Origin of the sequence: Microbispora sp. H10885, from assembly GCF_014161415.1 — a bacterium.
Lineage (GTDB): Bacteria > Actinomycetota > Actinomycetes > Streptosporangiales > Streptosporangiaceae > Microbispora > Microbispora triticiradicis.
In genome coordinates this window covers 1-56,587 of the sequence record NZ_JABBWY010000012.1, presented here as the reverse complement: position 1 = coordinate 56,587, position 56,587 = coordinate 1, and the positions used below count along the sequence as shown (strand labels likewise).

Annotated in this window: 52 protein-coding genes; 30 read left to right on the top strand and 22 right to left on the bottom strand. The window is 73.0% G+C overall.

The genetic code is table 11. From position 1 onward, the window contains the following. Window positions 1-232 precede the first annotated feature (232 nt). Window positions 233-1,567 carry a sensor histidine kinase gene (locus tag HHX37_RS28865; RefSeq protein ID WP_117409968.1) on the bottom strand — a complete coding sequence of 445 codons (1,335 nt, stop codon included), beginning with the start codon at window positions 1,565-1,567 and terminating at the stop codon, window positions 233-235. A 21-nt stretch (window positions 1,568-1,588) separates the two neighbouring features. Then, window positions 1,589-2,272, bottom strand: a complete 684-nt coding sequence (locus HHX37_RS28860; RefSeq protein WP_117409967.1) for a response regulator transcription factor — start codon at window positions 2,270-2,272, stop codon at window positions 1,589-1,591. 157 nt (window positions 2,273-2,429) lie between these two features. Between HHX37_RS28860 and HHX37_RS28855 the strand changes: the two genes are divergently transcribed. Then, complete coding sequence (locus tag HHX37_RS28855) at window positions 2,430-3,056, top strand: hypothetical protein (RefSeq protein WP_182887494.1); 627 nt, start codon at window positions 2,430-2,432, stop codon at window positions 3,054-3,056. Window positions 3,057-3,083: 27 nt separating this feature from the next. On the opposite strand, the gene HHX37_RS28850 is transcribed toward HHX37_RS28855, so the two are convergent. Beyond that, on the bottom strand, window positions 3,084-3,698 hold the full coding sequence (locus HHX37_RS28850; protein WP_182887493.1) for a DUF305 domain-containing protein: 615 nt from the start codon (window positions 3,696-3,698) through the stop codon (window positions 3,084-3,086). Window positions 3,699-4,168: 470 nt separating this feature from the next. On the opposite strand from HHX37_RS28850, the gene HHX37_RS28845 reads away from it, so the two are divergent. The 8 genes from HHX37_RS28845 to HHX37_RS28810 all read left to right on the top strand — a co-directional run bounded on the left by HHX37_RS28845 (window position 4,169) and on the right by HHX37_RS28810 (window position 12,568). Further along, on the top strand, window positions 4,169-5,173 hold the full coding sequence (locus tag HHX37_RS28845; protein ID WP_117409964.1) for a LacI family DNA-binding transcriptional regulator: 1,005 nt from the start codon (window positions 4,169-4,171) through the stop codon (window positions 5,171-5,173). Continuing rightward, window positions 5,160-6,656: a serine/threonine-protein kinase gene (locus HHX37_RS28840; RefSeq protein WP_138462233.1), complete on the top strand. Its 1,497-nt coding sequence runs from the start codon at window positions 5,160-5,162 to the stop codon at window positions 6,654-6,656. The genes HHX37_RS28845 and HHX37_RS28840 overlap by 14 nt, the downstream gene beginning before the upstream one ends. A gap of 220 nt (window positions 6,657-6,876) precedes the next feature. Further along, a complete protein-coding gene (mscL, locus tag HHX37_RS28835; RefSeq protein ID WP_182882668.1) occupies window positions 6,877-7,305 on the top strand; it encodes a large conductance mechanosensitive channel protein MscL in 429 nt (142 codons plus the stop codon). Window positions 7,306-7,442: 137 nt separating this feature from the next. Beyond that, window positions 7,443-7,838: a GntR family transcriptional regulator gene (locus HHX37_RS28830; RefSeq protein ID WP_138462235.1), complete on the top strand. Its 396-nt coding sequence runs from the start codon at window positions 7,443-7,445 to the stop codon at window positions 7,836-7,838. A 35-nt stretch (window positions 7,839-7,873) separates the two neighbouring features. After that, complete coding sequence (locus HHX37_RS28825; protein WP_138462298.1) at window positions 7,874-8,764, top strand: ABC transporter ATP-binding protein; 891 nt, start codon at window positions 7,874-7,876, stop codon at window positions 8,762-8,764. Continuing rightward, window positions 8,761-9,822 (top strand): ABC transporter permease, encoded by a 1,062-nt coding sequence (locus tag HHX37_RS28820; protein ID WP_182887492.1) that lies wholly within the window; start codon window positions 8,761-8,763, stop codon window positions 9,820-9,822. The genes HHX37_RS28825 and HHX37_RS28820 overlap by 4 nt, the downstream gene beginning before the upstream one ends. After that, window positions 9,819-11,252, top strand: a complete 1,434-nt coding sequence (locus HHX37_RS28815; protein ID WP_310740575.1) for a S41 family peptidase — start codon at window positions 9,819-9,821, stop codon at window positions 11,250-11,252. Before HHX37_RS28820 ends, HHX37_RS28815 begins: the two co-directional genes overlap by 4 nt. Before the next feature lie 41 nt (window positions 11,253-11,293). After that, entirely contained in the window at window positions 11,294-12,568 is a 1,275-nt protein-coding gene (locus HHX37_RS28810; RefSeq protein WP_182887491.1) for an alpha/beta hydrolase family protein, read from the top strand. Here the strand turns inward: HHX37_RS28810 and HHX37_RS37975 are convergent. The 8 genes from HHX37_RS37975 to HHX37_RS28770 form a co-directional block, all read right to left on the bottom strand. After that, window positions 12,505-16,629, bottom strand: coding sequence for a WD40 repeat domain-containing protein (locus tag HHX37_RS37975; RefSeq protein WP_182887490.1), 4,125 nt, complete (start codon window positions 16,627-16,629; stop codon window positions 12,505-12,507). The genes HHX37_RS28810 and HHX37_RS37975 overlap by 64 nt on opposite strands. Before the next feature lie 29 nt (window positions 16,630-16,658). Further along, entirely contained in the window at window positions 16,659-17,198 is a 540-nt protein-coding gene (locus HHX37_RS35945; protein WP_220503250.1) for a hypothetical protein, read from the bottom strand. Between the two features lie 163 nt (window positions 17,199-17,361). After that, window positions 17,362-18,957 carry a glycoside hydrolase family 13 protein gene (locus tag HHX37_RS28795; protein WP_182887489.1) on the bottom strand — a complete coding sequence of 532 codons (1,596 nt, stop codon included), beginning with the start codon at window positions 18,955-18,957 and terminating at the stop codon, window positions 17,362-17,364. A gap of 43 nt (window positions 18,958-19,000) precedes the next feature. Continuing rightward, window positions 19,001-19,894 carry a carbohydrate ABC transporter permease gene (locus tag HHX37_RS28790; protein ID WP_182887488.1) on the bottom strand — a complete coding sequence of 298 codons (894 nt, stop codon included), beginning with the start codon at window positions 19,892-19,894 and terminating at the stop codon, window positions 19,001-19,003. Further along, the gene (locus HHX37_RS28785) at window positions 19,894-20,775 is read right to left on the bottom strand and encodes a carbohydrate ABC transporter permease (RefSeq protein ID WP_182877696.1); all 882 of its coding nucleotides are present in this window, start codon (window positions 20,773-20,775) and stop codon (window positions 19,894-19,896) included. Before HHX37_RS28785 ends, HHX37_RS28790 begins: the two co-directional genes overlap by 1 nt. Window positions 20,776-20,858: 83 nt before the next feature. Next, entirely contained in the window at window positions 20,859-22,226 is a 1,368-nt protein-coding gene (locus HHX37_RS28780) for an ABC transporter substrate-binding protein (RefSeq protein ID WP_182887487.1), read from the bottom strand. 158 nt (window positions 22,227-22,384) lie between these two features. After that, the gene (locus HHX37_RS28775; RefSeq protein ID WP_182877694.1) at window positions 22,385-23,395 is read right to left on the bottom strand and encodes a LacI family DNA-binding transcriptional regulator; all 1,011 of its coding nucleotides are present in this window, start codon (window positions 23,393-23,395) and stop codon (window positions 22,385-22,387) included. A gap of 49 nt (window positions 23,396-23,444) precedes the next feature. Further along, entirely contained in the window at window positions 23,445-24,437 is a 993-nt protein-coding gene (locus tag HHX37_RS28770; protein WP_182877693.1) for a LacI family DNA-binding transcriptional regulator, read from the bottom strand. A 105-nt stretch (window positions 24,438-24,542) separates the two neighbouring features. On the opposite strand from HHX37_RS28770, the gene HHX37_RS28765 reads away from it, so the two are divergent. After that, entirely contained in the window at window positions 24,543-24,914 is a 372-nt protein-coding gene (locus HHX37_RS28765; RefSeq protein ID WP_182877692.1) for a hypothetical protein, read from the top strand. A 120-nt stretch (window positions 24,915-25,034) separates the two neighbouring features. Here the strand turns inward: HHX37_RS28765 and HHX37_RS28760 are convergent, their stop codons facing one another. Genes HHX37_RS28760 through HHX37_RS28750 form a run of 3 tightly spaced genes read right to left on the bottom strand, consistent with a single transcriptional unit; the run spans window position 25,035 to window position 25,664 of the window. Next, window positions 25,035-25,283, bottom strand: coding sequence for a hypothetical protein (locus HHX37_RS28760; RefSeq protein ID WP_182882659.1), 249 nt, complete (start codon window positions 25,281-25,283; stop codon window positions 25,035-25,037). Beyond that, window positions 25,276-25,503, bottom strand: a complete 228-nt coding sequence (locus tag HHX37_RS28755) for a DUF6158 family protein (RefSeq protein WP_117408774.1) — start codon at window positions 25,501-25,503, stop codon at window positions 25,276-25,278. The genes HHX37_RS28760 and HHX37_RS28755 overlap by 8 nt, the downstream gene beginning before the upstream one ends. Window positions 25,504-25,514: 11 nt before the next feature. Beyond that, the gene (locus tag HHX37_RS28750; RefSeq protein WP_165900815.1) at window positions 25,515-25,664 is read right to left on the bottom strand and encodes a hypothetical protein; all 150 of its coding nucleotides are present in this window, start codon (window positions 25,662-25,664) and stop codon (window positions 25,515-25,517) included. A gap of 261 nt (window positions 25,665-25,925) precedes the next feature. Here HHX37_RS28750 and HHX37_RS28745 point away from each other — a divergent pair, with 261 nt between their 5' ends. The 13 genes from HHX37_RS28745 (at window position 25,926) to HHX37_RS28685 (ending at window position 39,891) form a co-directional block, all read left to right on the top strand. Next, entirely contained in the window at window positions 25,926-26,369 is a 444-nt protein-coding gene (locus HHX37_RS28745) for an ATP-binding protein (RefSeq protein ID WP_182887486.1), read from the top strand. Between the two features lie 61 nt (window positions 26,370-26,430). Further along, window positions 26,431-27,870 carry an MFS transporter gene (locus HHX37_RS28740; RefSeq protein ID WP_182887485.1) on the top strand — a complete coding sequence of 480 codons (1,440 nt, stop codon included), beginning with the start codon at window positions 26,431-26,433 and terminating at the stop codon, window positions 27,868-27,870. Window positions 27,871-28,003: 133 nt separating this feature from the next. After that, window positions 28,004-28,843 carry an LLM class flavin-dependent oxidoreductase gene (locus HHX37_RS28735; RefSeq protein WP_310740574.1) on the top strand — a complete coding sequence of 280 codons (840 nt, stop codon included), beginning with the start codon at window positions 28,004-28,006 and terminating at the stop codon, window positions 28,841-28,843. A gap of 117 nt (window positions 28,844-28,960) precedes the next feature. Further along, window positions 28,961-29,422, top strand: a complete 462-nt coding sequence (locus HHX37_RS28730; protein ID WP_244302238.1) for a PH domain-containing protein — start codon at window positions 28,961-28,963, stop codon at window positions 29,420-29,422. 20 nt (window positions 29,423-29,442) lie between these two features. Then, the gene (locus HHX37_RS28725; RefSeq protein ID WP_182887483.1) at window positions 29,443-31,053 is read left to right on the top strand and encodes a PH domain-containing protein; all 1,611 of its coding nucleotides are present in this window, start codon (window positions 29,443-29,445) and stop codon (window positions 31,051-31,053) included. Window positions 31,054-31,094: 41 nt separating this feature from the next. After that, window positions 31,095-32,108, top strand: a complete 1,014-nt coding sequence (gene speB, locus HHX37_RS28720) for an agmatinase (protein ID WP_182882654.1) — start codon at window positions 31,095-31,097, stop codon at window positions 32,106-32,108. An 81-nt stretch (window positions 32,109-32,189) separates the two neighbouring features. Next, window positions 32,190-33,110, top strand: coding sequence for a class A beta-lactamase-related serine hydrolase (locus HHX37_RS28715; RefSeq protein ID WP_220503249.1), 921 nt, complete (start codon window positions 32,190-32,192; stop codon window positions 33,108-33,110). Between the two features lie 95 nt (window positions 33,111-33,205). After that, window positions 33,206-34,240, top strand: a complete 1,035-nt coding sequence (locus tag HHX37_RS28710) for a rod shape-determining protein (protein WP_259403051.1) — start codon at window positions 33,206-33,208, stop codon at window positions 34,238-34,240. Between the two features lie 35 nt (window positions 34,241-34,275). After that, window positions 34,276-35,121, top strand: a complete 846-nt coding sequence (gene mreC, locus HHX37_RS28705; protein WP_182887482.1) for a rod shape-determining protein MreC — start codon at window positions 34,276-34,278, stop codon at window positions 35,119-35,121. Beyond that, window positions 35,118-35,672 (top strand): hypothetical protein, encoded by a 555-nt coding sequence (locus HHX37_RS28700; protein ID WP_182887481.1) that lies wholly within the window; start codon window positions 35,118-35,120, stop codon window positions 35,670-35,672. The genes mreC and HHX37_RS28700 overlap by 4 nt, the downstream gene beginning before the upstream one ends. Continuing rightward, window positions 35,665-37,671: a penicillin-binding protein 2 gene (mrdA, locus tag HHX37_RS28695; protein WP_310740573.1), complete on the top strand. Its 2,007-nt coding sequence runs from the start codon at window positions 35,665-35,667 to the stop codon at window positions 37,669-37,671. Before HHX37_RS28700 ends, mrdA begins: the two co-directional genes overlap by 8 nt. Next, window positions 37,668-38,855 (top strand): rod shape-determining protein RodA, encoded by a 1,188-nt coding sequence (rodA, locus tag HHX37_RS28690; protein ID WP_182887480.1) that lies wholly within the window; start codon window positions 37,668-37,670, stop codon window positions 38,853-38,855. Before mrdA ends, rodA begins: the two co-directional genes overlap by 4 nt. Then, on the top strand, window positions 38,848-39,891 hold the full coding sequence (locus HHX37_RS28685; protein WP_310738274.1) for a DUF2293 domain-containing protein: 1,044 nt from the start codon (window positions 38,848-38,850) through the stop codon (window positions 39,889-39,891). The genes rodA and HHX37_RS28685 overlap by 8 nt, the downstream gene beginning before the upstream one ends. A 15-nt stretch (window positions 39,892-39,906) precedes the next feature. Here HHX37_RS28685 and HHX37_RS28680 read toward each other — a convergent pair whose 3' ends face one another. Then, window positions 39,907-40,809, bottom strand: a complete 903-nt coding sequence (locus HHX37_RS28680; protein WP_117408784.1) for a serine/threonine-protein kinase — start codon at window positions 40,807-40,809, stop codon at window positions 39,907-39,909. 40 nt (window positions 40,810-40,849) lie between these two features. Next, window positions 40,850-42,859, bottom strand: coding sequence for an N-6 DNA methylase (locus tag HHX37_RS28675; protein ID WP_182887479.1), 2,010 nt, complete (start codon window positions 42,857-42,859; stop codon window positions 40,850-40,852). A gap of 97 nt (window positions 42,860-42,956) precedes the next feature. Between HHX37_RS28675 and HHX37_RS28670 the strand changes: the two genes are divergently transcribed. Next, window positions 42,957-43,652: a PP2C family protein-serine/threonine phosphatase gene (locus HHX37_RS28670; RefSeq protein WP_244302242.1), complete on the top strand. Its 696-nt coding sequence runs from the start codon at window positions 42,957-42,959 to the stop codon at window positions 43,650-43,652. Window positions 43,653-43,681: 29 nt separating this feature from the next. Here HHX37_RS28670 and HHX37_RS28665 read toward each other — a convergent pair whose 3' ends face one another. Both HHX37_RS28665 and HHX37_RS28660 read right to left on the bottom strand, forming a co-directional pair. Beyond that, window positions 43,682-44,440 (bottom strand): SDR family NAD(P)-dependent oxidoreductase, encoded by a 759-nt coding sequence (locus HHX37_RS28665; protein ID WP_182887478.1) that lies wholly within the window; start codon window positions 44,438-44,440, stop codon window positions 43,682-43,684. Between the two features lie 90 nt (window positions 44,441-44,530). Beyond that, window positions 44,531-45,100 (bottom strand): CGNR zinc finger domain-containing protein, encoded by a 570-nt coding sequence (locus tag HHX37_RS28660; protein ID WP_182877680.1) that lies wholly within the window; start codon window positions 45,098-45,100, stop codon window positions 44,531-44,533. A gap of 185 nt (window positions 45,101-45,285) precedes the next feature. On the opposite strand from HHX37_RS28660, the gene HHX37_RS28655 reads away from it, so the two are divergent. From HHX37_RS28655 to HHX37_RS28645, 3 genes are read left to right on the top strand one after another with little or no spacing between them, the layout of a single operon-like run. Further along, the gene (locus tag HHX37_RS28655) at window positions 45,286-46,686 is read left to right on the top strand and encodes an endo-1,4-beta-xylanase (protein ID WP_310740572.1); all 1,401 of its coding nucleotides are present in this window, start codon (window positions 45,286-45,288) and stop codon (window positions 46,684-46,686) included. A 38-nt stretch (window positions 46,687-46,724) separates the two neighbouring features. Continuing rightward, a complete protein-coding gene (locus HHX37_RS28650; protein WP_182887476.1) occupies window positions 46,725-47,831 on the top strand; it encodes an acetate/propionate family kinase in 1,107 nt (368 codons plus the stop codon). Window positions 47,832-47,869: 38 nt separating this feature from the next. Continuing rightward, window positions 47,870-48,664, top strand: coding sequence for a PhzF family phenazine biosynthesis protein (locus HHX37_RS28645; protein WP_182882646.1), 795 nt, complete (start codon window positions 47,870-47,872; stop codon window positions 48,662-48,664). A 7-nt stretch (window positions 48,665-48,671) separates the two neighbouring features. Here HHX37_RS28645 and HHX37_RS28640 read toward each other — a convergent pair whose 3' ends face one another. Further along, on the bottom strand, window positions 48,672-49,724 hold the full coding sequence (locus HHX37_RS28640; protein WP_310738272.1) for a carboxymuconolactone decarboxylase family protein: 1,053 nt from the start codon (window positions 49,722-49,724) through the stop codon (window positions 48,672-48,674). 146 nt (window positions 49,725-49,870) lie between these two features. Here HHX37_RS28640 and HHX37_RS28635 point away from each other — a divergent pair, with 146 nt between their 5' ends. After that, window positions 49,871-51,046, top strand: coding sequence for a sensor histidine kinase (locus HHX37_RS28635; RefSeq protein WP_182887475.1), 1,176 nt, complete (start codon window positions 49,871-49,873; stop codon window positions 51,044-51,046). Further along, complete coding sequence (locus HHX37_RS28630) at window positions 51,043-51,717, top strand: response regulator (RefSeq protein WP_182887474.1); 675 nt, start codon at window positions 51,043-51,045, stop codon at window positions 51,715-51,717. The genes HHX37_RS28635 and HHX37_RS28630 overlap by 4 nt, the downstream gene beginning before the upstream one ends. 52 nt (window positions 51,718-51,769) lie before the next feature. Here HHX37_RS28630 and metE read toward each other — a convergent pair whose 3' ends face one another. Next, a complete protein-coding gene (metE, locus tag HHX37_RS28625) occupies window positions 51,770-54,049 on the bottom strand; it encodes a 5-methyltetrahydropteroyltriglutamate--homocysteine S-methyltransferase (RefSeq protein WP_182887473.1) in 2,280 nt (759 codons plus the stop codon). Between the two features lie 148 nt (window positions 54,050-54,197). Beyond that, a complete protein-coding gene (locus HHX37_RS28620; RefSeq protein WP_182887472.1) occupies window positions 54,198-55,049 on the bottom strand; it encodes a helix-turn-helix transcriptional regulator in 852 nt (283 codons plus the stop codon). Window positions 55,050-55,134: 85 nt separating this feature from the next. Here HHX37_RS28620 and HHX37_RS28615 point away from each other — a divergent pair, with 85 nt between their 5' ends. Continuing rightward, entirely contained in the window at window positions 55,135-55,914 is a 780-nt protein-coding gene (locus HHX37_RS28615) for an SDR family NAD(P)-dependent oxidoreductase (RefSeq protein ID WP_182887471.1), read from the top strand. A gap of 30 nt (window positions 55,915-55,944) precedes the next feature. On the opposite strand, the gene HHX37_RS28610 is transcribed toward HHX37_RS28615, so the two are convergent. Then, window positions 55,945-56,286: an MmcQ/YjbR family DNA-binding protein gene (locus HHX37_RS28610; RefSeq protein ID WP_182887470.1), complete on the bottom strand. Its 342-nt coding sequence runs from the start codon at window positions 56,284-56,286 to the stop codon at window positions 55,945-55,947. Between the last annotated feature and the right edge of the window lie 301 nt (window positions 56,287-56,587).

Below are 56,587 nucleotides of genomic sequence, written 5' to 3'. Positions count from 1 at the left end.
AACCGGCCATCGGCGAGCAAAGCGCCGCCCGTTCCGGACGCCAACGCCGCTAGCTGGCCGTACTCGCCGAATGTGGGACACCTCACCCGTCCGCCGTCCGTACGGAGTCTCCCGGCCGGTCACCCACCGCAGTCGCGGGGGCCCGCACCGGCCCTGGATCGACCCGCTTATTAACGGTCCTTCCCGATGTGTCTTCCCCCTGGCGGGGTTACGGACACCGGAAACCGGCTGGTCATCGGACCGGCGAGGCGGCCGCGCCCCCTCGGGCGCGGCGCAGCAGGCCGCGGCGGGGAGCGCGGCCGTCGGTGCGCAGCCACAGGTTGACGCCGGTGCCGCCGAGCGCCGAGGGCTCGACGCGTACCCCGCCGCCCGTCGACTCCGCGAGGCGGCGGGCGATGTCGAGCCCCAGGCCGGTGGAGCCCGCCCCGCTGTTGCCCCGCCGCAGCGCCTTCTCCGGATCGGGGATGCCCGGGCCCGCGTCCGCGACGAGGACGCCCACGATCCCGCTCCCCCGGTGCAGGGTGACGCGGAAGGCGGTGCCCTGCGGGGTGTGCCGGAAGACGTTGCCGAGCAGCGCGTCGACCACCGCGCCGAGGTCGGCGGCGGCGACCGGCACGGGGGTGGTCTCGTCGGCGCCGACGAGCTGCCACGGCCGCCCCTGGTCCTCGGCCAGCGCCGACCAGAAGGCGAGCCGTTCGCACAGCACGAGCGCGGCGTCGCAGCCCGCGGGCACGGCCCGGCGGGAGGGCCGCCGGGACGCCTCGATGATCTCGTCGATCGCGTGTTCGAGCCGGTCGATCGCCAGCTTGCGCTGCTGCTCGGCCTCCGGGCCGCTGCCGCCGAGGTTGAGCCGCAGCGCGGTGAGCGGGGTGCGCAGCCGGTGCGACAGGTCGGCGGCGAGCTCACGCTCGGCCGCGAGCAGCACTGCCACCTGGTCGGCCATCGTGTTGAAGGCGTGCCCGGCGGCCACCAGCTCGGGCGGGCCGTCGGGGATGATCCGGACCGAGAGGTCGCCCGCGCCGAGCGCGGCGGCGGCCTGCCCGAGCCGCCGGGCGGCCCGGACCACCCGGGCCCCGAGCCGGTCGGCCACCACCACCGACCCCACCACCAGCGCGACGGCGACGCCGGTCAGCACGGCCCACGAGGTGGAGACCCCCTTCCTGGCGTCCGCCTCGGGCGCGTACGCCTCGATGACGGCGCTCCGGCCGCCGCCCAGCGCGACCGGCCTGAGCAGGACGTATCCCTTGGCGACCGGCACCGTCCTGGCCCGTTCCGCCGCGTTCGCCACGTCGGCGGGGCCGACGCGGGAGCGGCCGACGGTCCGCCCGCCGGACAGGTGGACGGCCAGGCGCGAGACCCCGGCCGGCGTGCTGGCCAGCGCGCGTTCGAGCGCGGCCACGTCGTCGGTGATCACCAGGGCGGGCACGATCGTGGCGGCCTGCCGTTCGGCGTCCGCCAGCGCCCGGCTCTCCGCGATCTCCATGACCCCCACGGCCAGCGGGATGAGGAAGGCCAGCGCGACCATCGCCGTCACGGCGACCGCCACCAGGGCCAGGCTCCGTCGCACCGCCTCTCCCGCCGCCGGCCCTCAGGCCTCTGCGGGAGGACTGAGACGTACGCCGACACCCCGCACGGTGTGCAGGTAGCGGGGCCGCGAGGCGCTCTCGCCGAGCTTGCGCCGCAGCCACGACAGATGCACGTCGATCGTCTGGTCGTCCCCGTACGACTGCCGCCACACCTCGGCCAGCAGCTGCCTGCGCGAGATCACGCGGTCGGGGCGGGCGGCGAGGTAGGCCAGCAGGTCGAACTCCCTGCGGGTGAGGTCGAGCGGCACCCCGTCGAGCCGCGCCTCCCGGCGGTCGGCGTCGACGACCAGGCCGCCGACCTTGACGACCGACGCCGGCGCCCCCGGCCTGGCCCGCCGCAGCACGGCCTCGAGCCGGGCGTTGAGGTGGTCGCCGGAGAACGGTTTGACCAGGTAGTCGTCCGCGCCGTCGCGCAGCAGGCGGACGATCTGCGCCTCGTCGTCGCGCGCGGTGGCGACGATGACCGGCACGTCGGAGATCGCCCGGAGCATCTTCAGGGCCTCGGCGCCGTCGAGGTCGGGCAGCCCCAGGTCGAGGATCACCACGTCGGGGGCGACGTGGGCGATCTCCCGCAGGGCGTCGAGCGCCCGGCCCGCGCTGCGGACGGCGTGGCTGCGCCCCGTCAGGTCGCGGATGATCGCGGAACGGACGAACTCGTCGTCCTCCACCACCAGAACGGTCGCCATGGGGCAGAAACGTACACTCTTCACCCCCGTCGCGTCCGCCGAAGAGCGATGCGGAAGATGCGGATCAAGGGAGATATGCCCCGCCCTTATGTCCATTGAGATCATCCGAAATCAGTCAAGGCATGGGCTCAGGACACGAGATAGAGTGAGCGGCCACATGAGACGGGCCACCGGTTACACGATCGCCTGGTGCGGGGCCACCGCACTGGCCGTCGGCGTGTCCTGGCTGGGCGTGCGCGACGTGCTGCGCAGCGCGGTCCTGGACGACGCCCCCCTCGCCCCGGTGGTGGCCGTCGCCGCCCCGGTCACCGCCTACGCGGCGCTTCCGTCCGCCGATCCGGGGACCGATCCGGACGCGGCCGCCACACCCGGCCCGCCCTCTCCGTCCCCGTCCCTGTCACGGTCGTTGTCACCGACGCCGCGTCCGGCGCGGCGGAACGCGACCGCCACCCCGTCGCGGACGGCCCGGTCCTCTCCCACGGCCCGCGCCGGCCGTCCGGAGGATCCGGCGGGATCGGCCCCTCCTCCGCCGAGCGCCCGGCCGCGCCGCGACCCGGCGGAGGAGACCCTGCACACGTTCACCCTGAAGGGCGGGCGGGCGACGATCGCCGTCACCTCACGGGACTGCCGGGTCGTCACGGCGACGCCGAACGACGGCTACCAGGTCAAGGTCTGGGAGGAGGAGCAGTGGCTGCGCGTCGCGTTCCTCCGGGAGGTGCACGAGTCGTCGGCGTTCTGCGCGTGGAACGCCCTGCCGCCCAGGCTCGACACGTACGAGCGCTGAGCGGGGGCCCGGCCGGGCGGCCGGGGGTCACTTCAGCTTGGCGAGGTACTCCTTCAGCTCCTTGACCTCGGCGGACAGGGCCGTGGAGATGGCCGTGGCCAGCGCCTTCCCGCCGTCGAACGCGCCCTTCTTCTGCTCGACGCCGGCGATCGCGATCGCCCCGCCGTCATGCTTGATCATGAGGGTCGTGAACCGCTTGTCGAAGGCGGGGCCGCTCAGCTTGGCGAGGGCGTCGATCTCGGCCCGCGTCTGCATGCCGGGCATCTTGTGGTCGCGCGGCAGCGGCTCGGCGCCCCACATGTCGAGCCAGCCCTTCAGCGTGCGGATGTCGGTGTCGCGGGCCGAGAGGATCCGCGACGCCATGTCCCTGACCCAGGGGTCGCCGGCCCGCGACTGGGCGAGCGTGGCCAGATCGACGGCCTGGAGGTGGTGCGGGATGATCCGGCCGGCGAACGCCACGTCGGCGGCGTTGTGATCGGCCGGCGCGTCCGTGGCGCCCGGCTCGGCCGGCGTGGCGGTGACGGTCGCGTCGTTCGAGGGCCCGGCGGCGGCCGCCGAGGCCGGGGCGGGGGCCGGAGAGGGGGAGGCGCCGTCGGCCCCTCCGCAACCGGCGAGGAGGGCCATCGCGAGCACGGCGGTCATCGCGCCCGTCAGGCCGGGGTTTACAGGGAGCGGACGGCGGGGGGCGGTCGTCACTGGAGAGCCTTTCGGGTTGGGGCTGGGGGACGGCGGGCACGGCCACCGGGACCGGGCGTGGGCTTCCGGCTCGGGTCGCCGCCGACCCTGCGCCGCACCGGCCCTGGTTCCTGGCGGAGGACCCTACCGCCATACCGCCACCGTCACCATGCTGTTACGGGCGTCCACCACCCGCTGAGCCGTCCGCTTTACGGCACATTTACTCAGATTTACGGACAAGGTGGACATACGGGGTCAAAGCGAACTTTGACTACCCCAAGCAACCCCTGTGCTCTAGCCTCCAACTATGTCAAACGGGAGCGAAACTCTACGAAAGGTTTCACACCGAGGAAACCTCTGTTGACACGAGCGAAACAGTGATACTTTCGCTTGGGAGCGCTCCCAAGCCGTGTGAACCTTCGGGCCGAGGAGACCGGATGGCCGATCTTCCCACCCTCGCAGAGGTAGCCGCCGCAGCCGGCGTCTCCCCGGCAACAGCTTCCCGGGTCTTGACCGGCTCGGTACGCGTGACCACATCGACCCGTCGGCAGGTCCATGACGCGATGTCGCGTCTGGGCTATGTCCGCCGCCGTGCCCCTCGGGGTTCGGCGGGCAGGCGGGCCGAGCAGATCATCGCCGCGGTCGTCTGCGAGCACAGTCCACGCCTATTCACCGAGCCGTTCTATGCCAGGCTCCTGTCCGCGTGCGAGGAGGTGCTGGCGACCCACGGGGTGCCGATGGTCGTGATGACCGCGACCCCCGCGACCGCCTCCATCGCCGCGCCACCGCTGGTCGCGGGCGCCGTCGACGGCGTGCTCCTCATCGGAGCGCGAGCGCGGCACCCCCTCGCGGTAACGCTGGCGGCGTCTGGCGTCCCGGTGCGCTGTGCCGGGCGGCCGCCAGACGGGATCGACCTCCCGTTCGTCGACATGGACAACCGTGACGGCGGACGGCAGGCGGCCGAGCACCTGCTGCTCAACAACCGCAAGCACATCGCCACGATCGCCGGGCCGCCGACCCTGCCGGCCGCCCGCGACCGGCTGGAGGGCTTCCGGCAGACGCTGCGCGACGCGGGGGTGCTCGACATGCCCGTGGCGTACGGCGACTTCACCCACGCCTCGGGCGCGCACGCCATGCAGTGGCTGCTGCAACGGGCGCCGCACCTCGACGCCGTCTTCGCGGCGTCGGACGTGATGGCGGCCGGGGCCATGCAGACGCTGCGCCGTGCCGGCCGCAAGGTGCCCGACGACGTGGCCGTGATCGGGTACGACGACGCGCCGGTGGCCCGGCACACGTCGCCTACTCTGACCACGGTCCGGCAGCCCGTCGAGGAAATGGCCACGCTCGCCGCACGACTGCTTCTCATGACACTCGGGGACGGGGAGAATCCCAAGGGCAATCCGGTGCTCCCCACGGAACTGGTGGTTCGTGAATCGGCCTGAGCTTCGAGAAGGCGACATCCTGACCCGTCGTTACCTGCTCCAGGAGCGGTTGGCGACGGGCGGGATGTCGGTCATCTGGCGTGCCTTCGACCAGTCACTGCAGCGCATGGTCGCGATCAAGGTGCTGGACGGCTCGCTCGACGACGAAAACCCCGGCCGGGAACTCATGCGCAGGGAGGCCAGGGCCACCGCCCGGCTGATCCATCCCGACGCGATCGAGGTCTACGACTACGGGGAGACGGTCACGAACGGCGGCAGGCTCGCGTCCTTCGTGGTCATGCGGTTGCTGGAGGGCCGGTCGCTGGCCGACCGGATCATGGAGGGTCCCCTGCCCTGGGCCGAGGCGACGCAGATCGCCGCCGGGCTGGCGCAGGTGCTGGCGGCGGCGCACGACCGGGGCATCGTCCACCGTGACGTCACCCCGGAGAACGTGCTGCTCGCCGCCGACGGGCCCAAGCTGCTCGACTTCGGGATCGCCGCGTTCATCGGCGAGGCCGACGACCAGCTGGTGGCCGACTTCGGCACACCGCCCTACGTCGCGCCCGAGCGGCTGAGAGGGACGACCGCCGATCCGGCGGTGGACGTCTACGCGCTCGGCGTGCTGCTGTTCGAGATGCTGACTGGTCACCTGCCGTATCCCGAGAAGACCTGGGAGGCGATCGAGGCGGCGCGGCGGGAGGGCCCGCCGCCGGTCCCCGAAGGGGTGCCCGGCCTGCCGCAGGAGGTCGCCGACCTGTGCCGGCGCTGCCTGTCCGGCGATCCCGTCGACCGGCCGAGCGCACGGGCGGTCGCCGCCGCCCTGGCCTCGGTGCGGAAGCCGCCGGGGCCGCGAGGCGCGGGCTGGGGCGCCGCCGCCGTCGGAGCCGCCGCTCTCGGCGGCATCCTGTGGGTCTCCCAGTCGGGCGGCCAGGGCCTCGGCGCCGCCGCCGTGCTCAACCCGGCGATCGCGCAGCCGGCGCAGGCCACCGCCACGCCGTCGGCCGCGCAGGCTGAACCCGTGACCGAACCCATGACCGAAGCCCGCCACACAGCGGGGCCGGTCGCCCGGCACACCGCGAAGCCGGTGGCCGACCCCGGGCGCCGGCACGGGCCCACTCCCTCCCCCTCCGCGACGAAGACCAGGGTCAAGAGCCGGCACGGCGGCGACTCCGCCCAGCCGCGCGCGACGGTCACCCGCAAACCCGGCGTGACCACGCTGCCCCTGGCCACTCCCGCCCCCTACCTGGCGGTCGAGACCGCGGTCCGCCGCTTCGCGCTGCTCGTGGACGGCGCAGAAGCCACCCACGACATCGACGACGACGTGGCGCTCGACCTCAAGCAGGTGCTGCGCAACGCGGTGGCGGCGGGACAGGGAGTCACCGAGGTGCGGACCAAACTGGAGGTCCGCTACGGCGAGGGACGGCTGCCGCTCCTGCTGAAGCAGGAGCTGCACCACGCGCTGGACGGCGTTGAGGCGGCCCTCGCCCGTTCTACTGGTACCTGATTTGGGAGCGCTCCCAGAACAACTTTCTGTTGTTTTCTGTCAGACCCGGTAGTCGGAGCGCGTCCGAAAAACACCCCGGCTCGGACCGAAATATTCGTCTGTTCGTCCGCCGGGCGAGCCCACCGCTCCGCCCGGCCCGGCGACGACAGGGTCTATCACCCTCCTCGGTCCGCGTCAAGTCCTTGCATAGCGGTGGCAAAACCGGATACCTCGTTTCCTCATGAGCGGATTCAAGAAGTTCCTGATGCGGGGCAATCTGGTGGAGCTCGCCGTCGCCGTGGTCGTGGGCGCGACGTTCAGCGGGCTGATCCAGGCTCTCGTCAAGGACCTCATCACGCCCCTGATCGCGGCGATAACCGGAGGCAAGGAGCCCGACTTCTCCGGCTACACGTTCACCGTCAACGGCGCGGAGTTCAAGTACGGCGACTTCATCAACAGCCTGCTGTCGTTCCTGATCGTCGCCGCGGTGGTCTACTGGCTGGTCGTCCTGCCGATGACCCGCTTCCTGGCGCTCTTCGAGACCAAGAAGGAGGCCACCGAGAAGCAGTGCCCCGAGTGCCTGTCGGACATCCCCCTCGACGCCCGGCGTTGCGCCTTCTGCACAGTCGAGCTGTCCACGGTCGCCGCGGCGGACAAGCCCCCCGCCTGACCTTCGCCGCCCCCACCGGCCCTCGATGGACCCTCCATCGGGGGCCGGCGCGTGTCCGCGGCAGGAGATCTCTCGATCCTTATCCTCGCTTTAACATCTAGATGTCTAAAGTACTAGGCACCTAGATAAATGGAGCTATGGTGATCGAGTTCTACTTGGACGGCCGGTCCGGTGTCTCGCCCTACCTGCAGCTGGTCCAGCAGGTACGGCACGCGCTGCGGCTGGGCCTGCTACGCGAAGGCGACCGGCTTCCGACCGTCAAGGACGTCGTGGCGCGGCTGGCGCTCAACCCCAACACCGTGCTCAAGGCGTACCGGGAGCTCGAACACGAGGGCCTGGTGGCCGCACGGCCCGGGATCGGGACGTTCGTCACCAGGACGCTGACCGACGCCTCCCTGGCCGCGCACGGCCGGCTGCGCAAGGACCTGCTGCGCTGGCTGGCCGCGGCCCGCCTGGCCGGCCTCGACGACGAGAGCATCGAGGCCCTGTTCATGAGCGCCTTCAGGACCTCCTCCCAGGAGGACATCGCATGATCGGGCGATCGGCCGGTCCGGCCTCGGGAGAGCCGATGACCCCCGTCCTGCGGGCCCGGGGACTCGGCAGGAGGTACGGCAGGCGGTGGGCGCTGAGAGACTGCACCCTCGACATCCCGGGCGGGCACGTCGTCGGCCTGGTGGGCCCCAACGGGGCCGGCAAGACCACGCTGCTGAAGCTGGCGGGCGGCCAGCTCGCGCCGACCGAGGGAAGCATCACCGTGCTCGGCGGCCATCCGGCGGGCGGCGCGGCGCAGCAGGCCAGGATCGGGTTCGTCGCCCAGGACACCCCCGTCTACGCGGGACTGAGCGTCGCCGACCACCTGCGGCTGGGCGCCGGGCTCAACCCCGGCTGGGACGCCGCTCTCGCCCGAGAACGCGTCGAACGGCTCGGCCTCGATCCCGCGCACCGGGCGGGCAGGCTGTCGGGGGGCCAGCGGGCCCAGCTCGCCCTCACCCTGGGCCTGGCCAAGCGGCCCGAGCTGCTCATCCTGGACGAGCCGGTCGCCGCGCTGGACCCCCTGGCCCGCCGCGAGTTCCTCCAGGGCCTGATGGAGGCCGTCGCCGAGCACGAGTTCAGCGTGGTGCTGTCCTCACACCTCGTCTCCGACCTGGAACGGACATGTGACTACCTGATCGTGCTGGTCGACTCGCGCGTCCGGCTCGCCGGACAGGTGGACGACCTGCTGGCCACGCACCACCGGCTCACCGGCCCGCGACGCGACCCCGACCGGCTCCCGGCCGGCCAGCACGTCGTCTCCGCCAGCCACACCGACCGGCAGAGCACGTTCGTGGTCCGCACCGAGGACCCGATCCACGACCCCGCCTGGACCGTCAGCCGGCTCACCCTGGAAGACCTCGTCCTGGCCTACATGGAGGGGCCGGCTCCCGCCCAGGGGCGCCCGGTTCTGGAGGTGCGGCGATGATCTGGCTGACCTGGCGCCAGTTCCGCGGCGCGGCCGCGACCACGGGCGCCGCACTCGTCGTGCTCGCCGTCGCCCTGGCGCTGACCGGGCCGGAACTGGCCTCCGACTACTCCGCCGGGATCACCGCCTGCGCCCGGGACGGCGGCTGCGGGCAGTTCTTCGACCGGTTCTTCGACGACTACCAGGCCCCCTTCCAGGCCGCCACCGTCATCGTGCTGCTCCTGCCGGCCCTGGCCGGTCTCTTCTGGGGCGCGCCGCTGGTCAGCCGTGAGCTGGAGGCCGGCACCCACCTGCTGGTGTGGAACCAGAGCATCACCCGCACCCGCTGGCTGGCCGTCAAACTCACCGTCGTCGGCGGCGCCGCCGTGGCCGCGGCCGGGCTGTTCAGTCTCGCGGTGACCTGGTGGTCCGCCCCTCTGGACAAGTCCGCCTCCCCGGGCTTCACGCTCATGGACCCCCTGGTGTTCGGCGCGCGCGGCATCGTCCCCATGGCCTACGCGGCATTCGCGTTCGTTCTCGGCGTGACCGCCGGGCTGGTCGTCAGGCGAACCCTGCCCGCCATGGCCGTCACCCTGGCCGTCTTCGCGGCGATCCAGATCGTCATGCCGTTGACGGTCCGGCCCCATCTCCTCCCTCCGGTCGGCTCCGCCTTCGAGCTCGGCCCGGAGAACGTGGACTCGTTCGGCAAGTCCAGCGACAAGGAGTTTCCCGAGGTGGTCCTGGATTCGGCGATACCGGGTCACACGGGCGCCTGGGTGCTGTCCAGCCGCCTCGTCGATCCGTCCGGGCGCGTGGTGGGCGGCGACGGCGCCCCCGTCACCGTCCGCGTGTCCGTGACGTCGGGGCCGTGCGCGCCGTCGCAGCAGGCTCAGGAGGAGAGACGGGGCATGGACGGCTGCATCGCCGAGATCAACCGGCTCGGCTACCGGCAGCGGGCGACCTACCAGCCGTTCGAGCGTTTCTGGGCGTTCCAGTGGATCGAGACCGGGGTCTACGCGCTCCTCACCCTCGGCCTCACCGCGTTCTGCTTCCGCTGGCTCCGGAGGCGGCTGTCGTGACCGTCAGGTCCGTGGCGTCCGGGCTCGTCCTCCTGCTCACGGTCGCCTGTACGGCACAGACGCCGCCCCGCGCGGAGCCCGGCCCGACGACCGCCGGTGGATCGGCCGTGTGCGCGCCGCCCCGGGGCGCTCCCGCGCCGGAGACGCCCACCACGATCGACGTGGTCGAGCAGGCGTACTTCTGCATCCTCGCCGACTACTACGGCGGAGCCACACTGGACGCGCGTTCGCTGCTGAGCGCGGGATTCGTCGCGTTCACGCAGGAGCTCAACCGCGGCGGGCGCGACGTGCCCGAGGCCACGATGCCGGCGTTCACCGGTGACCGGAAACGCGACTGGGCCGCGTTCGAGACGGTCTACCGGCGAGTCGTCGACCGCTTGCCGGACGACGCCGGGCTCCGGGAGAAGCTCGCCGCCGCCACGCTGGAGGCCGTCGTGGCCGCCCTGAACGACGACCACGCCCGCTGGAACCACGGCCGCCGGCGTCCGCCGGACTCCTACGACGACGACCAGTACGGCCTGGGCCTGCGGGCCAGCGCCGGTCCCCAGGTGAACGTCGACCCCGGGACCGCCCTGCCCCCGTTGTTCGTCACCGCCATCCTGGGCGGACCGGCGAAGGCCGCGGGGCTGCGCCCGGGCGACGTCGTCGAATCGATCGACGGATCGGCGCCCTTCGTCGACGGAACGGTCACCCCTGCCGCCGTCACCGCGCTGTACCCGCAGTACCCGGAAGACCGGCCGGTCCGGCTCCGGTTGCTGCGGCAAAGCAGCGGCCGGCGCTGGACGGTGACGCTCAAGCCGGGCCTGTACCAGCCCGATCCGGCCGCCGTGCAGGTGGTGACGTCGAAGCTCCTGGGGGACGGCGTCGCCTACGTACGGCTGAGCGGCTTCGCGCCCGACGTCGCGGACCGGTCGCTCAGAGCCATCTCCAGGATGGGCGGCGGCCGCACCCTGACCGGTGTCGCCTTGGACCTGCGCGGCAACGGCGGCGGGAGCCCCGACGAGGTGAACAGGTTGCTCGGCGCGTTCGCCCACGACAAGGTCACCGCGTACCAGTGCGCCGCGGACGGCGGGTGCGAGGCCATGCGGACCGACGACAGCGTCGCACTGCTCGGCCTGCCGCTGGTCGTGCTCACCGACCGGGGCTGCGCCTCGGCCTGCGAGCACTTCAGCTCCGCCGTCAAGGACCTCCGTCTCGGCCGGCTCGTGGGGACGCGGACCGCGGGCGCCGTCTCCGGCCCGGCGCAGCCGTACCTCCTCGGCGACAACACCCTTCTGGCGTTCCCGTCGAGGCATCACCTGGCCCCCGGCCGCGAGGTGATCGACCGGGTCGGCGTCGCACCCGACTACCACGTGCCGCCGACCCCCGAGGACGCCGCCGCCGGGCGCGACCCCGCTCTGGACAAGGCCCTGGCCCTGCTGCACGGGTGACCCGCCCATCTCCCGCCGTGCCCCGAAAGGACGGATGCTTCATGAGTCATGCCGTCGGATCGGCGCCGGTCCCGCACGGTGGCCTGCCGGCCGCCTCCGGACTGGTCGCCTTCTCCCTGACCGCCTTGTCCCTGGCCGCCTTCTCCCTGGCCGCCTTCTCCCTGACCGGCTGTTCCACGCCCGCCCTCCCCCGGTCCGTCCCGGCCGCCGCGTCCGCCCGCCCGTCGGCCACCGGCGTCCCGGTCATTCCCGCGCCGACCGCCGGCGGGCGGCCCGTCGGAACCACCACCCTGTATCTGAAGGACGCCTCCCGCCCCGACCCGTGGGTGCCGGAGGCGGAGGCCAGGGAGCTCATGGTCACCCTGTGGTACCCGGCGCGGACGAGCGGGGGCCGGCGGGCCCCGTACATGACCGCGAAGGAGTCGGAGCTCACGCTGAGGGGCAAGAAGGTGACCGGCGTGCCGTACGACCTGCTGAGCAGGACGCGCACCAACGCCTACCAGGACGCGGAACCGGCGGGGCGCAGGGCGGGCCTGCCCCTGGTGGTGCTCTCCCCGGGTTTCACCATGCCCCGCGGCACTCTCACGGCGCTCGCCGAGGAGCTGGCCGCCGGTGGGTACGTGGTGGCCGGCGTCGACCATGCCTACGAGAACTACGCGACGACCTTCCCGGACGGGCGGGTCGCCGAGTGCGTCGCCTGCGACAGCGACGGCGACCCCGGCTTCGGCACGAAAGTGGTCGGGGTCAGAGCGGCCGACGTGTCCTTCGTGCTCGACCGGCTCACCGGGCGGGGCGCCAAGTGGGAGGGCTCCGCGCTGATCGACGCGTCCAGGATCGCGATGGTCGGCCACTCCATCGGCGGGGCGAGCGCCGTGGCGGCCATGCTGAAGGATCCCCGGATACGCGGCGGGATCGACATGGACGGCACCACGTACGCCCGGATCCCGAAGCGCGGCCTGTCGCGGCCGTTCATGTTCATGGGGTCGGCGGGCCACGCGCCCGGAGGCCGCGACAACTCCTGGGACCGCGACTGGAGACTCCTGACCGGATGGAAGCGCTGGGTCGTGCTTCCCGGCGCGGATCACCAGTCCTTCACCGACGTGCCGCTCCTGGCGGGCGCTCTCGGCCTCGGCGTCCCGGGGACAGTGTCCGCGGCCCGCGGCGCCGAGATCACCCGCGCGTACGTCCGCGCCTTCCTCGACCTGCACCTGCGTGGCGAGCCGCGGCCTCTCCTGGACAAGCCCTCGTCCCGCTACCCCGAGGCCGAGCTGTGCGCCCCGGAACGCAAGACCTGCGGAGCGGGGCAGGTGGGCTGATACGGCGCGGTGGAAACGTACTGCTGCCACTCCTGCCGCGTGAAACCCCGGCCCGCGACGCGGCAGGCCGCCTGGAGAAGGTCACGGGGCAGCCCGACGTCCCATAGCCACACCCTCGGGTCCTTCCCGCCCGAGGCCAGGCGGCTGCCGTCGGGACTGAACGTCACCGACGTCACGCGGTCCTTGTGACCGGTCAGCGGGGCACCGACCTGCCTGCCCGAGGCCACTTGCCACACCCGCACCGTCCCATCGGCCCCGCTCGACGCCAGGCGCCTGCCGTCGGGACTGAACGTCACCGACGTCACCCTGCCGGCATCACCGGCCGGCAGGGCGCGGACCTGCGCGCGGGTGCGCATGTCGAAGATCCGCACCGTCCCATCGGACGCGCTCACCACCATTCGCCTGCCGTCAGGGCTGAAGGCGACCGAGTTCGCCAGGACCTGCAGCGGGGCGCCGACCTGTCTGCCCGCCGCGACATCCCAGATCCGCACCGCGCTGAGGCCGGCGACCGCCAGCCGGGTGCCGCCGGGACCGAACGCCACCTGGGTCACCGCCTCCGTGGGGCCGATGAGCGGGAAGCGGTCCCGGCCGGCGGCGGCGGCGTCCCAGATCCGCACCGTCCCTTCGGCCCCGCCGGACGCCAGACGGCTGCCGTCGGGGCTGAACGCCACCGCGTACACCTCGCCGGTGTGGCCGGTGAGCGGAGTGCCGATCCTCCTGCCGGTGGCCACGTCCCAGATCCGCACCGCCGTCCCGTCCCCGGCGGTGACCAGGCGGCTGCCGTCGGGACTGAACGCCAGCCGGATCACCGGGTCGGCGAAGCCCGTCAGCGGGCTGCCGACCCGCCTTCCCGAGGCCACGTCCCAGATCCGCACCGCGTGATCGTCTCCGCCGGAGGCCAACCGGGTGCCGTCCGGACTGAACGCCACCGCATACACCTCGCCCGCGTGACCCAGCAGCGGAGCGCCGGCCTGCCTGCCGGTGGCGGCGTCCCAGATCCGCACCGTCGCGTCGGCGCCCGAGGTGGCGAGCCGGGTGCCGTCCGGGCTGAACGCCACCTCGGTCACCTCGCGGGTGTGACCCAGCAGGGGAGCGCCCACCTGCCTGCCGGAGGCCACGTCCCAGATCCGCACCGTATGATCGTTTCCGGCGGAGGCCAGCCGGGTGCCGTCCGGACTGAACGCCACCGAGGCCACCGTGCCCGTGTGGCCGGACAGCGGAGCGCCGACCTGCCTGCCGGTGGCGGCGTCCCAGATCCGCACCATCCTGTCGGCCCCGCCCGAGGCGAGGCGGGTGCCGTCCGGGCTGAACGCCACCGCGTACACCGCGTCGCCGTGGCCCTTCAGCGCGGGCCCGGCCTGCCTGCCGGAGGTCAGATCCCAGATCCGCACGGTGAAGTCGAGTCCCGCGGAGGCCAGCCGGGTGCCGTCGGGGCTGTAGGCCAGCGAGGTAACAGAGCTGGTGTGGCCGTTCAGGACGGCACGCGCGGGTGTGCCGAGCAGCGCGACCATGCTCGCCCGCGCCTCGGCGGTAGGCGCGATGGCGAACGCCGCCACGGCGAGCCGCGCCGACGTCATCGGGTCGTCGGGCCAGGATCGGCTGGAGGCGGACACGCTGCGGCTGAGCGCCTCCGCGCTCCGCTGCTCGACCTCCCGGTTGACCCGCAGGGCGATCAGCGCGGTGACGACCGCGATCACGAGCAGCCCGGCCAGCGCCACGGTGACGGCCCCCCAGCGCCGCCGCGTCCGGGTAGCCGCACGGACTCCCGCGCGCAGAAACGTGTCGCCGTGCTCGGGCAGCGCCAGGCCCGCGTAGCGTTCCGGGTCCGCGCGCCAGCGCGTGACGGCGCCCCGCGCGTCCTCCAGCCGAACTCCTCTGTACAGGAAGGACTGGTCGCGGCCGTGGGCCTCCCACTCCCCCGCGGCGTGCAGGATCTGCCCGTGCAGGATCCGGTCGGCCTGTTCCTCGGCGAGCCATTCACGCAGCCGTGGCCACGCGACCAGCAGCACGTCGTGGGCGAGTTCCACCGTGCCGGCCTCCCCGCCGGCCTCGGCACCGGCGGTGATCATCAGTCGCGCGACGGTGAACACCTCGACCACCTCCCGGGCCAGGCCGGGCCGGGCGGGCGCGCAGAGGCCGGCCACGTCCCGGAGCGCGACGCGCCGCCTGGTGGCCTGCCCGTCGGCACCGGTGACGATCAGCGCGAGGATGAGCCGTTTGGCCGTCTCCCGCCGCCCCGGGTCGAGTGAGGCGTAGACGTCCTCGGCGGCGTCCTGCACGGCGGAGGCGACGCCGCCGGAGCGGTCATAACCCGTCAGGGTCAGCGAACCGCCCTTCCGGTTCTCCCAGGTGCGGACCATCGCCACCGACAACAGCGGCAGTGCCCCCGCCCCATACCACCCTGGCCGTCCCGTTCCGGCCGGTGATCCGTCTGACGGTGCGCGGACGTGGGTGAGGAGCTCCCGGACCACCTGCTCGGCCAGGTCGGCCTCCACCATCAGCCCGGCCGCGGCGGCCGGGCCGGTGATCGCCCGCTGCAACTCCTGCTCGCTCATGGGACCGAGCACGAACACCCGCTCCTGCAGCGCCCGCCGCAGGACGGGGTGAACGGCGCACCGGTCGGCGAAATCCCCCCGTACCGTGACCACCACGACGCCGGCCGCCCGGTCGCCCCGGAACGGCCCTCCGGGGCCGGCGACCATGGTGATCGCCTCCAACGCCGTCACGAACGCCTCCGCCTCGTTCTCCGGGGCGAGAGTGAACAGTTCCTCGAACTGGTCGACGACCACGAGCAGCCGCGTCGGATCCTCGCCGGCGCCGCCCTCGCGGCGGTGACGGGCTCGCTCAGCGGTCAGGACCTGCCGTGCCCACTCTCCCGCCTGTGCGGGGTCGGCACGCAGTTCGCGCCACACGGAAGCGGGGTCGGCGCCGCACCGCACCGCCAGGTGCACGGCCAGTTCCCGCAGCGGACCGGCCCCGGGGGTGAGGGTCACCGGCGACCATGTCTCTGTCGCGCCGCCTCCGGCGCCGGAGACGGACGGCGTGGCCAGCGCGGGCAGCAGCCCCGCGTGTACCAGGGACGACTTGCCCGCGCCGGAGGCGCCGGTCACCAGGATCAACCCGCTGCCGCGGTGGGCGGTGATCATCGCCGTCAGCTCGGCCGTGGCCTGCCCACGTCCGTAGAAGACCCCCGCCTGCGCCGGGCCGAACGGCGCCAGGCCCTGATAGGGGCAACGGTCCGCCCACGATCCACCACCGGCCCCGGGTCGCGTTCCCGGCGTCGTCGCCACCACCGGCAGCCGGCCCGCCAGCTCACCGAGCTGTTCCCGCATCACCAGCAGCAGGGCGACCTCCCGCTGGATCTGCGCACGGTCGAACCGGCGCTCGGCGTCCTGTCGCAGGAGGATCCGCTGGATCTGGTCGACCGCCCCGGTCAGCCGCCCCAGGAGTGGGGCGAGCACCTCCATCTGGCGTCCGAGCTCGGCGAAGCCCTTACCCAGCTCCTCCAGCAGCCGGGCGTCGCCCCGGGCGAGCGCCTCGGCGACCACCACCCGGGTGGCCTCGACCTCGGCCAGTACCGTTCCCAGAGCCCCGGCGAGTGCCTCGGCACGCGCGTCGCCCGCCTCCAGAACCTCCTCCAACCGGTCGGCCAGCTCCCGCACCGCCCGCCGCGTGAGCGCCTCGTCATCGTGGCCGGAGCCCGCCGGCGCCCCTGACGGCCGTGCGGCGGTCCGTCCGTCCCGTTCGCGCGCCGTCGCCGCGGCCAGCGCCGCACCGATGAGATCCGACAACAGATTGGCCCCGACGGATCCCACGACGTTGAGTCCGGCCGCGAGCGCCGCCGGACCAGGCTCGGCCAGTGCCATGGGAACGAGGGCGCTGGCGCACAGCGTGGCCAGCAACGCCCGGGGCGTCGTCCAGGCCACACCCCGCGCGGACAGCTCGGCCGCCTGTCGTACCCAGCCGCGGGCGCCTTCCTGTGCCGCGGCGACGCGTTCGGCGGGCACGGCGTGGCCTCCCGGCTCCGGCGACCTCGCCTGCCGCCCGTCCCCCGTCTCCACACGCTGCTCCCGACGCCGTAGCCCCACCCTCAGACATCGGCATGCGTACGGAAAGTCATCCCACACGCCGGCGTCCATGGCCTTATCGGCCCCGGTGTGCCGAGCGCTACGTGAACCGCGGTGGTTCCTACGCGCCGTAGGGCCGTCACCAGGGGGACGGCGGGGGCAGGGAGACGACCGGCGGGCGGTCGTCGCAGGTGATGGTGTTGGTAGAGGCCGTCGATGGTCGAGTCGCTCATCGCGCCGCCGACGCCGGTGACCTGGTCGGTGTCGATGCGCTCCCGTATGTCGCCCTCGATGGCGACGCCGGACAGAAGTCGCGGTTGCCGCCGGCCGAGGCGTCCCTGCCCGTTCGGGTCGGTGGAGAACGGATACTGGTTGTACAGCCACGCGTACTGCGACGTGAGGGTCATGACGGCCCGTTTGCGGCCATTCACCGCGACGTCGAGCGGCGCGGTCATGCCGCCGCCCGCGGGCGCGTCCGGGATGCTGTAGCGCACGGTGACGGCCTTGGCCGCCTTCGGCAGCGTGAACTCGACGTACTGGCCCGGCGTCAGCCTGACCGCCATGCGGCCGGACGCCTCGGCCGGCAGCGTGTACGCGTCACGGCGGGGCCGATGACCGTGCTGTTGGTCGAGGCGTTCTCCGCCTCCTGCTCGGTGAAGTCGACCTAGGCGCCTCGGCCCGTCACGAGAGCCGGGTCGACGGCGAGCGCCGCGGCGAAGGGGATCCTCATCGGCCCTCCTCCGTGATCCAGACGGCGGTGTCGCGGGGAAGCAGGTCGCCACCGAGAGTGCTGCCGTGCCGGCTCACGAGAGGGCCGCTGGCCAGCACCACCGAGCCCCGGACCGGGAACGGCACCGGCTCCGCGCCGAAGTTCACCACGCAGACCAGGCCGGAGTCGCGACGGAAGGCGATCACGTCGTTCCCGGCCGGCAGCCAGGTCATCGTGCCGTCCCCGAGCAGCTCACGCCGCAGGTGCAGGGCGGAGCGGTACAGGCACAGCATGGAGCCGGGGTCGCGCTGCTGGGCCTCGACGGTGAGGTCGCGCCATCCGGCCGGCTGGGGCAGCCACGGTTCGCCCATGCCGTATCCGAACGGAGGTTCTGTGCCCGACCACGGCAGCGGCACGCGGCATCCGTCGCGTCCCGGGTCGGTGTGACCCGACCGGGCCCAGATCGGGTCCTCGCGCAGGTCGTCCGGAATATCCTCGACCTCCCACAGGCCGAGCTCCTCCCCCTGGTAGACGTAGACGCTGCCCGGCAGGGCCATGGCCAGCAGGGCCGCCGCCCGCGCCCGCCGCCTGCCCAGCTCCGGGTCGGACGGCGTGCCGTGCTTGCGGTCGGCGTGGTCGAACGAGGTGTCCCGCCTGCCGTACCGCGTGACCGGGCGGGTCACGTCGTGGTTGGAGAGCACCCACGTCGCGGGAGCGCCGATCGGCACGTGCGTGGCCAGCGTCAGGTCGATGCTGCGGCGCAGGGCGGCCGGCTCCCAGGGGCACGAAAGGAAGTCGAAGTTGAACGCCGTGTGCATCTCGTCCGGGCGCAGGTAGAGGGCGAAACGCTCCTGGTCGGGCAGCCACACCTCCCCGATCAGGACCCGGCCGCCGTACGCGTCGCTGAGCCGCCGCCACTCGCGGTAGATCTCGTGGACGTCGTCGTGGTCGGTGTACGACTCCTCCACGCTGTCGAGGTCCTTGACCAGGACGGCCGCCGAGTCGATGCGGACGCCGTCCACGCCCCGGTCGAACCAGAAGCTCAGCACGTCGAGGAACTCCTGACGCACGTCCGGGTTGTTCCAGTTGAAGTCGGGCTGTTCGGGGGCGAACAGGTGGAGATACCACTCGCCGTCCGGCACCCGGGTCCAGGCCGGGCCGCCGAAGATCGACTGCCAGCCGTTCGGCGGGCCGTCGCCGACGCCGGGACGGAACCAGAACCGCTCCCGGGCCGCCGAACCGGGACCGGCCGCCAATGCCTCCCGGAACCAGGCGTGCCGGTCGGAGGCGTGGTTGGGGACGACGTCCACGATCGTGCGGATGCCAAGGTCGTGGGCTTCCGCGATGAGCTTCTCCGCCTCGGCGAGGGTGCCGAAGACCGGCTCGATGGCCCGGTAGTCGGCGACGTCGTAGCCTCCGTCGGCCATCGGCGAGGGATACCACGGATTCAGCCAGACGGCGTCGACGCCGAGGTCGGCGAGGTAGGGCAGGCGTGACCGCAGCCCCGCCAGGTCGCCGGTGCCGTCGCCGTTCCCGTCGGCGAAGCTGCGCAGGTAGACCTGGTAGATCGCGGCCCCGCGCCACCATTCGGGGGTCGAGGTGTTGCCGGGCATGCTGGATACAACTCCTTGTGGATGACGGCGATGGAAGGTCTGCTCAGCCCTTGAGGCCGCCGGCGGTGAGACCGGCCATGATGTGCCGCTGGAACAGGAAGAAGACGACGATGGTGGGCAGGCTCGCGATCACCAGGGAGGCCGTGAGCGCGTTCTGCGGCATGGTCTGCGACAGCGAGTTGATCGCCACGCTGATCGTCGTCTTCTCGGTGTCGGGCAGCGCCAGGAGCGGCCAGACGAAGTCGCGCCAGACGTTGACCACCGTGAAGATCGACACCACGCCCAGGATCGGCCGGGAGATCGGCAGGACGATCGACCAGAGGATCCGCGCCGGGGAGGCGCCGTCCATCTCCGCGGCCTCCAGAAGCTCGCGGGGGATCGAGTCGAAGAACCGTTTGAGCAGGAAGACGTTGAATCCGTTCGCGGCGGCTGGCAGCCAGATCGCCCACGGCGTGTTCAGCAGGTTGACGTGCAGGATCGGCAGGTCGAGCACGGTGACGTAGGTCGGCAGCAGCAGCACCATCGGAGGGATCATGAGCGTGGCCAGCATGCCGCCGAGGATCACCCGGCCGAGCACGGGCCGCAGCTTCGACAGCGCGTAGGCCGCGGTGACGTCCACCGCCATCGTGAAGATCCAGGCTCCCGCGGCGTACAGGACCGTGTTCCCGAGCAGCCTGCCGAGGTCGAGAAGCTCCCACGCCTCCCGGTACGCGTCCCAGTTGAGGCCGTCCGCCGGGAAGAGCGTCGGCGGGATCTGGTCGAGCTCCTGCGGCGACTTCAGCGCGCCGGTGATCATCCAGTACAACGGGAAGACGAACACCAGCGTGAACGTGACCAGCGTCGCGGCCAGGACGGTCCAGTAGGTCACCCGGCCGCGCCCCCTGCTCAGCCGGTGCGGGGAGACGAGCGTGCGGACCCGAGGGGTGGCGTCGGGCATCAGGGACGGTCCTCCCGGGCGACGCGCAGGTAGACGACCGAGAACACCATCAAGACGATCATCAGCATCAGCCCGAGCGCGCCGCCCCCGCCGAAGTTCCCGAAGTTGAAGGCGTACTGGTACATCAGGTAGGCGACGGTCACGGTGGCGTTCTCCGGGCCGCCCCCGGTCAGCATGAACGGCTCGATGAACACCTGCATGGTCGCGATGACCTGCAACAGCAGCATGACGAGCAGGATGAGCCGGGTCTGCGGGATCGTGACGTGCCACAGGCGCCGGAGGATCCCCGCGCCGTCGAGCTCGGCCGCCTCGTACAGCTCGCCGGGGATCGTCTGCAGCGCGGCGAGGTAGATCAGCGTGCCGCTGCCGAGGTTCATCCAGGTCGACACGATGACCAGGGACACCAGGGCCGTGCCGGACGAGTCGAGCCAGCTCAGCGGCGGGACGCCGAAGAACCCGAGGATCTGGTTGAACAGCCCGGCGCCGGGATCGTAGAACCACTTGAACAGTAAGACCGACACGGCCGGCGGCAGCATGACCGGCAGGTAGACCACGAACCGCAGGTACGCGCGGGCGTGCCGGAGCTCGTTGAGCACGATCGCGGACGCGAACGGCACGAGGTAGCCGATCACCAGCGCGAGCAGGGTGAACACGGCGGTGTTGCGCCAGGCCGGCCAGAACGCCGAATCGGCGAAGACGGCCCTGAAGTTGTCGAACCCCACCCAGATCGGGTCGCTGACGAAGTTGTTCTTCTGGAAGCTGAGGAAGACCTCCCGGATCATGGGATACCAGGAGAAGAACGCGAAGCAGATCAACGCTCCGCACAGGAAGCCGTACGCGGTCAGATTTCGCTGTACGTCACGCTTCGTGGCGACGTTCATGTGGTGTCTCTTTCGGGGTCTCTCCCGGTCGGGGGTGGACGTGGGAGACGGGGTGCCGGTGGGGTCCCGGCACCCCGGACGGGTCAGCCCGCCCTGGCGAGCAGGTCGTTCACCTTCTTCTCCGCGTCCGCGAGGAGCTCGTCGACGTTCGCGTCCTGCCGGGTGAGCACCGCCGACATGGGCGTGTCGAGGATCTGGTAGATCTGCTGGGTCATCGGGGGCTCCAGCTTGAGCGGGATGGCCCCCGATCCTTCCGCGTACGCGCCGTAGTTCGCCAGCGGCAGCGTGGCGAACCGCTTACGCAGGTCGAGCAGTGTGCGTCCCGTGGGACTGGCTCCCCAGGGGTTGTTGTCGGGGAGGCCGACGGCCCGGCCCCTGGCCTTCTGCCGCTCGTAGTCGAACTGGCCGCGGCCCGGCGCCAGCATGTAGTAGTCCAGCCACGCGATGCCGGCTCTGATCTGCTCGGGCGTGTCCTTGACGTTGAACATGTAGCCGTCACCGCCGCCCAGGGTCGCCTTGGCCTCGGGGAACGCCGCGAGGCCGAAGTCCTCGTACTTGGCGTGCCGGTTGTCGTGCAACTCGGTGATGACGTCGGGGGCGCCGAGGATCATGCCCATCTTGCCGGCACCCATCAGGCGCATGAGGTCGTCCCACTGATAGAGCTGCTTGGTTCCCATACTGTCGTCGGTCCAGCGCATGTCCTTGAGGTTCTGCAGGACTGCCCTGCCCTCCGGGGTGTTGAACGCGGCCCGCCTGCCGTCGGGGGTCACCACGTCGCCGCCGCGGCCGTAGATCTCCTGGGTGAAGTGCCAGCCGCCGGTGTTGCCCGCGCTGTACTCGCCGTACCCGACGTAGCCGGGCCCGAGCGCCGCGATCTTCTTGGCCGCCTCGCGGATCTCGGCCCAGGTCTCCGGGGGGTCGTCCGGGTCGAGCCCCGCCCGGGTGAACAGCGTGCGGTTGTAGACGAGCCCGACCTTGTACGTCGTCCTGGGCAGGCCGTAGATCCGGCCGTTGACCGTGAAGGCCCGCATGACGCTGGGGTCGATGTCCTTGAACGTCTTGACGTCCTTGACGTAGTCGGTGATGTCGGCGGCCTGACCCGCCTTGATCGCCGGCTGCACGTCGCCGACGTAGCCGTAGAAGACGTCCTCCATCTGGCCACCGGCGAGCTTGGCGTCGTACGTCTTCACGTCGTGGCAGGGGAAGCCGTCCTTGCTGTCGATCGTGATGCCGGGGTGCAGCTTCTGGAACGCCGCGACGTCCTCGTTCCACTCGTCCCGCTGCACGGGGTTGGTCTTCGGCGGCTGACAGCCCACCGAGATCGTCACCTTCGCTCCGCCGGGCGCCCCGCCGGCCTTGTCACCACTGTCGCCGTCGCCGGAGCCGCACGCGGCGGCCGCCGCCAGGGCGAGTCCCGAGACCAGCAGTGTCGAGAGCTTCTGGGATTTCATCCTCGTTCCCTTCTGGAACCGCGCGCCACGACCCGTCGGAGCACACGGCTCGGGGCCGACTGGAGCGCCCCGATCCGCTCGGTTGCGAGAAACATACAGAGGCGTGCAGAACCGAGCAATAGTCAGTAATTAACTCTGCAAAAAAGTGACAGTGATCCCTAGAGCGGTCGTACGGGCGCCGTGGAGGCCCGCACGACCAGCTCAGGCTCGAACAACAGCTCGTCGCCCGGCACCACGGCCGCGTCGATCTGGGCCACCAGCAGCTCGACGGCGGCCCGGCCCATCGCGTCGATGGGCTGGCGGACGGTGGTCAGTGGCGGGTCCACGCAGCTCATCAGCGCCGAGTCGTCGTATCCGATGACGGAGACGTCACCGGGCACCGACAGACCGGCCCGGCGGGCCGCCCTGATCGCGCCGAGGGCGAGCACGTCGCTGGCGCAGACGATCCCGGTCACGCCGCGGGCGACCATACGCGCCGCGGCGGCGTGCCCGCCTTCCAGCGAGAACATCGTGTGCTCGACGTGGTCCGCGTCGAGTTCGAGGCCGGCCTCGGCGGCATGCGCCCGGAACGCGGCCAGCTTGCGCCGGGACGGCACATGGTCGGGCGGGCCGAGGAGCATGGCGACCCGCCGGTGGCCGAGCGCCGTCAGATGTGCCAGCGCGATCCGCGCCGCGGCGACGTCGTCGCACGAGACCTGGGGGAACCCGAGGTGGTCGACCGCCGCGTTGACGAGCACGGCGGGCAGCTTCCGTTCCAGCACCCTGCGGTAGTGGCGGTGCGAGGCGTCCGCCTGCGCGTACGAGCCTCCCGCGAAGACCATTCCGGACACGTGCTGCTGGAGGAGGAGGTCGACGTAGTCGGCCTCGGAGACGCCGCCGACGGTTCTGGTGCACAGCACCGAGGTGAACCCCTGCTGGGCCAGCGCACCCCCGACGACCTCGGCGAACGCCGGGAAGATGGGATTTTGCAGCTCGGGCAGGACCAGGCCGACCAACCGGCCGCGCTCCCCGCGCAACTGCGTCGGCCGCTCGTATCCCAGCACGTCGAGGGCCGTCAGCACCGCCTCCCGGGTGGCCTCCGACACCCCGGCCTTGCCGTTCAGGACGCGACTCACGGTCGCCTCGCTCACGCCCACCTTCTTGGCAACTTCCGCAAGCCGTCGTGTCATGAACGCAACTGTACGACAATGTACGCAAGATTTTGCGGGCGGCTTGCCTTCAGGCGACGGGCACGCCGGCCCGCCCGGTGGAGGAGCGGACGACCAGCTCCGGCTCGAACAACAGCTCTCCGGTCGCGACGGCGGTTCCCTCGATCTGGCTCACCAGCAGCTCCACCGCCGCCCGGCCCATCGCCTCGATCGGCTGACGCACCGTCGTCAGCGGCGGGTCGACGCAGGTCATCAGCGCGGAGTCGTCGTATCCGACGACGGACACGTCCTCCGGCACGCGCCTGCCCGAGCGCCGGGCGGCGCGGATCGCGCCGAGAGCCAGCGGGTCGCTGCCGCAGACGATGCCGGTGACCTCCTGCCGCACCAGCTTCAGGGCCGCCGCGTGGCCGCCCTCCAGCGAGTGCATCGTGTGCTCGACCAACTCGCCGCCCAAGGCGCGGTACGCCTCCAGCTTGCGCGCGGACGGCATGTGGTCGGCGGGGCCGACGATCAGGCCGATGCGGCGGTGGCCGAGGGCGCGCAGGTGACCGAGCGCCTGCTCCACCGCGATCGCGTCGTCGCAGGAGACGCGGGGGAAGTCCCAGTGCTCGGCGGCGGCGTTGACCAGCACGGTGGGCAGCCGGCGTTCGACGAGCCGCAGGTAGTGCTCGTGGACGACGCCGGTCTGCGTGTAGAGGCCTCCGGCGAACACGACCCCCGACACGTGCTGTTGCAGCAGCAGGTCGACGTAGTCGGCCTCGGAGATCCCGCCGACGGTTCTGGTGCACAGCACCGGGGTGAACCCCTGCTGGGCCAGCGCACCCCCGACGACCTCGGCGAACGCCGGGAAGATGGGGTTCTGCAGCTCGGGCAGGACCAGGCCGACCAACCGGCCGCGCTCCCCGCGCAACTGCGTCGGCCGCTCGTATCCCAGCACGTCGAGGGCGGTCAGCACCGCCTCCCGGGTGGCCTCCGACACCCCGGCCTTGCCGTTCAGGACGCGACTCACCGTGGCCTCGCTGACCCCGACCTTCTTCGCAACCTCCGCAAGCCGCCGCGTCATGGCGGCAAGCATACGACGCGCACCTGCGCTGCAAGCGGCTTGAAAGCGGGGCGAAAGGGGGCGTCCGTAGTGTCCGGGGCGTTGCAGATCACTCAGGAAGGCGTCATGAACATCCTCAGGAACAGCCTCGCCGTCGTCGCGGCGTCCGCCCTTCTCAGCCTGACCGCCGCCTGCGGCGGCGGCCAGACGGCCGTCTGCGAGGAGGCGACCAAGGCGTTCACCGACTACAGCACCAAGGCCGCCGCCGCGGCCGGCGACATCAAGGGCCTCAACACCGCGACCGGCGACCTGGCCGCCCAGCTCAAGGACCTGTCCGGCAAGGCCGACGGCGACCTGAAGGTGGCGCTCGCCGGCATGGCCGACTCGTGGGGGTCTTTCAAGATCGACCTGTCGGACCCGGCAGCCGCGGCCAAGCTGAGCGAGTTCGGTAAGAAGGCCACCCAGGCGACCCAGGAACTCGCGAGCGCCTGCTCCTGACCCCGGCTCACGGGTCACCCACGAACTCCCGGCCGGTCCCGGCGATCCGGGCGAGGCACGCGCGGTGTGGCGCACCACCGCCGCCCTCCCCGTCGCCGCGGGCCGGCCGGGCCCCATCTGTCAGTATTCGAGTCCCCAGTCGTGCGCGCCGAGGAGGTAGGCGTCCCCCTTGGGGACCAGCCTGCCGCCCTCGACCAGGGTGTCGAGGCACCGCCGTACGTCGTCCTCGCCGAGCGCGGTCATCTGGGCGACCTCCGAGACGGTCGCGGAACGCTCGTCCACGTTCAGCGCGGCGACGGCCTCGTAGACCGTCAGCTCGGTCCCCGACATCTCCTGGGCGTCGCCCAGGCTCTCCTCGTCCTCACGCACTGCGCTGCCTCGCCCCCTCCCGCAGCCGCTCCGGATCGACCTGCCGGTCCGGGTAGCGTTCGAGGTACTCACCCTCCAGCTCCTGCGTCCGGGAGGTGTGGCGCTCCAGCGCGTCGTCCGACCCGTGGAAGAACGTCTCGCTGCGGGTCTCGTGCAGATGGCGCAGCTCGCGGAGCAGATCCTCGTCGCCCAGGTCCCGGGGGTCGACACCCATCGTCATCACCGTTCTCCTCACACCTCTGTCGGTTTGTCCCAGCGCTCGTCCGGCTTTCCGTCGTCCGGCTTGGCGTTCGGCGGATCCGTCTCCGACGGCATCCACTCGCCTGCGATGTCCGGCTCGTCCGCGTCGATATCGATATAGCGACCGTCTTCTCTTCGCATGCCAGGTCTCCTGCCCGGTGAGACGAGCCCCATACCGGCCCGCCCGCAAAGGCCGCGACCGGGATGATGATCTCCATGGACGTCTCCGGCCGGCATCCGCCCCTCTTCCCCTGCGCCGCGCTCCCCCTTATAGCACGAAAGGAGACCATGCAATCGCATTCGCCATATTGCGGAGCCGAATTGCAAAGTGCAGGATGAACGCAGTCTTACATCGGCCTCGATTCCCCGACGGCAGGCGGGTGCACAGGGAGCTATCACGGGATGACAATTCTCAACCTCTCGGGGAGAATCGCGATCTCACGCCCCTTCTCGGGAGACCCGTCCCAGGTGCGGGCCGCCCGGCGGTTCGTGGCCGCCCGCCTCGGCGACGGCCACCCCTGCCGGGACGACGCGGTGCAGCTGATCGGCGAGCTGATCGCCGAGTCCCTGCGGCACGCCGACTCGTGCGGCCGGCCGCCGGGCTACGGCGTGTCCGTCCTGGCCACTTCCGGCGCCGCCCGGGTCACGCTGTCCACCCAGGGCTGCGGCTGCTGGACGTCTCCCAACCTCACGCCGGGGCGCGGCGTCCACCTGGTGGACCTGTTCACCAGGCACTGGGGCGTGTCGGCCAGCCGCACCGGAGTCTGCGTGTGGTTCGAACTCGGGCACGACGGCGTGGTCCCGCCACCCGGAGGCGTGGGGAGTGAAGGCGCCCGGACGGTCTGACGTGAATTTCCGGCCCGATATCGGGTAGTCGGCCGCCATATCTTCCGAAGAAGGGGACGATATGGCGCAGATTAGTACCGACATTCCCGCGCGGCTGGATCGGCTCCCCTGGGCTCGCTGGCACTGGCTGGTGCTCATCGGCCTTGGCACCGTCTGGATTCTCGACGGGCTCGAAGTGACCATCGTCGGGGTCATCGGCCCGCGCATCACCGACCCGGGCAGCGGGCTGGGACTCACCGACAGCGAGGTCGGCGTCGCCGCCGGCGTGTACGTCGCGGGAGCCTGCCTGGGCGCTCTCTTCTTCGGCCACCTGACGGACCGGTTCGGGCGCAAGAAGCTCTTCCTGGTGACGCTCGCCGTCTACCTCGCCGCCACCGTGGCCACCGCGTTCGCCCATGACGCCTGGTACTTCTACCTCTGCCGGTTCTTCACCGGCGCCGGCATCGGAGGCGAGTACGCCGCGATCAACTCGGCGATCGACGAACTCATCCCGGCCCGCGTGCGCGGCACGGTCGACCTGGTGGTGAACGGCTCCTTCTGGCTGGGCACGGCGCTCGGCGCCCTCATCGCGATCCCGGCGCTCGACACGGGCCTGCTGCCGGCGGACCTCGGCTGGCGTCTGCTGTTCGGGCTGGGCGCCATCCTCGGTGTGGCCATCCTGCTGGTCCGCCGTACGGTGCCGGAGAGTCCACGCTGGCTGTTCATCCACGGCCGGGAACGGGAGGCCGAGGAGATCGTCCGCGAGATCGAGACGAAGGTCCGCGACGAGAGCGGGAAGACGCTCGAACCCGCGCACGGGGAGATCAGGATCACCCAGCGGGAGCACACCCCGCTGACGGAGGTGGCGGCGACACTGCTGCGGCGCTACCCCAAGCGCACGGTCGTCGGCCTGTCGCTGTTCGTCGGCCAGGCGTTCCTCTACAACTCGATCTTCTTCACGTACGCACTGGTGCTCTCGACCTTCTTCAAGGTGCCGGACGGCAGCACGCCGTGGTACCTCATCCCGATCGCGATCGGGAACTTCCTCGGCCCGGTCCTGCTCGGCCGGTTCTTCGACACGATCGGCCGCCGCACGATGATCGCGGGCAGCTACGTGGTGTCCGGCCTGCTCCTGCTCGGCACCGCCGCGTTGTTCAACGCGCAGGTGCTCTCGCCGGTGACCCTCACGATCTGCTGGATGGTGGTGTTCTTCTTCGCCTCCGCCGGGGCGAGCAGCGCCTACCTGACGGTCTCGGAGATCTTCCCGATGGAGACCAGGGCCCTCGCCATCGCCCTGTTCTACGCGGTCGGCACCGGGCTCGGCGGCATCATCGGGCCGGTGCTGTTCGGCCGCCTGGTGGAGAGCGAGAGCGTGGGCAACGTCGTCGTCGGCTACGTCATCGGCGCCGTGCTGATGATCGCGGCGGGGCTGGTGCAGTGGTTCATGGGCGTGGAGGCCGCCCGGCGCTCGCTGGAGGACATCGCCGCCCCCCTCAGCTCCGAGCAGCACCAGATGGCCTGACCGCCCGGAGGCACGCTCCGGCTCTCCGGCACAGGCACCTGTCTCACGGCAGGTGCCTGTGCCGTCCGCGCCTCCCTCCGTCCTGGATACTTGGATGGCCGTGGAGCCGATCTCGCACACTGGAGGGCCGCCCGTGAGGCTTGGAGTCGTCTTCGACCGCGACCTCCCGCCGGAGTCGCTCCCCCGGTTCGCCCGGGAACTCGACGGCACCACGGTCTCCGACCTGTGGGTGGTGGAGGACCTCGGCTGGACGGGCGCGATCTCCTCGGCGGCCACGGCGCTGGCCGCGACCACACGCCTGCGCGTGGGCATCGGCATCACCCCGGCGCCCCTGCGCAATCCCATGCTGCTGGCGATGGAGCTGGCCAACCTGGCCCGCCTCCATCCCGGGCGGCTGGCCGCCGGGATCGGGCACGGAGTGCAGGCGTGGATGCGTCAGGCAGGCGCCGCCGCCTCGTCACCGCTGTCGTTGCTGGAGGAGACGATCACGTCCGTACGGGCGCTGCTGCGCGGCGAGACCGTCACCCTGCACGGACGCGAGGTGAGCCTGGACGGCGTCCGCCTCGTCCACCCGCCGGCCGAGCCGCCGCCCGTCCTCGCCGGAGTGGTGAGCCCCCGCTCGCTGGCCCTGTCAGGGCGGGTGGCCGAGGGCACGATCCTCCCCGAAGGGCTGAGCCCGGAGCGGCTGCGTTCGGTCATCGAGCGCGTCGGCGCGACCGGTGATCACGAAGTGGTGGCGTTCGTCTACCTCTGCGTCGGCGACGACGCACGCGAGGTCATGCGGCCCGCGGCGGAGTGGCAGGCGGCGTTCCTGCGGGTCGCGCCGGAGGAGGTCGCCATGGCGGTGGGTTCCCCGGAGGAGGCGTCCGCGCACGTCAGGGCGTTGTGGCAGGCGGGCGTGACCACGGTCGCCGTCCGCCCCGTGGGCGGCGACCCGCTCTCCCACGTCCGCGAGCTCCTGTCGGCCCTCTGACCCAGGAGTGACCCCCCGTCGGCGTACACGACCGGCATGGGCGGGTGCCCGGGAGGTCGGCGGATCGGGCAGAGTTGAGGCGTGGACGTCCCGACCCTCCGACCCCCTCGGCACCGCGTGAGCCGCACCGCCATCTGGTACTGGGCCGCGCGGGCCGCTCTGGGCTGGCTCATCCTCCTCGCGGCCCAGGTGATCTGGCTGGTGGCCGACGATGCGGGCGTGCCGCTCTCCGCGCACGTCATCGGCCTCGCCGCGACCGCCGTCGTCGCGGCGGCGCACGTCACGCTCATGCCGCTGTGGCGTTACCGGGTGCACCGCTGGGAGGCCACCCCGGCGGCGGTGTTCACGCAGTCGGGCTGGTTCCGGCAGGAGTGGCGCATCGCCCCCGTCTCCCGCATCCAGACGGTGGACAGCGAGCGCGGCCCGCTGGAGCAGCTCTTCCGCCTCGCCAACGTCACCGTCACCACGGCCTCGGCCGCCGGTCCCATCAAGGTCGGCGGTCTTGACCGGGACACCGCCCAGCGCCTGGTCGCCGAGCTCACCGCCAACGCGCAGGCGACGGCGGGCGACGCGACATGAGCGGCTCGGTGAGCAGCTCGATGACCGGTCCCGTAAGCGGCCCGGCCCCGACCGACTGGCGGCGGCTCAGCCCGCGGATGCTGCTGGTTCACCCGGTCCAGGAGGTCGTACGGGCCGCCCCGGCGCTGCTCGGCCTGCTGGTGGCGGGAACGAGCAGCGGCGGGAAGGGCCACCTGTGGACCCTCGCGGGCGTCGGCCTGACGGTCCTGTTCGGCATGCTCCGCTGGTTCACCACGACCTACCGGATCTCCCCCGAGCACGTGCAGGTCAGGCGCGGGCTGCTGAACCGGAAGGTGCTGACCGTGCCCCGCGACCGGGTCCGCACCGTCGACGTCACCTCCCACGTGCTGCACCGCGTGCTCGGCCTGGCCCGGGTGGAGGTGGGGACGGGCACCTCCGACCGCAGGCACGACAGCCGGCTCAAGCTCGACGCGCTGAGCGCCGCCGAGGCCGCCAACCTGCGCGTGGAACTGCTGCACCGCTCCCCCGCGGCCCAGTCCCCCGCGGCCCAGTCCCCCGCGGCGTCGCCGGTGCCGCCTCCCGCCGGGAGCACGCCGGAGACCGAACTCGCGCGGATGCGCCCCGGGTGGGTCAGGTTCGGGCCGTTCACCATGTCCGGGCTGGTCACCGTGGGCGTCGTCGGCGGCTTCGTGTCCCGCCTGGTCTCGGAGGGGAACATCGACCTCGACCGGGTGGGGCCGGTCCGGGAGACCTGGCGGTGGTTCAGCGCGATGTCGCTCGCGCTGGAGATCGCGACGGTGGTGCTCGTGCTCGTGGTGTTCGTGGGCGTCGCGTCCACGCTCGGCTACGTCCTGGCGTACGGGAACTTCCGGCTGACCCGGCACACCGAGGGCACCCTGCACGTGACCCGGGGCCTGCTGACCAGGCGGGCCACCACCATCGAGGAACGGCGGCTGCGGGGCGTCGAGGTCGACGAGCCCCTGCTGCTGCGGGCCGTACGCGGAGCCCGGTTGTCCGCGGTGACGACCGGCCTGCGCTCGGGGCAGGGCGGCCAGCGCGGCGGCTCGATGCTGCTGCCGCCCGCGCCCCGCGCGGAGGCCGCCGCGGTGGCCCGGCTCGTGCTGTCCCACGCGCCCGGCGCCACCGGCCCGGCACCCCCGACCGAGCCCCTCACCGAGCCCCTGACCGCGCCTCTCACCGCGCCCCTCATCCCGCACGGGCCCGCAGCGCTGCGCCGCCGGTTCACCCGCGCCTTCGGTGTGCACGTGCCGGTCCTGGTCGCGCTGCTCCTGTTGTGGGCGCTGGGCGAGCCGCCCCTGTGGCCCTGGCTCACCGCCGCCGCCCTGCTGCCGGTGACGGCGCTGCTCGCCGCCGACCGCTACCGGTCCCTCGGACACGCCCTGACCTCGGGATATCTGGTGACCCGATGGGGCTCGCTCGTCCGACGCCGGGTCGTGCTGCGGTGCGACGGCGTCATCGGCTGGACCGTCGAGCGGTCGTTCTTCCAGCGGCGGGCGGGCCTCGCCACGCTGACGGCGACCACCGCGGCGGGCGGGCAGAGCTACCAGGTGCGCGACGTCGAACTCGCCGAGGCGCTGCGCCTGGCCACCGCGGGCACCCCCGGCCTGCTCGACCCGTTCCTGCAACGTGCCGGTTCTGTCAGCCAATAGCATGTGATGTCCGATAAGACCGATTGACTGCCAGGAGTGGGATGAGCCGCTACGGCCAGATGTTCGGCCCCGACATCACCTTCCTCGGGGTCGAGCGCTGCGACCTCGACGACCCGGCCGGTTACGCGGGAGCCGACGTCGTGATCCTGGGCGCGCCCTTCGACGGCGGCACCTCGCACCGCCCCGGGGCCCGCTTCGGCCCGAACGCCATCCGCCAGACCTGCTATCTCCCCCACGACGGCTCCCGGCCGAGCCTGGCGCTGCGCGTGGACGCCCTCAAGGACCTGCGCGTGCTGGACGCCGGGGACGTGGAGACCTACGCCGGCGACATCGAGGGCAGCCTGCGCGCGATCGAGGACGCCGTCGCCCGCATCGCCGCCTCCGGGGCCGTTCCCGTCGTCCTCGGCGGCGACCACACAATCGCCCTGCCCGACGCGACCGGCGTGGCGCGGCACCACGGCTTCGGCCGCGTCTCCATGATCCACTTCGACGCGCACGCGGACACCGGCGACATCGAGTTCGGCCACCTGCACGGCCACGGGCAGCCGATGCGGCGGCTGATCGAGTCGGGCGCGATCCGGGGCGACCGCTTCCTGCAGATCGGCCTGCGCGGCTACTGGCCCGGCCCCGAGATCCTCGACTGGATGGCCGGTCAGCGGATGCGGTCGTACGAGATGACGGAGATCGTCGCCAGAGGGCTCGACGAGTGCCTCACCGAGGCGTACGCGATCGCGCTCGACGAGTGCGACGGGGTCTACCTGTCGGTCGACGTGGACGTCTGCGACCCCGGCCACGCGCCGGGCACCGGCACGCCCGAGCCGGGCGGCCTGTCGGCCCGCCAGCTTCTCGACGCCGTCCGCAGGACCTGTTACGAACTGCCGGTCGTCGGGCTGGAGATCGTCGAGGTGGCCCCGCCGTACGACCACGCGGACATCACGGCCTACCTCGGCAACCGGGTCGTCCTGGAGGCGCTGTCGGCCATCGCCCGGCGCCGCAGGGACGCCGCCGAGGGCACCCGCTGGGACCCCAGGCGTCCCCTCCTCGACGGACGCTGACCCGCTCCATCTGATAGTCATGGCCGGGTGACGCGATCGAGAACCGCCGCCCCCACGGCCGCATCGACTGCCTTGGCCATCGTGCTCACGGCGCTCCTGACGGCCTGCTCGGCGAACGGCACCCCCGCGGCCGCCACCGCCGCCACCGCCGCGACCACCGCGACCACCGCGAAGCCGGCGCCCCAGGCGGCCGCGCGAGCAGCCGCACAGTTGTCAGTGCGATCGTCCGCGAAACCGGTGCGGGTGCCGGCCGGGGTCACGGCGGGATACTCGATGGTGGACCTGGCGACCGGCAGGACCGTCGCGCAGCATCTGGCGCACCACCGGTTCCGGTCGGCGTCGGTGGTCAAGATCCTCATCGCGACCGACTACCTGGAGCGGCACCGGGGCGCGATCCCCGCCCGGGACAGGGCGCTGCTGACGCCCATGCTCCGCGGCAGCGACGACGACGCCGCCACCGCCCTGTGGCGGCGCGGGGGTCAGGGCGAGATCGTCCGGCGGATGGCGCGCCGGATCGGCCTGTCCGAAACCTCCCCACCGCCCGCGGCCAAACCCGGCTTCTGGGGCTACACCGCCATCAGCGCGGCCGACATCGCGCTCGTCTACCGATATCTGCTGAAGCGGGCCGAACCCCGCGTCCGCGACTTCGTCCTGGGCAACCTGCGCCAGGCCTGGCGGTGCGCGAGCGACGGCTTCGACCAGTACTTCGGCATTCCCCGCGCCGTCCCCCGGCCCTGGGCGATCAAGCAGGGATGGTCCGGGTACGGCTCGGTGCCCCCGGTCCGGTGCGCCCGCGCGAAGGCCGCGTCATACCGTATCGGGCCGGTCACGATGGGCCGCGAACCGGTTGATTTCGGCCGTCCGGTGCTCCACACTACAGGCGTGATCAGCGACCGGCTGATCATGGTCGTGCTCACCCTGCAGCCCTCGGGGGCGTCCTTCGCGAAGTCGGCCGAACGGGTGACGAAGCTGGCGAGAGACCTCTATCTCAGCGTCACCTAGCGGCCCGCTTTCGTGCGGATGTGTTCTGTTTCAGAGGCGGGGGCGGCGGGCAGCGATCACGCGTGCTCTCCCTCCTCTCTGAAAGCTGGTCGCCGATGGGTTTCCCGTGGGGATTGCTCGGCCGGGACATGGCGGTCGACCTCGGTACGGCCAACACGCTGGTGTACGTGCGCAAGAAGGGCGTCGTCCTGGACGAGCCCTCGGTCGTGGCGATCAACCTGCACAGCGACCGGATCGTGGCCGTCGGGACCGCCGCGAAGGAGATGATCGGGCGGACCCCGCCCCACATCGCGACTCTGCGCCCGCTCAAGGACGGCGTGATCGCCGACCTCGACGCCGCCGAGCGCATGCTGCGGCACTTCATCCAGCTCGCGCACCGGAACCGCTACCTGGCCAAGCCCCGCGTCGTCGTCGCCGTGCCGAGCGGCACCACCAGCGTCGAGCAGCGCGCGGTCCGCGAGGCGGCGTACGAGGCGGGCGCCCGGCGCGTCCACATCATCGAGGAGCCCATGGCCGCGGCGATCGGCGCGGGCCTCAACGTGGGCGACACGACCGGCAACATGGTCGTGGACATCGGCGGCGGGACCACCGAGGTCGCGATCGTCTCGCTCGGCGGGGTGGTCGTGTCGAAGTCGGTGCGGGTCGGCGGCGACGAACTCGACGAGGCGATCGTCAACTACGTCAAGAAGGAACACTCCCTCCTGCTCGGCGAGCGCACGGCCGAGCACATCAAGATCACCATGGGCAGCGCCCGGCCGGGCGGCGACGACACGACGACGCGGCCGATCCGGGGCCGCGATCTGGTCACCGGCCTGCCCAAGACGGCGACGATCACCAGGGGCCAGGTCAGGGAGGCCATCGAGGACCAGGTCCAGACGATCGTCGACGCCGTCCAGACCACGCTGGACCAGTGCCCGGCCGAGCTCGCGGGCGACCTGCTCGACAACGGGATCGTGCTGACCGGGGGCGGGGCGCTGCTCGAAGGCCTCGCCGGGCGGCTTGAAGAGGCGGTCGGCATGCCGATCCACCTCGTCGACCAGCCGCTCCAGTCGGTCGTGCTGGGCGCGGGCCGCTGCACCGAGCGGTTCGACGACATGCGGGACGTGTTCCTCCCCGAAACCCGCAGATGAGGACGGCAGGTCACCCAGGCCGCCCCGGTCGCAGGGTGCCCGTGCTGCTGGCGCTCGCCGCCGTCGCGCTGATCGCGGCGGACACGGTGATCCCGCTGGACCCCCTGCGGGCCTTCGGGTCGGCCGTCTACGGCGGGCTGGAGGACGCGGCGTCCTCCAGCGTCCGCTGGGCGTCGGGCGCGGGCCGCCTGGAGGACCTCGAACGGGAGAACGCCCGGCTGCGCGCCGAACTGCTCGCCGCCCGCCGGGCCACCCCGCCCCCGGCCGAGGGGAACGGCTATCAGGTCGTCTCGGCCCACGCCGTCGGCTTCGGCCGGGACGGCACCGTCACGATCGACGCCGGCGCCGAGACCGGGGTGACCCCCGACATGACGGTCTTCGACGCTGACGGGCTGGTCGGCCGGGTCCTGCGGACCGGCCCGGGGACGGCGACGGTGCAGCTCGCCACCGCCTCCGGCGCCTCCGTCGGCGCCCGCCTGGAGGGCTCGCGGGAGGTCGGCCTGGTGACCGGCGTCCCCGAGCACGGCCTGCTGCGGCTGGGCCTGCTCAATCCTTCGGCCGACGTGAAGCCGGGCGACCGAGTGGTGACGCTGGGCTCGCGCGACCTGCGGCCCTTCGTGCCGGACGTGCCGATCGGCACCGTCGTCACGGTCGAGCCGGCGGCGGACGCCCTGACCAGGACCGCGCTCGTGCGCCCCTTCGCACGGTTCACCGCGCTGGAGAACGTCACGGTGGTCCTCGGGCCGCTGCCGGACGCCCCGGCCGTCACGGACACCTCCACGAAGGAGCCCGAGAAGAAGTCCGAGAAGACCAAGAAGTCGAAGAAAAAGAAGAAAGCGAAGAAGAAGGACACGTCCGGGCACGCGGAGGGGGCGCGATGAGGGCGGTCATCCTCTCCGTGCTCCTCGTCCTCGCCGCGCCGGTTCTCCAGGTCACCGTGGTCAACGGGTGGGCACTTCCCGGGGGAGTGCCCGACATCGTGCTGATCTGCGTCATCGCACTCGTGCCGCTGTTGCGGACCAGGGCTGTCGCGGGCGCGGGGCCGGGCACCGGGGCCGGGGCTCTCCTGGGGTTCGCCGCGGGCCTGGCCGCCGACGTCGCCCCGCCCGCCGACCACACCATCGGACGGCTCGCGCTGGTGCTGTGCCTGGCCGGCTGGGCGGCCATGCGGATCCCCGCCGACGACGGGGCCGCGCGCCGTGTCGCGGGCGCCGCCCTCGTGGCCCTCGGCGCGTCACTCGCCGGGGGCGTGCTCGCGGCCCTGCTGGACGGGGCCCCCTGGGCCGCCACGCTCGCCCCCGGCGCGATCGCCTGGACCACCGGCGGCGCCGCTCTCGTGACGGCCGGGCTCGCCCTCCTCCCCCGGCGCCGGTCCTTCGGACGGGTGCCGGCCTCCCGCCCCCTGTACCCGCGCGGGGGACGGCGTGCGTAGCGGCGCCCCCGGCGGCATCCGGGGAAACGCCAACCGGGGGCGCCTCACGGTGGTGTTCGTCGTGGTCACCACGCTCATGCTGACCCTGCTCGGCCGCCTGTGGTACCTGCAGGTCGTCACCGGCTCGTCGTATTCGAGGGCCGCGACGGAGTCGCGGGTGCGCTCGGTGGTCCTGCCGCCCGTGCGCGGGCAGATCCTCGACGTGCGCGGCCGGCCGCTCGTGGCCAACGAGACCCGGCCGCAGGTGTCGGTCGACTACATGGCCCTCCTCCACCAGCCCGACGGCGGGACGGACGTGCTGACCAGGCTGGCGCGGGCCCTGGGCCGGCCGTACCAGGAGCTCGCCGACCGGGCCCGGCTGTGCGGCAGGGACGTGCCGCGGCCGTGCTGGCCCGGCTCGCCGTACCAGCCGATCGTCGTCGCCGACGACGTCAGCGTGCGCACGGCGCTGTGGATCGCGGAGCGGCAGAACGAGTTCCCCGGCGTCAGCACGGCGCTGCGGCCGGTCCGGACCTATCCGCTCGGCCCGGCCGCGGCGCACGTCCTCGGCTACCTGCAGCCGCCCTCCCCCGACGACCCCGAAGGGGGTCCGGAGCTGATCGGCCGCGACGGCCTCGAAGCGCGGTACGACCGCGACCTGGCCGGCCGGACCGGGATCAGGGAGGTGGCGGTGGACAGCACCGGCAAGGTCACCGGCCTGATCCGCGAGGAGGCCGCCGTACCCGGCGAGACGCTGGTGACCAGCATCGACGCGCGCGTCCAGGAGGTCGCCGAGCGGGCGCTGGCCCGGGCGGTGACCGGCGCGCGCCGGCGCGGCGAGCCCGCCGACAGCGGCGCGGCGGTCGTGCTGGAGGCGAGGACCGGGCGGGTGACGGCGATCGCCGACTATCCCAGCTACGACCCCGGCGTGTGGACCGGCGGCATCTCCCAGCGCGCCTACGAGGACCTGCCGCTGATCAGCGCCGCCGTGCAGGGGCAGTGGGCCCCGGGGTCGACGTGGAAGGTCACCTCGACGGCCGCGGCGGCGAAGGCGGGCTACGGGCTGCGGGACTCCTACGACTGCCCGGGCGGCTACAAGATCGGTGGCCGGGTGTTCCACAACTTCGAGAGCGCCGAACTGGGCCGGATGGACATGCGGCGGGCCCTGGTGGTCTCCTGCGACACGATCTTCTACCGCTTCGCGGAGCGGATGTGGAAGCGCGACGGCGGGCTGACGCCCGTGAAGCGGCCCAAGGACCCGATGCAGAAGATGGCGAAGGAGTTCGGGTTCGGCACGCCCACCGGGATCGACCTGCCGCACGAGGCGGCCGGAAGGGTGCCCGACCGGGCCTGGAAGAAGGCCAACTGGGAGCGGACCCGGGCAGACGCCTGCCGCCGTGCCAAGAGCGGCTACCCGGAGGAGTCCGACCGCGGGCGGGCGGCCTACCTCAAGGCGCTCGCGGCCGACAACTGCCGCTCCGGCGGGGTCTGGTGGGCCGGCGACGCGGCCAACTTCTCCATCGGCCAGGGCGACGTGCTGGTGACGCCGCTCCAGCTCGCCCGGGGCTACGCCGCGCTCGCCAACGGCGGCACGGTCTTCAGCCCGAGGATCGGCAAGCGGATCGAGCGCCCTGACGGCACGGTGGTCCGCACCATCGCCCCGCCCGTCGTGGGCAGGATCGACGTCTCCCGCAAGACGTTGCGCTTCATCCGCGACTCGCTGGCCGGCGTGCCGCGCGAGGGAACCGCCGCCGCCGCGTTCGCGGGGTTCCCGCTCAAGCGCTTCCCGGTGGCCGGCAAGACCGGCACCGCCGAGGCGTACGGCAGGCAGGACACCTCGTGGTTCGCCTCCTTCGCCCCCGCCAAGGACCCCAGGTACGTCGTGGTGGTCGTGGTGTCGCAGGGCGGCACGGGCGGGACCACGGCGGCCCCCGCGGCCAGGGAGATCTGGGAGGGCATCGACGCGCTCACCCACCACAAGAAGCACCCCAAGAAGCACAAGAAGGGTGGTGGGCGATGACGACGCTGGGTCCCCTGTCCGTACGGCTGCCGCCGGCCCGCGCGACCCGCCGGCGGGCCTCGGCGGGCATCACCCTCCCCGCCCTGGGACTGGTGCTGCCCGCCGCCGCGCTGTCGGCTATCGGGCTGCTGCTGGTGTGGTCGGCCACCCGCGGCCGGCCGGGCTCCACGCTGCCGGAACGGCAGGCCATCAGCGTGGGCATCGGCTTCGCGCTGATGTGGGCCGTCTCGCGGATCGACCTGCGGCTGCTGCGGGCCTACGTGCCGCTGCTCTACCTGCTCGGGCTCGCCGGGCTGGTCGCCGTGCTGACCCCGCTCGGCCGCACGATCAACGGCTCGCACGCCTGGATCGTCCTCGGGAACGGCCTCCAGTTCCAGCCGTCCGAGTTCGCCAAGGCGGCCACGCTGCTCGCGCTCGCGACGATCCTCGGTGAGCTGCGCGACGGGGAGCGGAGGCCGGGCGCGGGGGCGGTGCTGCTCGCGCTGGGAGTGGCCGCGGTGCCGGTCGGCCTGATCGCGCTGCAGCCCGACCACGGCACCGCCCTGGTCTTCCTGGTTCTCACCTTCGGGATGATCGCCGTCTCCGGCGCGCCCAAGAGGTGGTTCGCGGCGTTCGCCGCGGCCGGCGCCGCCGGGGTGCTGCTGGTGTGGCGGCTCGACCTCATCCGGCCCTACCAGCTCCAGCGGCTGATGGTGCTGGCCGACCCCGACGCCGATCCGATGGGCGTCGGCTACAACGCCACGCAGGCGAGGATCGCGATCGGCTCGGGCGGGCTGCTCGGCAAGGGCCTGTTCCACGGCGAGCAGACGGCCGGCCACTTCGTGCCCGAACAGCACACCGACTTCATCTTCACGGTGGCCGGCGAGGAACTCGGCTTCCTCGGCGGCGCCTGCGTGATCCTGCTGATGCTCGCCCTGCTGTGGCGGGGTCTGTGGATCGCGGGCAGGAGCCCCTCCCCGTTCGGCACGGTCCTGGCCGGCGGGGTGGTGTGCTGGCTGGCGTTCCAGACGTTCGTCAACGTGGGGATGACGATGGGCCTGCTGCCCATCGCCGGGCTGCCGCTGCCGTTCGTCTCGTACGGCGGGTCGGCCACGATCTCCAGCCTGGCGGCCGTGGGGCTGCTCGCCGCCGTGAACCGCCGCACCCGCACGCCCCGCATACGGCAATCTAGGAGGAGTGCGTAGCAAGCTCGGCGGACGGGTGGCCCAGGCGGCGGAGATCGCCCTGGCCAACCGCAGATACGTGACCCCCATCGACGTCCTCACCGGCCTGCGCTGGCTGCACGACCGCCATGTGCAGACCTGGCGGCAGGGCCGCGTGGACAGCCTGGAACGGCTGGCCGCCGTGGACGCGGACCGGATGGAGGAGGCCCTGTCGCATCTGCGGGAGTGGGCGCGGTCGCGGAACCTCCTGGAGAGCGAGGCGGCGTACACGGCCGGGACCCGCGACCGGCGGCCCCTGCGCTTCACCGCCGTGGGCGGCGAGGAGACGGAGCGCGCCTTCCGGATCCACTGGCTGTCGCCCGACCTGAGCGAGGCCCGCCGGCGGCAGATCGAGGACCGGCAGGGCCGGGCCCCCGACCTCGTGGTCGTCGCACCGTCGGAGGCGTGGACCTGCGCCGGCTGCGCGGAGAGCGGGCCGTACCTGATCATGGAGGACGCTGCGCCGCACTGCCTGACGTGCGCCGACATGGACCATCTGTGCCTGCTGCCCGCGGGGAACGCCGCGCTGAGCCGCCGCGCCAAGAAGGAGAGCGGGTTGTCGGCCGTCGTGGTCCGCTTCAACCGGCGGCGCAAGAGGTACGAGCGGCTCGGCGTCCTCGTGGAGGAGGAGGCGCTGGCGCGGGCCGAGGAGCAGTGCCTTGCCGACGAGGAGGTGCGGCTGCGCCGCCGGGAGCGCGACCGCGAGCGCCGGGCGGACGAGGACGCCGGGTTCCGGGACCGGATGGCCGCGGAGATCCGCCGGCTGTTCCCCGGCTGTCCCGCCGGGCGGGCCGAGGCCATCGCCGGGCACGCCGCCGTACGCGGCAGCGGGCGGGTCGGCCGCACCGCCGCCGCCCGCGCGCTGGACGAGGGCGCCGTCACGCTCGCCGTGGTCGCGAGCGTGCGTCACCTGGACACCGACTACGACGTGCTGCTCATGTCGGGGGTGCCGCGGATGGCCGCCCGCGAACGGATCCGCTCCCGCGTCGACGAGGTGCTCACCGCCTGGCGGGCCTGAGCGGCTCTCGGTGCGTCAGCGGACGCGGCCGATCATCTGGGCGTACATGCGCCCCGGGCTGGGCACCGACGACGGGTTGAGGAAGCCGGGCAGCGGGGGCAGGTCCACCGCGAACGGCTGCAGCCGCTCGAACAGGGTGTACGCGTCGGACGGGCGCCGGTCCGGGTCCTTCTCCAGCAGTTCGGCGATCAGGTGGTCGAGCGCGGCGGGGACCCCCGGCACGCGGGGCGGCCGCTCCTTCACCTGCTTGTCGAACACGGCGTACTCCGTGGGCCCGGTGAACAGCTGGTTGCCCGTCAGCATCTCGTGCAGCACGCAGCCGAGGGAGTACAGGTCGCTCTTCGGCCCGGCCACCCCGCGCTGGATCTGCTCGGGCGACATGTACGCCGGGGTGCCGAGGATCTGCCCGATCCGGGTGAACTGGGCCGCCACCCCCGCGCGGTCCGGCTCGCGGAGCATCGCGAGCCCGAAGTCGAGCAGTTTCACGCTGCCGTCCGGGCAGAGCATGAGGTTGGTCGGCTTGAGGTCCCGGTGGCAGATCGACAGCTTGTGCGCGGCGGTCAGCACGGCGCAGGCCTGGGCGGCGACGGCCGCCGCCCAGGGCACCGGCAGCGGGCCGTGCTCGCTCAGCAGGTCGGCCACGGTCACGCCCTCGATGAACTGCATGACCTGGAAGAGCCGCTGCTCGTAGGTGCCGAAGTCGTACAGGACGGGCGCCCCGGGATGGTCGAGCTTCGCCAGGATGCGCGCCTCGCGGATGAACCGGCGCTGCAGCTCCTCGTCGGGGCCGTCGGGCAGGCGCAGGAACTTCACCGCCACCTTGCGGTCGAGCCGCCGGTCGTGGCCGCCGTACACGGCGCCCATTCCTCCCTGGCCCAGGGGAAGGTCGTCCAGCTCATACCGGTCGCCGATGACCATGCGCCCCTCCCGTCGACCTTTCGGGGAAAAAGCTACACCGTTACCCGCGCGGGCGAAGACGTCCGCCGACCAGCCCTTCGACGCCGAGGCGGGCGAGCGCCTCCCCGGCGGCGGCCACCTCCCGCAGGCCGTCCTCCAGCGCGAGCAGCCGCCGGAAGGCCGCGCCGTACTCCCGCTGGACGGTCAGGGGAAGCTGAGGGACCCGGGCCCGGCGGGCCTCCACCCGGCCGCTGCCGGGGTGCGGACGGCCCCCGCCCGCCGCGTACCGCAGGAACCCCGCGAGGAACTCGGGGTCCACCTTGCCGGGATCGACCCGGAACAGGCTGAGGTACGGGCCGAGCACCGCACCGTCCGCCGTGACCACACGCGCGGTCAGCGCGGACGCCACGACGTCCCCCGGCCGTACGGCGACCAGGCCGGGGGCGAGGGGAATCCGCCGCGCCGGCGCGGCCCCCGTCACCCCAGCGGCCCCCGTCGCCCCGGCCGCCAGGTCGTCGGCCGTCAGCACGGGCACGCCGTCCTCGCCGTCCTCGAGGGCGTCGCCGTCCGGGAGGGCTCTCAGCGGCGAATGCCGGATGGTGACCAGCCCGGACCTGGCCATCTCCGCCACGGTCGACCAGGAGACGTCCCAGCCCGCCCCACCCCCGGTGAGCACCTCCAGGTCCGGCAGGCCGTCGGCCAGGGCCGCCGACACCTCCCGGAAGCGGTCCCGCGCGGCGGGGAAGCCCCGGGTGTCGACGCGCGGAGACAGGTGCCGCGCCGGGCTCACGTCCACCTCGTCGTCGAGGATGTCGATGATCCGGACGACGCGGCCGCCGCGCGGCGGTTCGGTCTCGGCGAGGTGGGCCCGCCAGCACCGCTCGACGGACTCCGGGTCGTCGCCCGCGTCGCCCACGACGATCGTGGCGGGCCCCCGCTCGCCCGGCTCCGGCCTGCGCAGCAGCCACAGGTCGGGCCCTCCGGCGGCCAGCGTGAAGACGGCGCGCAGCGCGCCCGCCCGCAGCAGGTTCGCGCGGATCCGCCGGCCCGGGCGGCGGCTCGCCGCGGCGGCCGGCATCAGGATCGCCACCAGCCCGCCGGGCCGCACGTGGGCGAGGCAGTGCTGCACCCAGGCCAGCTCCGACTCGCCCCGCGGCGGCATGCCGTGCTGCCAGCGGGGGTCGCCGACGAGGTCCTCGTGTCCCCAGGCCCGCTCGTTGAACGGCGGGTCGCACACGACCGCGTCGACCGGCCGCTCCGGCGGGAAGGCGTCGTGGCGCAGCGCGTCCCCGGGCACGATCCGCGCGTCCCGCCCGCGCAGCAGCAGCCGCAGCGCGGCCAGCGCCGCCGCCGTCTCGTTGACGTCCTGGCCGAGGAGCCGTACGCCGTCCGCCTCCCCTGCCGGGCCGGTCATGATCTCGGCGGCGCCGAGCAGGAGCGTTCCCATGCCGCAGGCGGGGTCGAGCACGGTCCGCGCCTCCGCGCAGGCCAGCCGGGTCATGAGGGCGGCCACGTCGGGCCGGGTCAGGGCGAGCCTGCGGCTGTGCGCCTCGGCGTACCGCTCGCACAGGAACTCGAACGTCGCGGCCGCGCCGTGCCGCTCGGCCATGGCCGCGACCAGGCGGAGCAGCCCCGGTTCCACACTCGACGCGTCCCCCGGGAACAGGTCGCCGGTCGCCTCTGCCACGGCACGCGGGAGCCGTACGGCGAGGTCGGCGGACCTGGCGAGCCGCTTCCAGCCGCCGGGGTCGCGCTGGACGTAGAGCAGGAAGGCGCCCGCCTCGCGGATCACCTCGCCCAGCCGCAGGTCGTCGGCCGAGGCGCGCAGCCGCTGCCAGACGCGGTCGCCCTGGGACACCTCGAACGACTTGCCGTTCCTGCGCAGCCACGCCTCGACCTCGGGCAGCGAGAAGAGCGGGCTGGACGCAGTTCCGCCGACGGGCTGGGGGAAGTCGTCGTACCTGCGTCGCCAGTTGCTGACCGCGGCCCTGCCCACGTCGGCCAGCCGGGCGATGTCACCCGCGTTCACGGTCGCTTCGACGCCGGCGTCCGCCGGGGCCTCGTGATCCATGAACATGAGCCTAGCACCATGCTTGTGAAGTGACTCAACCAATGGTTTACTCAAAACCATGACGCACAGCCGCATTCGGTATGCCGCGGGGTCGGACGTGGGACGCTCGCGTGCCAAGAACGAGGACTCGGTGCACGCGGGCGAGCGCCTGCTCGCCATCGCCGACGGAATGGGCGGTCACGGACACGGTGAGGTCGCCAGCGCCGCCGTCATCTCCGAACTGGCCCGCCTGGAGGACGATCCCGCCCCCGGCGACCCGGTCGCCGCCCTGGCGGACGCCGTGCGCGAGGCCGGGCAGCGCCTGGGCGATCTCGCCGCGCAGGACCCCACGCTTGAACGGATGGGCACGACCGTCACGGCCATGCTGTGGGACGGCGAGGGGAGGTTCGCCCTGGCCCACGTCGGCGACTCCCGGGCGTACATGCTGCGGGACGGCGCCCTCTACCAGATCACGCGGGACCACACCCTGGTGCAGTCGCTGGTGGACGACGGGCGGATGAGCCCTGACCAGGCCGCCCGTCACCCCCGGCGGTCCCTGCTGCTGCGGGCGCTGGAGACGAGCGGCCTGGCCGAGCCCGACCTGTCGCTGCGGGAGGCGTATCCGGGCGACCGTTACCTGCTGTGCTCCGACGGCCTGACCGCCGTCCTCGAAGCGGAGGCGCTGCACAACGTCCTCAGCACGGTCGCCGACCCCCGTGAGGCGGTCGACCGGCTGATCGAACTGGCCAACGAGGGCGGCGGCCCCGACAACATCTCCTGCGTGGTCGCCGACGTCGAGCCCGCCGAGGCCTGAGACCGTCCGGACACCGCTCGCGACGTCCGTCAGACGGTCCAGCCGCCGTCGACGTCGATCGTCGCGCCGGTGACGTACCGGCCGCCGTCGCCCGCGAGGTGGGCGACCATCTCGGCGATCTCCGCCGGCGCCGCGTAGCGGCCGAGGGCCGTCAGCCCCCGGATCGTGTCCGCCATCGGGCCGTCCGCCGGGTTCAGGGCGGTGTCGGTCGGGCCGGGGTTGACGAGGTTGACCGTGATGCCGCGCGGCCCGAGGTCACGCGCGAGCCCCTTGGTCATCCCGATCAGCGCCGTCTTGCTCAGCGCGTACAGGGCGAACCCGGGGAAGGGCGTCCGCTCGGCGACGTTGCTCCCGATGCTGACGATGCGGCCGCCCTCGGTCATGTGGCCCGCCGCCGCCCGCGCGGCCAGGAACGGCCCCCGCACGTTGACCGCGAGCGTACGGTCCACCTCCTCCGGCCCGAGGTCCTCGATCGGCGCGACGGGGAAGACCGCCGCGTTGTTGACGAGGACGTCGAGCCTGCCGAACGCCGCGGCGGCCTCGTCCACGGCCGCTCCGGCCGCCGCCGCGTCGCCGACGTCGGCCCTGATGGCCAGCGCCCGCCGGCCCATCCCCCTGACCTTCTCGGCCACCCGCGCCGCGCTGTCCTCGTCCCGCTCATAGGTCAGCGCCACGTCGGCGCCGCGCTCGGCCAGCTTCAGCACGACCGCCGCGCCGATGCCCCGGCCACCCCCGGTGACCAGGGCCGCCCTGCCGCGCATGTCGTTGATGTCGTTCGTCTCGTTCATGGCGTCGAGCCTGCCGGAAGGGCGGCGGGCGGATCCGGCGGCGATCGGACCTGTCACTCGGGCCCATCACCAGGGCCCGTCACCAGGGCGTCAGGCGCCCCGGGCGCGGAAGGCGGCGGTCTTGACCCGGTTCTGGCAGGCGGTCGAACAGAAGCGGCGGGTGCCGTTGCGGGAGGTGTCCACGTACACCCGGTCGCAGTGCGGCGCGGTGCACACGCCAAGCCGGTCGTGCAGCTCGCTGCCCAGCACGACGGCGAGGCCCGTCGCGCAGCCGGCCGCGTAGTTGCCCGCGAGAGTGCCGCCCGCGCCGTGGAAGTGCAGGTGCCAGGGCTCGCCGTCGTGCCGGTCGAGGTGCGGCCGGGCGTCGGTCTCGGCCAGCAGGCGGTTGACCGTGAGCGCCGCCGTGTCGACGTCCCCGCGCGACACCGCCTCGAACACGCCGCGCAGCGCCCGCGCGGTCTCCGCCAGCGCACCGGCCTCCGCCTCGCCGATCTTGACTGCCCCGCCGCGGCCGGCGTCGAGGATCTCGGCGACGACCTCGGCCCGCGCCCCGTCCGCGGGCGGCTCGTACGGACGCCCCCGCGCCTCGCCCGCCGTCAGCGCGTTCACCAGACCGACGGCGATGACCACCACGGCGTCGGTGTGACTGTTGAAGTTCACGGTTACGCCTTCACATTCCAGTACGTGACTGGCTAAATCCTACATGACAGTTACAGATGACCCGACGCGGTCCACGGCTTGTCCAATCGCAATATTTCGATAAAAATCCGAAACATTCGGCCTTCGGCTCGCGGCGTCGCCGCACCTGGTCATGGCTCAGGATCCCAGAGGAAGGACGTACCACCGTGAAACGTCCCAGTGTCCTGGCACCATCAGCGGCCCCCGGCGTGCGCCGCGCGCTCGTCGCGGGCGTGGTCGCGGCGCTCTCCTTGGGTATCGCGGTCGTGGGGACGACCGGCGCGAACGCCGCCGGTTCGGCGCCCGTCGCGAGCCCCAGCACGGCTCCGCCCCCCGGCACGACCCTGGGCACGGCGGCCGCCCGCAGCGGGCGTTACTTCGGCACCGCGATCAGTGCGAGCAAGCTCGGCGATTCGGCGTACACCACGATCGCCGGCCGCGAGTTCGACATGGTGACGCCCGAGAACGAGATGAAGCTCGACGCCACCGAGCCCCGGCAGGGCCAGTTCGTCTTCACCGCCGCCGACCGGATCTTCGACTGGGCCGTGCAGAACGGCAAGCGGGTCCGCGGCCACACCCTGGTCTGGCACGCCGCGGAGCCCTCGTGGTTGCAGAGCCTCACCGGCAGCGCGCTCCGCCAGGCGATGATCGACCACATCAACGGAGTGATGTCCCACTACAAGGGCAAGATCTACGCCTGGGACGTGGTCAACGAGGCCTTCTCCGACAGCACCGGCGGGCGGCGCGACTCCAACTGGCAGCGGACCGGCGACGACTGGATCGAGGTGGCGTTCCGCACCGCGCGGGCCGCCGACCCGGCCGCCAAGCTCTGCTACAACGACTACAACATCGAGAACTGGTCCTGGGCGAAGACGCAGGGCGTCTACAACATGGTCAAGGACTTCACGTCCCGCGGCGTGCCCATCGACTGCGTCGGCTTCCAGGCCCACTTCAACAGCCTCACCCCGTACAGCGCCGACTTCCGCACCACGCTGCGGAACTTCGCCGCGCTCGGCGTCGACGTCCAGATCACCGAGCTGGACATCCAGGGCGCACCGGCCACGACGTACGCCAACGTGGTGAACGACTGCCTGGCGATCCCCCGCTGCGCCGGCATCACCGTGTGGGGCGTCCGCGACCCCGACTCCTGGCGGAGCATGGACACCCCGCTGCTCTTCGACGGCAACGGCGGCAAGAAGCCCGCGTACACCGCCGTGCTGGACGCCCTCAACGCCGCCGGCACCGACCCCTCGCCGAGCCCCACCCCGCCGGTGAGCCCGAGCCCGACGCCGCCCGCCGGGAGTTGCACCGCGGCCCTCAAGGCGGGTCCGAAGTGGTTCGACCGGTACGACCTTGTCGTCACCGTCACAGGTTCGGACGACTGGATCGTGACCATGACCCTGCCGTACCCGGAGAGGTTCGTCTCGGCCTGGAACGCCGCCACCACCGTGAACTCCGCCCGGAGCGTCATGACGGCCCGGCCCGACGGTCACGGCGACACGTGGGGCGTGTCGATCAGGCACAACGGAAACCGGACCTGGCCCACGGTCACCTGCCGGCCGGCCTGACGTGTTTGCGGGGCGGGACGCCGGGGAGACGGATCGCCATGACACCGGTCGTGCTCACGGTCAACGCCGGCTCCTCCAGCCTCCAGCTGCACCTCGTGCGGGAGGGCCGGGTGCTGCGCGGCGAGCACAGCGAACAGAGTCCCGACCCCGCCGCCGCGGAACGCACGCTGTCGGACTTCCTGTCCGGTGCCCTGTCCGGCACCGGTGCGGAGGTCACCGCGGTCGGTCATCGGCTCGTGCACGGCGGGGAGGCCGTGCGCGCGCCCACGATCGCCGACGACGCGGTGGTGGAGGCGGTGCGCGGCTACGCCGACCTCGCGCCGCTGCACGTGCCGCCCGCGCTCGCCCTGGCCGAGGCGGCCCGGCGGGTGCTGCCGTCCGTGCCCCACGTGCTCTGCCCCGACACCGCCTTCCACGCGGAACTGCCCGACGCCGCCGCCACCTACGCGCTGCCCGCCGAGTGGCGGCGCCGCTGGGGCCTGCGCCGGTACGGCTTCCACGGGCTGTCGTACGCCTGGGCGACCCGGCGGGCGGCGGAGCTGCTCCGGCGCGAGGACATGCGGCTCGTCGTAACGCATCTCGGCGGCGGATGCTCGGTGTCCGCCGTACGGGCTGGGCGGAGCGTGGACACCTCCATGGGGTTCACGCCCCTGGAGGGGGTGCCGATGAGCAAACGGTCGGGCAGCGTCGATCCCGGCATGCTCCTGTGGCTGCTGTCCGGATCGCGGCTCACGCTGGAGGAGCTGCGCGACGGGCTGGAGCACTCGTCCGGGCTGCTCGGGCTCTCCGACGGCCTGTCCGGGGACACCCGCGACCTCGTCGCGTCGGGCGCTCCGGCCGCCGCGCTGGCGCTCGACGTGTTCGCTCACCGGGTGAGCCGCGAGATCGCCGCCTCGACCGCCGCCCTGGACCGGCTCGACGCGCTCGTGTTCACCGGCGAGATCGGCTGGGACCAGCCCGAGGTGCGTGAGGCGGTGTGCCGGAGGCTGTCGCCGCTCGGCGTGGCGCCTCCCGCCGTCGGCGCCGTGGACCGGGACGGCGTCGTCAGCCCGGAGGGCGCCCGGGTGCCGGTCCTCGTCGTACGGCCGCGCGAGGAGCTTCAGGTCGCCAGGGAGACCCTCGCCGCCCTCGGCCACCCCACCTGACCGCCTGACCGCGGGGGGCGACCGTAGAATCAGCCGGCATGCGCGTCTTCACCGTTGACTCCTTCACCGACCGGCCGTTCCGGGGCAACCCGGCGGCGGTCTGCCTCCTCGACGACACCGTGCCGGACGAGTGGATGCAGGCCGTCGCCGCCGAGATGCGCCACTCGGAGACGGCCTTCGTGCTGCCGCAGGACGACGGGCCGCGCTCGCTGCGCTGGTTCACCCCGGCCGTCGAGGTCGCGCTGTGCGGGCACGCGACCCTCGCGGCCGCGCACGTCCTTTACTCCCTGGGCGAGTCCGGGCGACTGGAGTTCGCCACGAGGAGCGGGGTGCTCGCCACCGAGCAGACCGGTGACGGCCTGATCGCGATGGACTTCCCGGCGAAGCCGGCCACGCCCGGCCCGCCGCCGGACGGCCTCGTCGAGGCCCTCGGCGTCACTCCGGTGTGGACCGGGCGCAGCGAGTTCGACCTCCTGGTCGAGGTCGGGTCCGTCGCTGACGTGCGGGCCGTGCACCCGGACATGGAGCGACTGATCGGGGTGGAGGCCCGCGGCGTCATCGTGACGGCCTCCGGCGAGGGCACCTCCGCCGACTACGTGTCACGGTTCTTCGCCCCGCGGGCGGGCGTGCCGGAGGACCCCGTCACCGGCTCGGCCCACTGCGTGCTCGCGCCGTACTGGTCGGCCAGGCTGGGCCGGGACGCGCTCGTCGGCGAGCAGGTGTCGGAGCGCGGCGGGACCGTGCGCACCACCGTGCGCACGACCCCGCAGGGTGACCGCGTCGAACTCGCCGGCCACGCCGTGACCATCTGGTCGGGCGAACTGGAGGTCTAGGCCGGGTCTAGGCCCTGGCGGCGACCCCCGCCTCGACCCGCTCGACGGCGGAGATCGCCCCGAACGCCAGCAGCCGTACGAGGTCGGCGTCGGACCGGCCGCGCCCGGCCTCCCGCCACGCGGCGACGTCCGCGTCGGTCACCCGGTACGGCGCGAGGGCGGCGAGCAGCGCGAGCCGGGCGGCCGGGCGCCGTGCGGGGGCGACGTCCGCGAGCGGCCCGGCCGGCCACCCGGACAGCGGAGGATGCCCGCCGTCCCAGACGGCGACGGCCTCCAGGACCGCCTCCACCGCCTCGTCGTCCAGCAGGGCGGCCCCTTCTCCCGCGCAGGCCAGCAGTGCGGCGAATGCGGCGCCCATCGGGGCGCCCGCGGCCCAGCCGGGATCCCGGTACGCCGGCAGCCCGCGCAGCAGGGGCAGCGCCTCCCCGCGCGGCAGCCTCCGGCGCACCGCTCTGGACAGGGCTCCGCCGCCCAGGCGGCGCACCAGCCGGGACCGCTGCAGACCGGCCGGCAGGAGGTCGGCGGTGAGCAGGGACGACACCATGCGGTTGATGAAGTGGAACGCGAGCGCGGTGCCGATGTGCTCGGCGGCCTGCTCCGGAGGGCACGGCGGCGTGCGCCCGCCGCCGGTCGTGCCGGTGGCCCAGTCGAACAACCGCGCGTGCTCCGGATCCGGCGGCCGTTCGCCTCGCGCGAGCGTCTCGGCCAGCCGGTGCTCGCCGGTCGCGTGCAGGAGCATGGTGTGCGCGTCCACGCAGAAGGGACATTCGTTGGCCAGCGACACCCCGGCGGCGACGACCTCCTTGGCCGCCCTGGGCGCCTCGCCCACGAGCAGCGACTCGCGCAGCAGCGCCCAGGTGGCGGCCAGCACGTCCGGCGCCGGCGACAACGTCAGGAAGAGCGGCATCCGGGTCATACCGAAGTCGCGGGCGATCTGGTGGTAGACCTCCGCCACCCGCCCGGTGGCCGCCTCCACGGGCACGGGGGTCACATAGCGGTACGGCGTCGGCATATCGGCCTCCCTGGGATTGAACTGTCCGGCGCCGATCCTGCCGGTCACGGCCCTCCCAGTCGTCGTACGGCGGGAGAGTCCGCGGGCCGCTCCCCCGGCAAGTGAACGCGGCCCGGCATACTCCAGCGGGAGTAGCGCCCGAAGGGTCCGCCGGGAGGAGGCGGACGAACCGGACGCGGTTTACGCTTCGGGACATGGAGCGTGATCGCGGCCTGCGGCCGTACGCCGAGGACGGGGCGGCGGCGGCCGTCCTGGCGGCGCTGCTCGTGGCCGGCACCCTGATCCCCGGCGCCCCGAACAGCCCGGCGCGGGTGGGGGTGATCGGTTATCTGCTCCTGGTGGGCGGGTGCGCCGCCGTGACCGCGCGGCGGGCCGCGCCAGTCGCGGCGATGGCCGTCGCGACGGCCTGCATGTTCGGCTACGCCCAGGTGGTGCATCCGGAGACCGCGCCCACGTTGCCCGTCCTGATCACCGTCTACTCGGCGGCGAGTGCCGGGCGGCGTGTGTGGGCGCTGTCGGCGAGCGCGGTCTACCTCGGCGGCGCCCTGCTGGCGGAGCTGGCCGACCTCGGCACGCGGACCCCGCGCGAGGTCCTGGACCGGACCGGTCTGCTGGTCGGCTGGTTCGTCGCCGCCAACGTGGCGGGCATCGTGTCGCGGCAGCGCCGGGCGTACCTGCGCCAGGCCGAGCAGCGGGCCGCCGAGGCGGAGCGCACCCGCGAGGAGGTCGCGCTGCGCCGGGCGGGTGAGGAGCGGCTGCGCATCGCCAGGGAGCTGCACGACTCGCTTACCCACAGCATCTCGATCATCAAGGTGCAGGCGGGCGTGGCCGTCCACCTGGCGCGCAAGCGGGGCGAGGAGGTGCCGGCCGCGCTGCTGGCGATCCAGGACGCGAGCGCGGACGCCATGCGGGAGCTGCGCGCGACGCTGGAGGTGCTGCGCGAGCCCGGCGAGGAGGACGGCGGCGAGGAGGACCGCGCCGGACGGATCGGCGAGCTGGTCGAGCGGGCCCGGTCAGCGGGCGTGCCCGCCACGCTGGCGGTCACCGGCACACCCCGCCGCCTGCCGCCGGAGGTGGATCTCGCCGCCTACCGGATCGTGCAGGAGGCGCTCACCAACGTCGCCCGGCACGCGGGGCCCGCGTCGGCCTCCGTACACGTCGGCTACCAGCCGGACGCCCTCGTCGTACGCGTCGAGGACGACGGCCGGGGCGGGACCGGCGCCACGGACGCGGCGCATGAGCCGGGGGTGGGACTCACCGGCATGCGCGAGCGGGTGTCCGCGCTCGGCGGGCACATCCAGGCCGGCCCGGGAGCGGGGGGCGGCTTCCGCGTCCACGCCGAGCTTCCCCTGCGGGAGGGAGCGGCGTGATCAGGGTGCTGCTGCTGGACGACCAGGCGCTCATCCGGGCGGGCTTCCGGGCTCTGCTCGACGCCGAGGACGGCGTGGAGGTGGTCGGCGAGGCGGGCGACGGCGCCCAGGGCCTGGCTCTGGCCGAGCGGCACGTGCCCGACGTCGCCCTCGTCGACATCCAGATGCCCGTGATGGACGGCATCGAGACGACCCGGCGGATCGCCGCCGATCCCCGGCTGGCCCCCACCCGGGTGGTGATCCTCACGAACTACGGCCTCGACCGGTACGTCTTCGACGCGCTGCGGGCGGGCGCGAGCGGATTCCTGCTCAAGGACACCGATCCGGTGGAGCTTCTCCAGGCCCTCAGGGTCGCCGCGCGGGGCGACGCCCTGCTCTCCCCCGCCGTCACCCGGACGCTGATCAGCGAGTACGTCTCCCGCCCGCCGGACGCCGCGCCGGCGGCCACCCTGGACGCGCTCACCAACCGGGAGCGGGAGGTCGTCGCCCTGGTCGCCCGCGGCCTCACCAACGAGGAGATCGCCGCCCACATGGTGATCAGCCCCTTCACCGCGAAGACCCACGTGAGCAGGGCGATGACCAAGCTGGGCGCGCGCGACCGCGCCCAGCTCGTCGTCTTCGCCTACGAGTCCGGCCTGGTCTCGCCCCGGCGTCCCGCCTCACCGCGGTGAACGGCCTCGGCCGTGCCGCTACCGAGGTGTGCCGCTACCGAGGGGTGTGCCGCTACCGAGGGGTGTGCCGCTCGCGGAGGCGGGCCGCGGCCTCGGCCACGTTGGCGAGCGCGGCCTCGACCTGCTCGTGCGACCGGGTCTTCAGGCCGCAGTCGGGGTTGACCCACAGCCGGTCGGCGGGCACCACCCGCAGGGCCTCCTCCAGGAGCCGCTCCACCTCGTCGGCGCCGGGCACGCGCGGCGAGTGGATGTCGTAGACCCCGGGGCCGAGCCCCCGGCCGAAGCCGCGGCCGTCCCCACCGGCGACCCCACTGGCCATCACGGCGAGCACCCGGCCACGTGAGCGGGCCGATTCGACACTGGTCACGTCCGCGTCGAGGGCGTCGATCGCGGCGAGGATCTGGTCGGCGTCCGAATAGCACAGGTGCGTGTGGATCTGGGTGTGATCGCCGGCGCCGGAGGTCGCCCTGCGGTAGGCCGCGACGGCCCACTCCAGGTAGGCGGCCTGCCCGGCCCGGCGCAGCGGCAGCAGTTCGCGCAGGGCCGGCTCGTCGACCTGGATCACCCCGATGCCCGCCTCCTCCAGGTCGCGCACCTCCTCGCGGACGGCGTCGGCCACCTGGAGAACCACGTCGCGCAGCGGCAGGTCGTCGCGGACGAACGACCACGCCACGATCGTGACCGGGCCGGTGAGCATGCCCTTGACCGGCCTGCTCGTCAGCGACTGCGCGTACCGCGCCCAGCGCACCGTCATCGGCTCCGGCCGCCGCACGTCGCCGTGCAGGATGGGCGGCCGGGTGCAGCGCGAGCCGTACGACTGGACCCAGCCGTGCCGGGTGACCGCGAAGCCGTCGAGATGCTCGGCGAAGTACTGCACCATGTCGTTGCGTTCGGGCTCGCCGTGCACGAGGACGTCCAGCCCCAGCCGCTCCTGCACCGCGATGACGTGCTCGATCTCGGCGCGGACCATGTCCTCGTACGCCGCCTCGCCGATCTCCCCGGCCGCCAGCGCAGCCCTGGCCCGGCGCAGCTCCCCCGTCTGGGGGAACGAGCCGATCGTGGTGACCGGGAGGAGCGGCAGCTTCAGGCGCTCGGCCTGCGCCGCCGCCCGTACGGCGTAGGGCGCCCGGCCTCCCTCCGGCGCCCGGGTCTCTGTCACCCGGGCCCCGGACGTGGAGGGCCGCGCCTGCGGCGCGGAGAGGCGGGGGACGTCGGCGCCGGACCCCTCGACGAGCAGGTGCGCCAGCTCGACCACCTCGGCGACCTTCTGCTCGGCGAACGCCAGCCGGCCCCGCAGGTCGGGATCGAGGCCAATCTCCCGCTCCACGTCGTACGGCACGTGCAGGAGCGAGCACGAGGTGGCGACCACGACCTGTCCCGCCCGCTCCCGTACGGCGTGCAGCGTGGCCAGTGCCTGGTCCCGGTCGGTGCGCCACACGTCCCGGCCCGACACGACACCGGCGACGACCGTCTTGCCGGCCAGGAGACCCAGGTCACCGGGCGCGCCCCGGACGAGATCCAGGGCCACGGCCTCGACCGGCGTCCGCGCCAGCACGGGCAGCGCCTCGCCGAGGTCCCCGAAGTAGGCGGCGACCAGAAGCGCGGGCCGTTCCGCCAGCCCGCCGAGCCGGCCGTACGCCGCCTCGACCGCGGCGAGTTCGGCGGGAGTCCGGTCGGCGACCAGCGCGGGCTCGTCGAGCTGCACCCACCCGACGCCCTCCGCGGCGAGCGCGCCCAGCAGGCGCCCGTACACCTCGACCACGTCGTCCAGCCGGTCGAGCGGCGCGAAGCCGTCCGGGCTTCCCGCCGCCGCCTGCGACAGCAGGAGGAACGTCACCGGCCCGACCAGCACCGGCCGCGTCTCCAGGCCCAGCGCGCGAGCCTCGCGGACCTCCGAGAGCGGCTTGGCGGCGTCGAGGGAGAAGACCGTCTCCGGGCCGATCTCGGGCACGATGTAGTGGTAGTTGGTGTCGAACCACTTGGTCATCCGCAGCGGGGGCAGCCCCTCGGCGCCGCGGGCCATCGCGAAGTAGGCGGTCAGGTCGTCGTCGTGCCGGTAGCGCTCGGGCACCGCGCCCAGCAGCACGGCCGTGTCGAGAACGTGGTCGTAGTAGGAGAAGGTGTTCGACGGCGACCCGCCCAGACCCAGCTCCGCCAGCCGCCGCCAGGTGTCCTCCCGCAGCCGCCGCGCCACCTCCTCCAGGGCCGCGCGGTCCGAACGGCCCTCCCAGTACGCCTCCAGCGCCCGCTTCAGCTCCCGATCGGGCCCGATCCTCGGATACCCCAGCACGGTCGATTCCGGAAAAGGCGATGCGGGAAAAGACGACGTCATCACGGCTCCTCGCTCCGTCGAACAGGACGCCCCGCATCCTCCCCTCGCCCGGTTCCGCCGCGCCGGATTCATCACCCACGCTTATGGATCATCTCGGGGTCGTCCTGAACGGCCGTGGGCATCGATAAGCCGGCGTGAACGGCGCGGCTCAGCGAGGGGCGTCCATCCGCTGGGTGCCGATGACCGACAGCAGCCGCAGCGCCTCCTCGGACGGCGAGCCGGGGACGGCGGTGTAGATCACCACCTGCTGGTCGCGGTCGGCGATGTCGAGGGCGTCGCAGCTGACGGTGACCGGGCCGACCATCGGATGCCGGAAGGTCTTGCACAGCGTCGGCGGGCCCTCCACCTCGTGGGACGCCCACAGGCGGGCGAACTCCGGGCTTCCCGCGAGGAGCTCGTCCACCAGCCCGGTCACCTCCGGCGCGCCGGGGTAGCGGGCGGCGGCGGCGCGCAGCCGCCGGGCCGCGTGGCGGGCGAACGCGTCGGCGTCGGAGACTCCGTACAGCCGCCGTCCCCCTTGGTGCGGCCCGAGGAACACGCGGCGCACCAGGTTGCGGTCGCGCCGCGGCAGCGCCGAGAAGTCCTCCATCAGGGCGGCCGCCAGCTCGTTCCACGCGAGCACCTCAAGCGTCGCGGAGGTCACGAACGCGGCGGACTGCGGCAGTCTCCGGAGCAGGTCCAGGATGCTCTGCCGCACCTCCCGCGGGGGCCCCGGCGGCGGGGCGGCCGGGGCGCCGGCGAGGTGGTGGAGATGGGCGCGTTCGGCGTCCGACAGGCGCAGCGCCCGGGCCAGCCCGGCCAGCACCTCACGGGACGGGCGCGGACCGCGGGCCTGCTCCAGCCGGGTGTAGTACTCGGTCGAGATGAACGCCAGTTGCGCCGCCTCCTCACGGCGCAGGCCCGGGGTGCGCCGCCTGGTCCCGGCGGGCAGTCCCACGTCGGCCGGGCTGATCCGCTCGCGCCTGCTGCGCAGGAAGGCGGCCAGTTCTCGTCGGTCCATACCTCCAGTGTGCCGGGCGCGCGGAGGCGATCCAGGTACCGCCGGTGCCTGGATGGGCCGCGCCCACCGGCGCAGGCTCTTCGCCATGGACAACACACGTACCGGTGCGGGCCTGCTGGCCGGCAAGGTCGCCTTCGTCAGCGGCGGCGGACGCGGAATCGGAGCCGCGGCGGCGCGGCTGTTCGCCCGGGAGGGCGCCCGCGTGCTGCTCGCGGCCCGGACGGAGGCCCAGCTCAAGACGGTGACCGAGGAGATCCGGGCGGCGGGCGGCACCGCGGACCACGTGGTGTGCGACCTGGCCGACGCCGCCGGCGTGCGCGCCGCCGTGAACCGCGCCGTGGACCTGTACGGCCGGCTCGACGTCGCCTTCAACAACGGGGCGACCATCCAGCAACCCGGCCCGATGGACCGGATGCCGGAGGCCGACTTCGACCACGTCTACACAGTGAACCTGAAGAGCGTCTGGCTGGCCATGACCGCCGAGGTGGCGGCGATCCGGGCCACGGCCGGCACGGGCGCCATCGTCAACAACTCGTCCGTCGGGAGCTGGGGAGGCAACCCGGAACTCCCGGCCTACGCCGCGATGAAGCGGGCGGTCAACAGCCTTACCGAGTCGGCCGCCGTCACCTACGGCCCCGAGGGCATCCGGGTCAACGCGATCGCTCCCGGCAACACGCTCACCGAGATGATCCGCGCCTGGGAGGCCGAGTCCCCCGGGCTCCAGGAGCGGCTCACGGCGCAGACCCCGCTGCGCCGCGGGGCCGACCCGGCCGAGATCGCCGAGGCGGCCGCCTGGCTGCTGAGCGACCGCTCCTCCTTCGTGACCGGCGCCGTGCTCCGGGTCGACGGCGGCGCCCGGGTCTGAGCGGAGCCGGGGGTCAGCGCGGAACAGGGGTCAGAGCGAGTCGTACGCGGCGGACACCTTCTTGGGGACGACCATCCGCCAGGCGTCGGTGACGAGCTCCCGCATCTCGGCCACGTCGATGGCCGCCAGCCGGACCCGGACCCACTGGTAGCGCTCGTCCGAGGGCAGGGGCATGAGGAACTTCTCCGGCTCGGCGGCCACGAGGGCCGCCCGTTCCTCCTTGGGGAACCCGAAGCCCATCAGGGTCTCGTCCGGGGACACGGAGGCGTACACGATGCCCCTGACCCGGAACTTCACGTGGTCGCGGACCAGTGCCTCCTCGGTGCGCGGCAGTGCCCGCGCGACCTGCCGGACGTCGTCGGCTGTGACCATCGGATGCTCTCCTTCCGTCGCCGACGAAGGTAGCCGCCGCCACCGACATTCCGGCCACCCGGCAGCGAGGTGCCCCGCGACGCGCGTCGCGGGGCACGTGCTTCTCTCTCCGGTTCCGAGACGGATCAGGACTGGTTGAAGAGGGAGAGGGTGAGGGTGGAGTGGTATTCGCCAGCGGCGACGTCGACGGGGGTGCGCAGGGCGAGGTCGGCGTTGACCTTGGAGGTGCCGATCTCGGTGGCGGAGTCGGCGGTGGAGACGAGGAGTTCCTGGCCCTTGAGACCGACGGTGGGGGCGCCGG

Excerpts from the sequence above, each read along its gene's own strand:
- HHX37_RS28860 (WP_117409967.1), bottom strand. The coding sequence starts at position 2,272 with ATGGCGACCGTTCTGGTGGTGGAGGACGACGAGTTCGTCCGTTCCGCG.
- HHX37_RS28855 (WP_182887494.1), top strand. The coding sequence starts at position 2,430 with ATGAGACGGGCCACCGGTTACACGATCGCCTGGTGCGGGGCCACCGCA.
- HHX37_RS28850 (WP_182887493.1), bottom strand. The coding sequence starts at position 3,698 with ATGACCGCCGTGCTCGCGATGGCCCTCCTCGCCGGTTGCGGAGGGGCC.
- HHX37_RS28845 (WP_117409964.1), top strand. The coding sequence starts at position 4,169 with ATGGCCGATCTTCCCACCCTCGCAGAGGTAGCCGCCGCAGCCGGCGTC.
- mscL (WP_182882668.1), top strand. The coding sequence starts at position 6,877 with ATGAGCGGATTCAAGAAGTTCCTGATGCGGGGCAATCTGGTGGAGCTC.
- HHX37_RS28830 (WP_138462235.1), top strand. The coding sequence starts at position 7,443 with ATGGTGATCGAGTTCTACTTGGACGGCCGGTCCGGTGTCTCGCCCTAC.
- HHX37_RS28825 (WP_138462298.1), top strand. The coding sequence starts at position 7,874 with ATGACCCCCGTCCTGCGGGCCCGGGGACTCGGCAGGAGGTACGGCAGG.
- HHX37_RS28820 (WP_182887492.1), top strand. The coding sequence starts at position 8,761 with ATGATCTGGCTGACCTGGCGCCAGTTCCGCGGCGCGGCCGCGACCACG.
- HHX37_RS28810 (WP_182887491.1), top strand. The coding sequence starts at position 11,294 with ATGAGTCATGCCGTCGGATCGGCGCCGGTCCCGCACGGTGGCCTGCCG.
- HHX37_RS35945 (WP_220503250.1), bottom strand. The coding sequence starts at position 17,198 with ATGGCGGTCAGGCTGACGCCGGGCCAGTACGTCGAGTTCACGCTGCCG.
- HHX37_RS28795 (WP_182887489.1), bottom strand. The coding sequence starts at position 18,957 with ATGCCCGGCAACACCTCGACCCCCGAATGGTGGCGCGGGGCCGCGATC.
- HHX37_RS28790 (WP_182887488.1), bottom strand. The coding sequence starts at position 19,894 with ATGCCCGACGCCACCCCTCGGGTCCGCACGCTCGTCTCCCCGCACCGG.
- HHX37_RS28785 (WP_182877696.1), bottom strand. The coding sequence starts at position 20,775 with ATGAACGTCGCCACGAAGCGTGACGTACAGCGAAATCTGACCGCGTAC.
- HHX37_RS28780 (WP_182887487.1), bottom strand. The coding sequence starts at position 22,226 with ATGAAATCCCAGAAGCTCTCGACACTGCTGGTCTCGGGACTCGCCCTG.
- HHX37_RS28775 (WP_182877694.1), bottom strand. The coding sequence starts at position 23,395 with ATGACACGACGGCTTGCGGAAGTTGCCAAGAAGGTGGGCGTGAGCGAG.
- HHX37_RS28770 (WP_182877693.1), bottom strand. The coding sequence starts at position 24,437 with ATGACGCGGCGGCTTGCGGAGGTTGCGAAGAAGGTCGGGGTCAGCGAG.
- HHX37_RS28765 (WP_182877692.1), top strand. The coding sequence starts at position 24,543 with ATGAACATCCTCAGGAACAGCCTCGCCGTCGTCGCGGCGTCCGCCCTT.
- HHX37_RS28755 (WP_117408774.1), bottom strand. The coding sequence starts at position 25,503 with ATGACGATGGGTGTCGACCCCCGGGACCTGGGCGACGAGGATCTGCTC.
- HHX37_RS28750 (WP_165900815.1), bottom strand. The coding sequence starts at position 25,664 with ATGCGAAGAGAAGACGGTCGCTATATCGATATCGACGCGGACGAGCCG.
- HHX37_RS28745 (WP_182887486.1), top strand. The coding sequence starts at position 25,926 with ATGACAATTCTCAACCTCTCGGGGAGAATCGCGATCTCACGCCCCTTC.
- HHX37_RS28740 (WP_182887485.1), top strand. The coding sequence starts at position 26,431 with ATGGCGCAGATTAGTACCGACATTCCCGCGCGGCTGGATCGGCTCCCC.
- HHX37_RS28725 (WP_182887483.1), top strand. The coding sequence starts at position 29,443 with ATGACCGGTCCCGTAAGCGGCCCGGCCCCGACCGACTGGCGGCGGCTC.
- speB (WP_182882654.1), top strand. The coding sequence starts at position 31,095 with ATGAGCCGCTACGGCCAGATGTTCGGCCCCGACATCACCTTCCTCGGG.
- HHX37_RS28710 (WP_259403051.1), top strand. The coding sequence starts at position 33,206 with ATGGGTTTCCCGTGGGGATTGCTCGGCCGGGACATGGCGGTCGACCTC.
- HHX37_RS28700 (WP_182887481.1), top strand. The coding sequence starts at position 35,118 with ATGAGGGCGGTCATCCTCTCCGTGCTCCTCGTCCTCGCCGCGCCGGTT.
- rodA (WP_182887480.1), top strand. The coding sequence starts at position 37,668 with ATGACGACGCTGGGTCCCCTGTCCGTACGGCTGCCGCCGGCCCGCGCG.
- HHX37_RS28680 (WP_117408784.1), bottom strand. The coding sequence starts at position 40,809 with ATGGTCATCGGCGACCGGTATGAGCTGGACGACCTTCCCCTGGGCCAG.
- HHX37_RS28675 (WP_182887479.1), bottom strand. The coding sequence starts at position 42,859 with ATGGATCACGAGGCCCCGGCGGACGCCGGCGTCGAAGCGACCGTGAAC.
- HHX37_RS28665 (WP_182887478.1), bottom strand. The coding sequence starts at position 44,440 with ATGAACGAGACGAACGACATCAACGACATGCGCGGCAGGGCGGCCCTG.
- HHX37_RS28650 (WP_182887476.1), top strand. The coding sequence starts at position 46,725 with ATGACACCGGTCGTGCTCACGGTCAACGCCGGCTCCTCCAGCCTCCAG.
- HHX37_RS28645 (WP_182882646.1), top strand. The coding sequence starts at position 47,870 with ATGCGCGTCTTCACCGTTGACTCCTTCACCGACCGGCCGTTCCGGGGC.
- HHX37_RS28635 (WP_182887475.1), top strand. The coding sequence starts at position 49,871 with ATGGAGCGTGATCGCGGCCTGCGGCCGTACGCCGAGGACGGGGCGGCG.
- metE (WP_182887473.1), bottom strand. The coding sequence starts at position 54,049 with ATGACGTCGTCTTTTCCCGCATCGCCTTTTCCGGAATCGACCGTGCTG.
- HHX37_RS28620 (WP_182887472.1), bottom strand. The coding sequence starts at position 55,049 with ATGGACCGACGAGAACTGGCCGCCTTCCTGCGCAGCAGGCGCGAGCGG.
- HHX37_RS28615 (WP_182887471.1), top strand. The coding sequence starts at position 55,135 with ATGGACAACACACGTACCGGTGCGGGCCTGCTGGCCGGCAAGGTCGCC.
- HHX37_RS28610 (WP_182887470.1), bottom strand. The coding sequence starts at position 56,286 with ATGGTCACAGCCGACGACGTCCGGCAGGTCGCGCGGGCACTGCCGCGC.